A 55,600-nucleotide genomic window follows, 5' to 3' on the forward strand; every position below is an offset into this window, starting at 1 on the left:
ACGAGAGCCGCCAGCTCGACGATGACGTCCTCGCTGTCGCCCTGCGCGCCTTCGCCCCGATAGGCGAGGAACCAGTTGGCGATCCGGTGCGGCACGCCCTTGCTGATCGGGAAGACCGACAGGTCGTCGACCATGCCGGGCAGGAAGCGCGCGGTGAGGAAGGTGTGGGCGAGCCTGGCTCTGGAGTCCTCGTCGAGCGGTTGCGAGCCGACGATCACCCTGCCCGTCGCCGACATCACCCAGCAGGGCACGTCGAGCTCGCCCGCGACCGTGTCCACGAGCTTGGTGAGGCTGCCGCCGTCCACCAGAGTGCTTGCCAGGCGCCTGCGCCCGCCGTACGGCCGACGCGGGGTGGCGCCCAGCTCGGCGATCAGCGCGCGCAGCACGTGCTCGGTCACCTGGCTGAACGGCACGTCCACCGGCAGCGTCAGCAGCGGCAGCCCGGCGTGCGCGCAGACGTCGATGAGGTCGGTCGGCGGCACCTTCAGCGCGGTGCCGCAGACGAGCGCCGCCACGTCGCCGAGGCGGTCCACGAACCGCCTGGCGGAGCCGGCGCCGGTGTGCCAGGTCAGCTCGGTGAGCACCAGCTCTCCCGGCTTGACGAAGCGCGAGGGGTCGGGCAGGTCGGTGGTGGAGACGCCCCTCACCCTGCGGTCGAGCAGGTCGTGCCCGGTGAGCACCTTCAGCGCGAGGTGATCATCGTGGACGAGGTCCCTCAGCCGCATGGCCAGCTCTCCTGGCGCCAGGCGGCGTCCCAGAACATCCACTCGTACCTGGCGGTCGTGACCGCGCGCTCCAGCAGCCGCTCGCGGTCCTCGGCGCTCAGGGAGAGGTCGTCGAGCAGGTCGAGGACGCCCGCGACGGTGTCCTGGTAGTCTTCGCCGCCGTAGGTCTCGATCCACCAGGCGTAGAGCGGGTCCGGCGACGACTCGGCCAGCAGCTTCTCCCCCACGCGCGCGTAGATCCAGTAGCACGGCACGATCGCGCCGAGAGCCTCGGGGAAGGTGCCGAGCGAGCAGGTCCGCACCAGGTAGGAGGCGTAGCCCACCGTGGTCGGGGCGGCGGGCGACTTCAGCGCCTCGGCCTCGTCGAGGCCGAACGCCGCCAGCAGCTCGACGACAAGGCTGTGCTCGACCTCGACGGTCCTGGCCGCGTCGGCGGCGAACCGGTGGACCGCCTGCGGGTGCGGCGACCTGGCGGCGCAGGCGGCCAGCGCGCGAGCGTAGTCGGGCAGGAAGTGCGCCTCCTGCATGACGTAGTGGCGGAAGGCCTCGCGCGGCAGCGAGCCGTCGGTCAGGCCCTCCAGGAAGGGATGGCGCAGGATCTGGCGATAGACCCCGTCCATCGCCCGCCACAGCTCGTCGCGAAACCTCACACTACGGGACGGTACATCACGATCCGTGGTGCTATTTCGAGGCCCAGCTCGCGTTCGTGCTGGACGATGGCCCGCAGCTCGGGACCGGGCTCCGCCATCGGCGCGAAGCCGTGCCTGACGTACCAGGGCGCGTTCCACGGCACGTCGCGGAAGGTCGTCAGCGTCACGCCGCCCGCGCCCACGGCCAGCGCGTGGTCGTACACCGCGGCCATCAGCCTGCCGCCGATGCCCTGGCGCATGCTGTCGGGGTGGACGGCCAGCTGGTCGAGGTGCACGTTGCCGTCGACCATGCTGATCATGGCGAACCCCTGACCCTCGACGAGCACCCTGCCGGGGTCGTCGCACTCCTCGATCATCGTCGTGCCCGGCGGGAAGACGATGCCGACCTGCGCGAACAGGCCGTCGGCGGCCCGCTCCACCTCGGCGAGCGCCGGCAGTTCGTCCTCACGGGCCCAACGGACCACCGACACGCCCCCGCCTTTCCGCTGCTCATCAGGTCTGGTACTAGTGTGATGATCGTGCGCCCGGCTGTGCGGAGCCGGAACCCTCTCCACAGAATGTGCCCATGCTCCGGCATGGGCACATTTCTTTCACAGGTCGAGCAGGCGCTCCAGGCCGACCGTGAGCCCAGGCAGTTCGGCCACCCTCCGCACGCCGAGCAGCACGCCCGGGGTGAAGGAGGCCCTGTTCATGGTGTCGTGCCTGATCGTGAGGATCTCGCCGTCGCCGCCGAGCAGCACCTCCTGGTGCGCGATCAGCCCTGCCAGCCGTACGGCGTGCACGTGCACCCCGTTGACGTCCGCGCCGCGAGCTCCCTCGAGCTCGGAGCTGGTCGCATCGGGCATCGCCGCCATCCCCGCCTTCGCGCGAGCCTCGGCCACCAGCTCCGCCGTACGGCGGGCGGTGCCGGAAGGGGCGTCGGCCTTGTTCGGGTGGTGCAGCTCGACGATCTCGACGGAGTCGAAGTACTTGGCGGCCTGCTGGGCGAAGTGCATCATCAGCACCGCCGCGATGCCGAAGTTCGGCGCGATCAGGCAGTTGGTGCCGGGGAAGCGCTCGAGCCAGCCACGCACCGTGGCCAGGCGCGCCTGGTCGAAGCCCGTGGTGCCGACCACCGGATGGATGCCGTGCGCGATGGCCCATTCGAGGTTGCGCATGACGACGTCGGGATGGGTGAAGTCGACGACCACCTGCGCGCCCTCGAGCGACTCGATGGGATCGTCCTTGTCGATCGCCGCCACCAGCTGGAGGTCGGCGGCCGCCTCGACGGCCTTGCACACCTCGACGCCGACCCGCCCGCGCGCCCCAAGCACACCTACTCTGATCACCCCTCCACCATAGCGGTGGTTCCTGCCCCTTCATGCTGTACGGCAGGCCGGCTCAACCCCACCACCTTTTCGGTGGATCCTGCCCCTTCATCCTGCTCAAGCCCACCACCTTTGCGGTGGTTCCTGTCCCTTCACCCTGTACGGCCGGCCGGCTCAAGCCCACCCGGGGCGCGGGCTGGCCTCCCTCCGGGGAGACGCTCCTCGAGCTCACCGGCTGACCACCGTGACGCGGCCCGTAAACCCCCGGCCACGCAGACCAGCACCAGGATGGACCAGCCGGAAGCGCCTGAATGGTTGGCGAAGCCGCCACGCCGACGAGCCTGACGTGACGGCGGGAACCGGAGTCCCGCTGGAGCGGCGTGAAAGACGGACGGCCACCGAGTGACCCCGGTGGCCGTTACGCCGCTGTGCCGTACAGGCTGGAAAGAGTTGTGCCGTACAGGATGGTCAGCTGATGGCGTGGGAGAAGTCCTTGTCCGCGTAGGGACCGATGACCGCCAGGGTCATCGGCCTGCTCAGGATGTCGCCCGCCACCGACGCGATCTCCTCGGGGGTGACCGTCTCGATGCGGGAGAGCACCTCGTCCACGGACATCAGCTCGTCATAGACCAGCTCGTTCTTGCCGATCCGCGACATGCGCGACCCGGTGTCCTCGAGCCCGAGCACGAGACCGCCGCGCATCTGACCCTTGCCGCGGGCGATCTCCTCCTCGGTGATGCCCTCGGAGACCACCCTCGCCACCTCGTCCCTGCAGATCTTCAGCACATCGTCGATCTTCGAAGGCATGCAGCCGACGTAGATGCCGAACTGCCCGGTGTCGGCGTAGGCGGAGGTGTAGCTGTAGGCCGAGTAGGCCAGCCCGCGCTTCTCCCTGATCTCCTGGAACAGCCGGGAGGACATCCCGCCGCCCAGCGCCGCGTTCAGCACGCCGAGCGCGAACCTGCGGTCGTCCGTGCGGGCCATGCCGGTCGTGCCCAGCACGAGGTTGGCCTGCTCGGTGGGCCGGTCGACGACCCGGACCCCCGACCTGGTCTGCGCGCCGGGGCCGCTGGTGCGCGGCGGCGCGTTCTCCCTCGGCCCGGTGAGCGCGCCCGCCCGCTCGTACGCCCGCGCCACCAGCTCCACCACCTGCTCGTGCCGGATGTTGCCCGCGACGGAGACGACCGTGCGCGGCGGCTGGTAGTAGGCGCGGTAGTACTCGACGATCCGGTCGCGCTGCAGGGCGTTGATCGACTCGACCGTGCCCAGGATGGGCCTGCCGATCGGCGAGTCGCCGTACAGCTCGGCGGAGAACTGCTCGTGCACCACGTCCGACGGGTCGTCGTCGTGCATGGCGATCTCTTCGAGGATCACCCCGCGCTCGGACTCGACGTCCTCCTCGGTGATCAGCGACGAGGTGACCACGTCGGCCAGCACGTCGACGGCCAGCGGGAGGTCCTCGTCGAGCACCCGCGCGTAGTAGCAGGTGTACTCCTTGGCGGTGAAGGCGTTGATCTCACCGCCGATGCCCTCGATGGACGCCGAGATCTGCATGGCGTCACGCGTGGGCGTGCCCTTGAACAGCAGGTGCTCGAGGAAGTGGGTGGCCCCCGTGTGCTCGGGGGCCTCGTCACGCGAGCCGATGCCGACCCACATGCCGACCGCGACGGAACGCACGGTCGGCATGGTCTCGGTCACCACGCGCAGCCCACCGGGGAGGACGGTGCGCCTGACGACCCCGGCACCGTCCTTGCCGGGGTGCAGCGTGGTAGTTGTCACGGGACCTCCTCCGTCGGCCCCGTGACGAACGTGCTGTGTTTGATGGCTCCCTCGCTCCGCTCGGTCACGAGTTGCGGTCTTCTCCGTCTCCGGCGGGCTTGCGGACCCGGGTGCGAGTACGGCGAGGCCGCTCGTCACGCGCCTTGTCCTCGTCGGCCGCGGCCTCGGCCACCGGAGCCTCGGCGGAACCCGCGGGCTCCTCCGTGCCCTTGGTTGCCTTCTCCGCGGCCTCCTTCTCGATGACCTCGACGGGCACCAGCGAGAGCTTGCCGCGCGAGTCGATCTCGGCGATCTCCACCTGGATCTTCTCGCCGACGTTCATGACGTCCTCGACGTTCTCGATGCGCTTGCCGCCGTGCAGCTTGCGGATCTGGGAGACGTGCAGCAGGCCGTCCTTGCCCGGCATGAGCGAGACGAACGCGCCGAAGGCGGCGATCTTCACGACCGTGCCGAGGTAGCGCTCGCCGACCTCGGGCATGTGCGGGTTGGCGATGGCGTTGATGGCGCTGCGCGCCGCCTCGGCCGAGGGGCCGTCGGTGGCACCGATGTAGATGGTGCCGTCGTCCTCGATGGTGATCTCCGCACCCGAGTCGTCCTGGATCTGGTTGATCATCTTGCCCTTCGGGCCGATGACCTCGCCGATCTTGTCGACCGGGACCTTGATCGTGATGATGCGCGGCGCGGTCGGGTTCATCTCCGCCGGAGAGTCGATCGCCTCCTGCATCACGTCGAGGATCGCCAGGCGGGCGCCCTTGGCCTGCTTCAGCGCGGCGGCCAGCACGGAGGCGGGGATGCCGTCGAGCTTGGTGTCGAGCTGGAGCGCGGTGATGACGTCCTTGGTGCCGGCGACCTTGAAGTCCATGTCGCCCATGGCGTCCTCGGCGCCGAGGATGTCGGTCAGCGTGACGTAGGTGTCACCCTCACCGATCAGGCCCATCGCGATGCCCGCGACCATCTCCTTGAGCGGGACACCCGCGTCGAGCAGGGCCATGGTGCTGGCGCAGACCGAGCCCATCGAGGTCGAGCCGTTGGAGCCGAGGGCCTCGGAGACCTGGCGGATCGCGTAGGGGAACTCCTCACGCGTCGGCAGGACCGGGATCAGCGCGCGCTCGGCCAGCGCGCCGTGACCGATCTCGCGGCGCTTGGGCGAGCCCACGCGGCCGGTCTCACCGGTGCTGTAGGGCGGGAAGTTGTAGTTGTGCATGTAGCGCTTGGTCCGCTCGGGGTTGAGCGTGTCGACGACCTGCTCCATGCGCAGCATGTTCAGCGTGGTGATGCCCAGGATCTGGGTCTCGCCGCGCTCGAACAGCGCCGAGCCGTGCACCCGCGGGACCACGTGGACCTCGGCGTTGAGCGCGCGGATGTCCTTGGGGCCGCGGCCGTCGATGCGGACGCCGTCCTTGATGACCCGCTCGCGCATGAGCTTCTTGGTCAGCGACCTGAAGGCGGCGCCGACCTCCTTCTCGCGCCCCTCGAAGTCGGCCAGCAGCTTCTCGCCCGCCATGGCCTTGATCCGGTCGAGCTCGTTCTCGCGCTCCTGCTTGCCCGCGATCGTCAGCGCGGCGGCCAGCTCGGTCTTGACCGCGCTCTCGACGGCGGCCAGGACGTCGTCCTGGTAGTCGAGGAAGACGGGGAACTCGGCGGTCTCCTTGGCGGCGACCTTGGCCACCTTGGACTGCGCCTCGCACAGCACCTTGATGAACGGCTTGGCCGCCTCGAGGCCCTGCGCGACGGTCTCCTCGGTCGGGGCGACGGCGCCGCCCGCGACGAGCTTGAGCGTCTCCCTGGTGGACTCGGCCTCGACCATCATGATCGCGACGTCGCCGTCCTCGAGGACGCGGCCCGCCACGACCATGTCGAAGGTGGCGCGCTCGAGCTCGGGGTGGGTCGGGAAGGCGACCCACTGGCCGTCGATCAGCGCGACGCGGACGCCGCCGATCGGGCCGGAGAAGGGCAGCCCGGCCAGCTGGGTGGACAGCGACGCGGCGTTGATCGCGACGACGTCGTAGAGGTGGTCGGGGTTGAGCGCCATGATGGTCGCCACGACCTGGACCTCGTTGCGCAGGCCCTTGACGAACGACGGGCGCAGCGGCCGGTCGATCAGGCGGCAGGTGAGGATGGCGTCCTCGGAGGGACGGCCCTCACGCCGGAAGAACGAGCCGGGAATGCGGCCCGCGGCGTACATGCGCTCCTCGACGTCCACCGTGAGGGGGAAGAAGTCGAGGTTCTCTTTGGGGTTCTTGGAAGCGGTGGTCGCGGACAGGACCATCGTCTCGGCGTCGAGGTAGGCGACGGCCGAGCCGGCGGCCTGCCTGGCCAGCCGGCCGGTCTCGAACCGGATCGTGCGCGTGCCGAAAGAGCCGTTGTCTATGACGGCTTCAGCGGTGTGGACACCCTCCACGGGGGACCTCCTAGGTTGGTCGGTCTCCCGCGCCCTCTTTTCTCACCGGCACCCTCGTTAGGTGCAGCGCCGGTCTTCGATCGAAGCGCCCGGTCATCCCGACCGGAAGCCACTACCGAGGACCGGCCCGCAGGCGTCGCGGGTCGCATGGTGCTGTAGCGGACGCGGGGGCTTTCAGTGTGTCTCGAATATTCAGTTGTACGACAGCGCCCGGGCTTTCGCGACCTGCGACGCGCCGGGACTCATATGAGAAGGGAGCGGCGCCGAGCGCCGCTCCCTTACCACTCTATCGGCGCAGGCCGAGGCGCTCGATGAGCGCACGGTAACGCGCGATGTCGTTGTTCTGCAGGTACTTCAGCAGGCGACGCCGGCGACCGACGAGCAGCAGCAGACCACGACGGCTGTGGTGGTCGTGCTTGTGCGTCTTCAGGTGCTCGGTGAGCTCGCTGATGCGCTTGCTGAGCAGCGCGATCTGCACCTCGGGCGACCCGGTGTCGCCCTCGGCCGTCGCGTACTCACTGATGATTGCCTTCTTGGCAGCGGTGTCGAGGGACACGGCTCTCCTTCAATCTACGGACACGCGGGAATGAGACGAGAGTGCGAACGACCGTGCGTGCCTACAGTCGCCGCGAGAAGGCACTTCAGGGCAGCGCACAGCGCCACCGTTACAGAGCCGACATGCAAGGTTACCATCGCGGTCCGTCCCCTGACACATCGTTCATCTCCGGCCGCCGTTGGTCTCCGCGGTGGAGGCGCCAATCGGGGTTACATATTCAGCGATCCCAGTGAGCTGGACGGTTGAGGGACCTGGGGATGCGCGTCGCCGCATCGCCTCTGGCCGCGTCGAGCTGCGCCTGGGTCAGGAACAGCGCGCCGGTCAGGTTCGCGCCGCGCAGATCCGCGTTCCTGAAGTCCGCGCCGATGACGTCCGCCTCGCGCAGGTCCGCGCCCCTGAGGTCGGCGCCGATCAGCAGGACGCCGCGCAGGGCGGCCCTCCGCAGGTCGGAGCCCTTGAGACGGGCCCCGATGAGGTCCGTCTTCATCGTCCGCCCGCCGCGCCCGCGCACCAGCTCGCCGGCCCGCCGCAGCAGCGGGCTGACCCTGCCGCGCAGCGCACCCGTGTCCACGACGGTGAGCGCGCCGATGAGCTCCTCGATCTCGTCCGCCGTACGGCGCAGCTCGTCGTGAACGGGCGCGGCCGCGGACCACCCCAGCGCCTCGGTGACGTAGTAGAGCAGTTCGTGCAGGTCACGCATGGCGGGGAACACCTCGGCCGCCCGCCCGGCCGCCCCCGCCTGGGTGACGTGCTGGCCCGCGCCGAAGCAGTCGTAGACCGTGCAGCCGGGAAAGCCCTTCTCCCTGAGCTGGGTGTGGATTCCGCAGCGGAAGTCGTCGCCCAGGTTGGGGCAGGCCTTCCCCACCGGTTTGTCGATCGCGAAGTCCGCCGAGGCGGCGAAGGCGGGCACGACGCAGCACAGTCCGCGGCACTGCCCGCAATCGGCTCGCAGACTCGTCAGGACTCGACGGCCGCCGGGTCCATCCACACAACCTCCCACAGGTGCCCGTCGGGGTCCTGGAAACTTCTGCCGTACATGGACTCTTCGTCCATGGGGTCGTTGGCGGGCGAGCCTCCGGAGGCGAGGGCCTTGTCGGCCAGCTCGTCGACCTTCTCCCTGCTCTCGACGCCGAGTGCAACGATAGCCTCAGTCGTGGTATGCGCGTCCGCGATGTCCTTCTTCGTGAAGCTCTTGAAGAACTCCTCGGTGAGCAGCATGGCGTAGATGGTGTCGCTGATGACGAGGCAGGCGGCCTTCTCGTCGGTGAACTGGCGGTTGAAGGTGAAGCCCAGGCCGGTGAAGAAGTTCTTGCTCCGGTCGAGGTCCTTCACGGGCAGGTTGACGAAGATCATCATGGCTCGCGGCCTCTCTGTGGGTACGTGACCCAGCGAAGCAGGGGCGCGACCAACGCCCACAGAATGCGGACACAAAGGTTCCCCCAGTTCACCCGGCCCCCCAGCAGTGCTCGGCCTGCGGGCATGTGGACAAGCAGAACCGACCCGGCCAGCACACCTTCGCCCGTACGTCGTGCGGCTTCGCTGAGCACGCCGACGTCAACGCGGCCCGCAACATCGCCTCACGCGGGGTTGCAGGTTGGGCGGTGAGTCACGCTGCCAACGACGCGGCCTGAACCGTCGGAGCCATCGACGGCGAGGAGCTGCAAGCTCGGTCGTTTACGGCCGAGAAGCTGACGAGGTGAGTTCGCGGACCCGGTCGACGTCTGCGTGGATCTGGGCGATGAGGGCCTCGATCGAGTCGAACTTCGTGTTCCCGCGCAGCCGCGTCCCGAAGTCCACCGCCACGTGCATGCCGTACAGGTCGAGGTCGTCCCTGTCCAGCGCGTACGCCTCCACGGTCCGCGGCACGCCCTCGAACGTCGGGTTGGTGCCGACCGAGATGGCCGCGGGCCAGACGCAGCCGTCGTAGCCGGCGGGCAGGTTGCCGACGGCGACGCAGCGCAGCCAGCCCGCGTAGACGCCGTCGGCGGGGATCGCGGTGTTCGGCGGGGTCTCGACGTTGGCGGTGGGGAAGCCGAGCTGCCTGCCGCGCTGGTAGCCGCGGACGACGACGCCCTCGACGCGGTGCGGACGGCCGAGCAGGGAGGCGGCGGCCGAGACGTCACCCGCGGCGACGAGCTCGCGGACGAGAGTAGATGAAACGCCGGACACCAGGGGAATCTCCTCCACCGTGAAGTCGTACTTGTCGCCCAGCACGCGCAGAACGGACGGGTCGCCCGCGGCCTGATGGCCGAAGGTGAAGTTGGCGCCGACGACGACGGTGGCGGCCTGCAGCCGCTCGGCCAGCACGCTCTGCGCGAAGTCGGCGGGGCTCAGCCGGGCCAGCTCCATCGTGAACGGCAGCACCATGACGTCGTCCACGCCCAGCTCGGTCAGCAGCGCGGCACGGTGGCGCAGCGTGGTCAGCCGCGGGGGCTGGGTGCCGGGCCGTACGACCTCGGCGGGGTGCGGCTCGAACGTCACCGCGACGCATCGCAGATCCAGTGAGCGGGCGACGGCGACGGCGCGCTCGACCACCTGGCGGTGGCCGAGATGCACGCCGTCGAACACGCCGACCGTGACGACGGATCTTTCCGACTCCTGCACGCCCGGGCCCCATTCGTCTCTTGGCGGATCAACCACCCTCAAGCGTGCCATGCCCGGCGGTGTTCTTCGCACCCGAGGGTGGCGGCCGCCCGCCGTCCGCCCATCGACCTGCCTGTACGGCGGTGCGGGGCCACGCTCCCGCGAGCGCGACCCCAAGAGCGCGGCAGCTCCGGCGGGCAGCGGACCACCGACGGGCAGGCGGTACCATCCGCTGCATGTCCCGTTACGCGCTGCTCATCCTGCCCGCCTTCAACCGGGTCTACGGCGAGAGCTCCGTCCGCCTGACCAGGAGCGAGCTGGCGGTCTTCGCCGACGTCTCCGAGGTGGAGGAGACCCGGATCGGCGGCGTGCCGTACGTGACGTTCGAGGCGCCCTCGCTCGACCTCGCGCTGCTGTCGAACCTGTCGTCGGTCTACGCGATCTTCGGCATCGAGGGTGACCTGCTGCGCCCCCTGGAGATGCGCCCGCTCGACCGGCTCTCCAGCGACCTCATCACGATCCAGAAGTACGCGGGCAAGACCAACGAGCACTTCACCAAGCTGCTGCTGAACGTCACCGTGCTCGCCTCGGACTTCCCGCTGGACGGCCACCTGTCGGTCCTGGACCCGATGTGCGGGCGCGGCACCACGCTCAACCAGGCCCTCATGTACGGCTACGACGCCTACGGTGTCGACGTCGACGCCAAGGACTTCGAGGCCTACACCGGCTTCCTCAAGACCTGGCTGAAGAACAAGCGGCTCAAGCACACCGCCGAGACCGTGCCGGTCAGGAGGGAGCGGGCGCTGGTCGGACGGCGGTTCAACGTCAGCTTCGGGCTGTCGAAAGAGGCCTACAAGGCGGGCGAGACGCAGCAGGTGTCCGTGGTCAACGCCGACACCCTGCGCGGCCGCGAGTTCTTCAAGCCGCGCTCCTTCGACGTCATCGTGACCGACGCGCCGTACGGCGTGCAGCACGGCAGCAAGGCAGGGGGCGGCCTGTCGCGCAGCCCCCTCGACCTGATCGACAGGGCGGTGCCGGTCTGGGCGGAACTGCTGCGTCCCGGCGGCGCGATGGGCATCTCGTGGAACACCTACGGCGGCTCCCGCGACGACCTGGCGAAGATCCTCACCGCCCACGGTCTCGAGGTCGTGGCCCTTCCCGACTTCGAGCACTGGGTGGACCAGGCCATCGTCCGCGACATCATGGTCGCCAGGAAGAACTGAACCGCGAAACCGGCCCGTGAGAACCAAGCGGGTGGGCTCGAGCTAGCCGACGAAGACCGCCAGCGGCTTGGCCGACCTACCCTGCTCCTCCACCAGCGCCAGCAGCTCGCCCTCGGGCCCGAACACCCCGATCGGGCCCGCCCCGAGGCCGGCCGAGGGCAGGCGGCCGCCGTGCGAGATGATCCGCGCCTCGTCGGCGCCCACGTCGCGCCGGGGGAAGGCCGCGCTGACGGCCTCGGCGATCGGCAGCACCACGCAGTCGGCGGCCAGCTCGTCGATCGTCCTGGCCAGCGAGAGGTCGTAGGGGCCGACCCTGTTGCGCCGCAGGGCGGTGAGGTGACCGCCCACACCGAGGGCGGCGCCGAGATCGCGGGCGAGGGCCCTGATGTAGGTGCCGCTCGAGCAGCGGATGGTCGCCCTGATCTCGGGCCCGTCGATGGCGGCGACGTCGAAGTCGTGGACGGTGACGGGCCTGGCCGCGAGCTCGACCTCCTCGCCCGCGCGCGCCCGCTTGTAGGCGCGCTCGCCGTTCACCTTGATCGCCGACACCTGCGGGGGCACCTGCATGATGCGCCCGGTCAGCGCCTCGATCCCCTTGCGGACCGCCTCCGGTGTGACGGAATCGGTGGGGAAGGTCGCGGTGACCTCGCCCTCGGCGTCGTCGGTGTTGGTGGTGACACCCAGCCTGATCGTGGCCTCGTACACCTTCTCGGTCAGCGCCAGATGGCCGAGCAGCCTGGTCGCCTTCTCGACGCCGATCACCAGCACGCCCGTGGCCATCGGGTCGAGCGTGCCCGCGTGACCCACCCGCCTGGTGCCCGCGATGCGCCGCATCTTGCCGACGACGTCGTGGGAGGTCCAGTCGGCGGGCTTGTCCACGATGATCAAGCCGCTCTCAGTCACAACATCTCCTTGAACCGCGCGATGGTCTCCTCGACACTGTCGTGCGAGGTGAACCCGGCAGCGTAGCAGTGCCCGCCACCGCCCATCGCCGTGCTGATCGCGCCGACGTCCGCGCCGCCCTTGGATCGCACCGACACCTGCCACGCGCCGTCGTCGTCCTGCTTCATCACCACGGCGACGTCCGCCTCGTCGGTGCGGCGGATCACGTCGATGACCCCCTCGATCTCGTCGTACGGCAGGCCGTACGCGGCCCGGTCGGCGTGCGTGATGTACGTCCAGACCAGGCCGTCGTCGAGCTCCACGCGCTCCAGCGCGTGCGCGAGCACCTTGAGATAGGCGAACGGGGAACGGTCCCACAGCTCGCGGGCGATCTCGTCGGTCCGCAGCCCCGCCGCCACCAGCCTGGCCGCCATCTCGTGCGCGGCGGGTGTGGTCGAGGAGTGCCGGAACTGGCCCGTGTCGGTCGACAGCCCGACGTACAGCAGCGTGGCCATGTCGCGGTCGAGCGGCTGGCCGAGGCGGCGGATCAGCTCCTCGGCCAGGACGGCGGTCGCCGCCACGCCAGGATCGATGAGGCTCACCGTGCCGAACCCGTGGTTGGAGGCATGGTGGTCGACCACGATCACCTCGTGCGCCTTGCTCGCGTTGACGGCGAGCACGCCGAGGCGGTCGAGGGTGGAGGAGTCGAAGGTGATCATCAGGTCGGGCTCGGGGGGAAACGCCGAGGGGACCGTGAGCAGGTCGAGCGCGGGCAGGAAGCGCAGCAGCCTCGGCACCACGAACCTGCGGTCACCGAAGGAGGCCACCACGCGCTTGCCCATCGCTGTGAGAGCCTTGGCGGCGGCGAGCATGGAGCCGAGCGCGTCACCGTCGGGCGAGATGTGGCACGCCAGCGCCACCTCGTCGGCCTCGTGGATCAGTCGCAGCGCCCTGGCCCATTCGCCCTCGCCGATCGCCGTACGCGAGACACCGCCGTCCGCCGGGCCCTGGAAGGCTCCGGCGGCCGGGCGGTGGATCCCGTCACGCACGTCGGGCGTCACGTTGCGGAGTATCCCGCGCGGTCGGAGGGTTCGTCCTCGTCTTCGTCAAGCTCGGGCTTCTTGTACGGGTCCGCGTCGCCCGCGTAGGCGGCGCCCTGGGCCCGCTTGGCGACCTCGGCGTCGCGCTCCTTGGCAGCGGCCAGCAGCTCGTCGAGCTGGCGGGCGCTGTCCGGCAGCGGGTCGTGCTTGAAGGTCAGCGTCGGTGTGAAGCGCACACCTGTCTGCTTGCCCACTTCCGAGCGGATGACCCCCTTCGCGCTCTCCAACGCGGCCGCGCTGTCGGCGCGCTCGGCGTCGGAGCCGAACACCGTGTAGAAGACCGTCGCCTCCCGCAGGTCAGCGGTGATGCGTGTGTCGGTCACGGTCACGAAGCCCAGCCGTGGGTCCTTGATCCGCCGCTCCAGCATCTCGGCGACGATCTGCTGGATGCGGTCGGCGAGCTTGCGCGCTCGTGCGGCGTCCACCATCTTCGATCCCCCTAGTGTTCGGTCAGTCTTCGTCGTTGTAGAGCCGCTGCCGGGCGGACAGCAGTTCGATATCAGGGCGGTAAGCCACCAGGCGCTCGCAGGCGTCCATCACCTCGCCGCAGTTGCCCGCGGAGGCCGAGACGACGGCGATGCCGATCTCCGCTCTGCGGTGCAGGTCGAGATGGCCGGTCTCGGCGACGGCGACGCTGGGGAAGCGTCGCTGCACCTCCGCGACGATGGGACGCACCACGCCACGCTTCTGCTTCAGCGAGTGCACATCGCCGAGCAGGATGTCCAGGGTCAGGGCACCGACATACATCGTTGGCATCCACCGCTCGGTTCGTGGCCGGACGCGTGCGAGGCCGTCCGGACGGGCCGCGGTGGGAGCCCTGTCCGGTTCCTCGTACGCCCCGCACGCTCGGGGCCATCCCCCGGCGTACGGCGCGGCGCCACCCGTGACCTCACGGGCAACGCCCTTCTTCGTCAACGCCGCCGTGCGGCGACTTAGTCCTCGCCGCGCAGGTGACGCCAGTGCTGCGCATCGCACCCTGGCGTGCGAGGGGCGCCCGGCGGAAACTCCACCGGGCGCCCTACCACGCTTTAGCCGCGCGGCTTCTCCCGCATCTCGAACGTCTCGATGACGTCGTCGATCCTGATGTCGCTGTATCCGACACCGATACCGCACTCGAAGCCCTCGCGGACCTCCGTCGCGTCGTCCTTGAAGCGACGCAGCGACGAAACGGTGAGGTTGTCGGCGACGACGACACCGTCGCGGATGATCCGCGCCTTGCTGTTGCGCACGATCGTGCCCGAACGAACCAGCGAACCGGCGACGTTGCCGATCTTCGGCACCTTGAAGACCTCGCGGACTTCGGCGGTGCCCATCTGGACCTCTTCGAACTCGGGCTTGAGCATGCCCTTGAGCGCCGCTTCGATTTCCTCGATCGCCTGGTAGATGACCGAGTAGTAGCGGATGTCGACGCCCTCGCGCTCGGCCAGGTCGCGCGCCCGAGGCTCGGGGCGGACGTTGAAGCCGATGATGACCGCGTTGTCGTCGGCGACGGCCAGGTTGACGTCGTACTCGGTGATCGCACCGACGGCGCGGTGCAGGACACGGAGCCTGACCTCGTCGCCGACGTCGATCTTGAGCAGCGCGTCTTCCAGCGCCTCGACCGAACCGGACACGTCACCCTTGATGATGAGCTTGAGCTCGTCGACGCGACCCTTCTCGAGGTTGCTGAACAGCTCCTCGAGGGTCAGGCGGCGGCTCGACTTCGCCATGTCGGCGCTGCGCTTGCGCGCGGCGCGCTGCTGGGCGATCTGCCTGGCCATCCGGTCGTCGGAGACGACGATGAAGTTGTCTCCCGCGCTCGGCACCGCCGTCAGACCCATCACCAGGACGGGACGCGAAGGCGTGGCCTCCTCCACCGGGTCGCCGTTGTCGTCGAGCATCGCCCTGACGCGGCCGAAGGCCTCGCCACAGACGATGGAGTCGCCGACGCGGAGCGTGCCGCGCTGGACCAGGACGGTCGCGACGGGGCCGCGACCCTTGTCGAGGCGAGCCTCGATCGTGATGCCCTGAGCGTCCATCGTCGGGTTGGCCCGCAGGTCGAGCTCGGCGTCGGCGGTCAGGATGATCGCCTCGAGAAGGTTCTCGATGCCGATGCCGTTCTTGGCGGAGATGTCGACGAACAGCGTGGAGCCGCCGTACTCCTCGGCCACCAGACCGTACTCGGTGAGCTGGGCCCGCACCTTGTTCGGGTCCGCGCCCTCCTTGTCGATCTTGTTGACCGCGACCACGACGGGCACGTCGGCCGCCTGGGCGTGGTTGAGCGCCTCGATCGTCTGCGGCTTCACACCGTCGTCGGCCGCGACCACCAGGACGGCGATGTCGGTGGCCTTGGCACCACGGGCACGCATGGCGGTGAACGCCTCGTGACCGGGGGTGTCGATGAAGGTGACCTTCCGCTCTTCGCCCTCGTGCTCGGTCGCGACCTGGTAGGCACCGATGTGCTGGGTGATGCCGCCGGCCTCGCGCGCCGCCACGTTGGTGTTGCGGATGGCGTCGAGCAGCTTGGTCTTACCGTGGTCGACGTGACCCATGACGGTCACCACGGGCGGACGCGCGGCCAGGTCGGCCTCGTCGCCCTCATCCTCGCCGAACTCGATGTCGAAGGCCTCGAGAAGCTCGCGGTCCTCCTCCTCCGGGCTGACGACCTGGATGTTGTAGTCGAGCTCGGCACCCAGCAGCTGCAGGGTCTCCTCGTTGACCGACTGCGTGGCGGTCACCATCTCGCCGAGGTGCAGCATGATCTGCACCAGCGAGGCGGGGTTCGCGCCGATGCGGTCGGCGAAGTCGGACAGCGAAGCGCCGCGCGGGAGCCTGATCGTCGCGCCGTTGCCGCGAGGAACCTGCACGCCGCCGATCGCCGGCGCCGACATGTTGTCGAACTCCTGGCGCCTCTGGCGCTTGGACTTGCGACCACGCGCGGGACGGCCACCGGGACGGCCGAACGCGCCCGCGGTACCGCCGCCACGACCACGGCCGCCACCACCGGGACGACCGGCGAAACCGCCGCCGCCACCACCGGGACCGCCGGTGCCGGTGCGCGGACCCGCGCCACCGCCACCACCGGGACGACCGGCGAAACCGCCGCCACCGCCACCGGGACGACCGGCGAAACCGCCGCCGCCACCGGGACGGCCACCGCCGCCACCGGGACGACCGCCACCGCCACCGCCGCCGGGACGGCCCGCGCCGCCACCGCCACCGGGACCGGCAGGACGACCCTGCGGCATCATCATCGGGTTGGGACGCGGCCCGCCGGGACGCGGACCACCCGCGCCGGGACCGGGACGGGGACCACCCGCACCAGGCCCTGGACGGGGACCACCGGCGCCGGGAGCGCCCTGGCCACCACGGCCCGCGGGCGGACGCGGCATCGCGCCGTCGCGCGGAGCGCCGTCACGGGGACCGCCGGGACGCGGGCCACCCTCACGGGGACCGCCCTCACGCGGACCGCCGGGACGCGGCGGACGCTGACCCATGCCGGTCGCGTTGGACGAGAACGGGTTGTTACCGGGACGAGGCCCGGGACGCGGACCGGGCTTGGGCCCAGGACGCGCGCCACCCTCACGCTGGCCACCGGGACCACCGGCGGGACGCGGAGCGCCGCCGTCGCGAGGACCACCGGGGCCCGCCGGACGGCCGCCCTGCTGGGCGGGGCCTGGACGCGGACCTGGCGCAGCGGGACGGGAAGCCGGCCCAGGACGAGGCGCGGGAGAGGGCTTGGGGCCCTCGAAGCGCGGAGCCTGGGGGGCCTGGGGAGCCTCGCGAGGAGTCTCGGTCCTGGCCGCCTCGGGCTGAGGCTGCTGATGGGGCATCGGAACCGGCGGGCGCGGAGTGCCACCGGCTGGACCGGGGCGGGGCCCCGGCTTCGGAACAGGACCCGGACGCGGGCCTGCGGATACGGGCGCCTCCGCGACGCCGTTGCCGGCCTGGCTGCTGTCAGCCGGCCGGGGCGCAGCCCTCGGCGGCTGCGGCTTGGACGACGAACCGCCGCCCTTCGTGGGCTTGGAAACGCCCAAAGCTTCGGTGAGCCTGCGGACCACCGGCGCTTCGATGGTGGAGGACGCCGAACGGACGAACTCTCCCATCTCCTGGAGCTTGGCCATGACGACCTTGCTCTCTACGCCGAACTCCTTAGCGAGCTCGTATACCCGGACCTTCGCCACTGCACTCCCTTACTTGGCCCGGGAGGCTGGCAGTGCCGTCCGGACCGTCGTTAACTTGACGTCTTCATCGCCGCGTGCTCATCAGGCGCTCATAGCAATCTGACTCCGCCCATCAACTCGGCGTCCTACATGACATTTCGTGGTTCTCCTTCTCCAGGTGCGCTCGCACTCGCGAGATGTCAAGCGGCCCCGGCACGCGAAACGCGCGCGGAAACGCTCGGCGACGCTCGGCAAGCTCCAGGCAGCTCAGGTCGGGATGCAGCGAAGCACCCCGGCCAGGGAGCCGTCCTCGCAGGTCAGGGACCACATGATCCCCAACGAGCACCAGGTGGAGCAGCTCGGACTTAGCCGTGCGAACCCTGCAGCCCACGCATGTTCTCAGCGGGGCCGCCTGGCCACCATATTCCAGCTTACCGCTTGGACGCATCTACGGAACCGGCGGGATCATCCGCCTGGGTGTCTGGACGGATGTCGATCCGCCATCCGGTGAGCCTGGCCGCCAGCCGGGCGTTCTGCCCCTCCTTGCCGATGGCGAGGGAGAGCTGGTAGTCGGGCACGGTGACTCGCGCCACCCGGCCTGCGAGGTCGAGAACCTCCACATGCGAAACACGTGCGGGGGACAGCGCATTCCCGACGAACTCGGCGGGGTCCTCGGACCAGTCGATGATGTCGATCTTCTCGCCGTGCAGTTCGGTCATGACGCTGCGCACGCGTGCGCCCATCGGCCCGATGCACGCGCCCTTGGCGTTGACGCCCGCCTTGCGGGAGGCGACCGCGATCTTGGTGCGGTGACCCGCCTCGCGCGCGACCGCCGCGATCTCGACGGTGCCGTCGGCGATCTCGGGCACCTCCAGCGCGAAGAGCTTCTTCACCAGGCCGGGGTGCGTGCGCGACAGCGTCACGGACGGACCCTTGTGGCCCTTCTTCACCTGGACGACGTAGGCGCGGATGCGCTCGCCGTGGATGTAGTCCTCGCCGGGCACCTGCTCGTTGTGGGGCAGCACGGCCTCGATCTTGCCGAGGTCGACGAGCACCACGCGGGGGTCCTGGCCCTGCTGGATGACGCCGGAGACCAGCTCACCCTCGCGGCTGGCGAACTCACCGAAGTTGATCTCGTCCTCGGCGTCGCGCAGCTGCTGCAGGATGACCTGCTTGGCGGTGGTGGCCGCGATACGGCTGAAGTTGGAGGGGGTGTCGTCGTACTCCCTGACGATCTCACCCTCGTCGTTCAGCTCCGCCGCGTAGATCGTGACGTGCCCTGTGGCGCGGTCGAGCTCCGCCCTGGCCTTGGCCGCGGCGCCCTCCGTGCGGAAGTAGGCGATCAGCAGCGCGTCCTCGATCGCTTTCACGACCAGGTCGAAGGAGATGTCCTTCTCCCGTTCAAGGCTGCGCAGGACGCTCATGTCGATGTCCACGAGGCTTCCCCCTTAGCCCTCGTCGCCGGTGTCGTCGAGGTCGTCTTCCTCGTCCTCGAACCGGCGGAATTCCACCTGTACCCGTCCTCGGGTCAGGTCCTGATAGTCGATCCTGCGCAGGGCGCCGTCGACGTCGATCTCCACGCTGCTCTCGTCGGCGCCGCGGATGCGGCCCTCGACCAGGCCGCCGTCGCGCAGCTCGGCCTTGACCAGGCGTTTGGCGGCGCGGCGCCAGTGGCGCGGCTCGGTCAGCGGGCGGTCGACTCCCGGTGAGGAGACCTCCAGCGTGTAGGGCGACTGCCCCATCGAGTCGTCGGCGTCGAGCGCGTCGGAGACGCCCTGGCTCACCTCGGCGATGTCGTCGAGCGTGACCCCGCCGTCCTTGTCGACGACCACGCGCAGCAGGCTTCGCTTGCCCGCGCGGGTGACCGTGACGTCCTCCAGGTCGAGACCTGCTGTGGCGACGACGGGCTCCAGGAGCTTCATCAGGTGGTCGCGGGATGATTCGCTGCCCATGTCGACCTCCCTATTGTGTTGCGATTCATGGCCGCCAAACGGAAGACGGCCGCTCAGTCGACGACTGCTCTCACCCTATCCGTACCAGGGCACGGAAGAGCGCCACTCGACAGGGTCGGGCGGCTGAGTCTCGAGAGAGCGAGACCATATCGCACTGGGCACGATCAGGGGGAACGCGCCAACGGGGCGCGCCAGCCCTTACGATGCTGTGTGCCTTCCCGACCTGACCGGAGGTTGTCCTTGCGTCCCCTGTCCAGGCGTGCCGTGCTCGCGGGCGGCGCGGCGACGGCGGCGCTCTCCGGCTGCTCGGCGGGCGGATCCGAGCCCGCCGCCCCGAAGGCCCCCGATCCCGAGCACGTGCTGTTGCGCGAGCTGATCGTCGACAAGCAGCGCACGATCGGCCTCTACTCCGTGCTGGTGGCGGCGGGCGGCGAGAAGCTGGCCCCGTTCCTCGCCCGGCACGAGGAGCACCTGGCCGCGCTGCGCGAACGGCTGCCGCGCGACGACGCGCAGACCGGCTCCTCTCCCACGCCCTCTGCGGCGCCCTCCCCGACGCCCGCGCCGCGCAAGGTGTCGCTGACCAGGCTGCGCGACCTCGAGCGCAGGGCCGCCGCGCTGCGCCCGCGCCAGCTCGGCCAGGCCTCGCCCGCGCTGGCCCAGCTGATCGCCAGCATCGGGGCCTGCGAGGCCCTCCACGCCCTCGCCCTGCCGAGGTCCCTGTGAGCACCCCGAGCCCGAGGACTGTCATGAGCGACGTCGAGGCGCTGAGCAAGGCGCTGGCCGCCGAGCACGCCGCCGTCTACGCCTACGGCCTGATGGGCGCCCGCACGACGGGGTCGCTGCGTTCGAAGGTGGCGGCCGCCTTCGCCGCCCACCGGGCCAGGCGCGACCAGCTCCGCGCGCTCATCTCCTCGAGCGGCGGCCGGCCGGCCGAGCCCGAGGCCACCTACGCGCTGCCCGTGGTGCCGGCCAACGCGACCGAGGCCGTGCGGCTGGCCGTCCACGTGGAGGCGGGCATCACCGCCGCCTACCTGGAGCTGAGCGCGGCGGCCGGAGCCGCTACGCGCAAGCTGGCCGCGCTGGCCATGCAGGAGTCGGTGACCAGGTCGTACGGCTTCCGCCCCGCGATCACGGCCTTCCCCGGCATGCCCGTGAAGACCACGCCGCCGGTCACGCCCAGCGAATGACCGACGCCGCCCAGGTGTAGCCGGTTCCGGCGGCCAGCAGCAGCACCACGTCCCCCGCGGAAAGACGCCCCGCGCGGGCCGCCCTGTCGAGCGCGAGGAGCGGGTCGACGCCGCTCATGTGCCCCGTGTCGTCCAGGTAGAGCGCGCGTTCGGCGGGGACGCCCAGGGCGGCGAGCAGGCCGTCGTGCATGGAGCGTTTCAGGTGCAGCACGCACAGCTGGGAGACGTCGCCGAGCCCGAGGCCCGAACGCTTGAGCGCGCCCTCGGCCACGCGCAGGAAGTTCGGCAGCGAGACCCTGTCGAGACCCTCCTTCATCGAGGCGGGGTCGGCCACGTCGAGCAGGTGGCGGCCGTTGCTCACACTGTCGTGGCTGGCCGGCTCGGCGCTGCCGCCCGCGGGCACCCGTACCTGGTGGGCGAAGGAGCCGTCGGTGACCATGTCGCTCTCGAGCACCTCGGCCTGCCCGCCGTCCCTGCTGAGCAGCATGGCGGCGGCGCCGTCACCGAAGGTGAAGGCGAAGCGCGAGCGCAGGTTGCCGTAGTCGAGCAGGTGCGACTCCCTGCACGCGGCCACCGCCAGCACCCTGCGCAGATGCGGCTCGGCGAGCATCAGGTCGCGGCAGACGCGCAGGGCCACGGGGGTGCCGCAGGAGACGTAGTCGAGCTCCAGCGCGAAGGCGCGGCGGGCGCCGAGCAGGTGGGTGATGCGCGGGGCCGCGTGCCAGACGGCGTGGTCCTTCCACGTCGAGCCGAAGTAGACGACCGCGTCCACCTCGGCGGCGTCGGTGCCAGTCTCGGCCAGCACCCTCGCGCCGACCTCCGCCGCCATGTCGCTGACGTGCTCGCCCGAGCCCGCGATGTGCTTGCCGCGCAGCCCGAACCTCTCCACGATCACCTGCTCGGGCACGCCGCTGGCCGCCGAGATCTCCGCCGCCGTCATCCAGCGCTCGGGCAGGTAGCTCGCGGTCCCCGCGATGTGGATCGTCACGCCTTGCCCTTCTTTCTCGTCAGGGACGCAAGGCCGCCCGGCAGGAACAGCACGAGCACCACGAACAGCGTGCCGAGCACCAGCAGCGGCTCGCCGATCACCGTGGAGAGCTCGCCGAGCCGGTGGCTGAGGTAGGTGTAGACGAGGCCGCCGATGAGCGCGCCGTACGGCCTGCCCGACCCCCCGAGCACCACCATCACCAGCAGCCCGAGCGTGAAGGTGGAGTCGGTGACCTCGGCGTGCGCTCCGCCCGCCACCAGCGCGTAGACCATCCCCGCCAGCGTCGCCAGGAACGACGAGAGCGTGAACGCCATCAGCTTGAAGGCGTAGGGCCGCAATCCCAGGACGGCCACGCGGCCCTCGTTGTCCCTGATGGCCCGCCACACGCGTCCCGGCCTGGAGGCCAGCGCCCAGCGGACGGCCGCGGCGGTGAGCGCCAGCAGCCCGAGCGCCATCCAGTAGCGGTAGGGGGCGTTGACCACGCCCACCAGCCACTCGGGCAGCCGCTCGTAGGCCAGCGCGAGCCCGAGCTCGCCGCCGGTGACGCGGAACGGGTCGCGCACCACGAAGATGGCGCCCGCCTGGGCGAAGGCCAGCGTGGCCATGGCGAAGGCGATCCCGCTGACCCGCAGGCAGATGGCGCCCAGGGCCAGCGGCAGGACGAGGCCCACGGCCAGCGTCCACCCGATCGCCGCGGCGAAGCCCTGACCGGCCAGCGCGACGGCGGTGGTGTACATCCCCGCCGCGACGTAGAGGCCGTGCCCGAACGACAGCAGCCCGGTGAAGCCGAACAGCAGGTCGTAGGTGATCGCCACCGCCGCCATCACGCACATCAGCGACATCAGGTGCAGCACGCCGGGGCTGCTGAAGGCGCCGTCGAACAGGACCGGGATCTGGACGTTCAGGTACGGCAGCGCCGCGGCCAGCACCAGGAGCGCGGGGGTGGCCCAGGACGCCCTGGGCTCGGCCGCCGGCAGGACCCTGGCCTGCAAGGTGGAGAGGTTCACGCGCTCGCCCTTCCGAGCAGGCCCTGCGGGCGGATGAGGAGGACGGCGGCCAGCAGCAGCACGACGATGAGGTCTCCCGCGCCGACCAGTCCGTAGAAGTTGGCGTACTGCTGCAGCAGCCCGACCAGCACCGCGGCCACCGCCGACCCCTTGAACGAGCCGAGCCCGCCGATGATGACGACGATGAAGGCGAAGATCAGCAGGCTGGTGCCCTGGTCGGGGGCGACCACGTTGTTGATCGCGCCGGTGAGGGCGCCCGCCAGCGCGGCCAGCCCGCCGCCGATCGCGAAGACCAGCGTGAAGGCCCTGCGCACGTCGATGCCGAGCGCGGTGACCATGGGCCGGTTCTCCACCCCCGCCCTGATGATGAGCCCGTAGCGGGTCCTGGCCAGGAACGCCGACATGGCCAGGTAGACCACGACCGCGACGACGATCAGCAGGAAGCGGTTGTTGGGGATGGGGGCGCCGAGGATCTCGGTCACCTCGTTCATCCACGCGGGCGTGGCCAGTTGGCGGGCGTCCGAACCGAAGACCTGCCTGACCAGTGCGGTCACCGCCAGCAGCAGGCCGACCGTGAGCAGCACCTGCGGCACGTGCGAGCCGTACAGCCTGCGCAGCAGCGCCGTCTCCATCAGCGCGGCCAGCGCCGCGCAGCCGATCACCGCGCACACCAGGCCGAGCGTGAAGCTGCCGGTGGCGTCGGTGACCAGCCACGCGGCGTAGCCGCCGAGGGTGAGGAAGGCGCCGTGGGCGAAGTTGAGCACGTCCATGAGGCCGTAGATGAGGGACAGTCCCGAGGCGACGAGGAAGTACAGCGCCGCCAGGCCCAGCCCGGTGATGGTGAGGAGTACGAACGTGGACATCAGCGGGCCACCCCCACGCCCAGGTAGTCGCGGGTCCTGCCCGGGTCGCCGAGCAGCTCGCCGGCGTCGCCCGCCCAGACGGCCCGGCCCTGGTCGAGGACCACGGCGTCGCGGGCCAGCCTGCGGACGAGCGACAGGTTCTGCTCGACCAGCACGATCGTGACCAGCTCGGCGACCCTGGCCAGGGCGTCGGCCACGTCGGCGACCAGGTGCGGGGCCAGGCCCTGGCTGGGCTCGTCGACCAGCAGCACCCTGTTGTCGTTGAGCAGCGCCCTGGCGAGGGCGAGCATCTGCTGCTCGCCGCCCGACATGGTGCCGGCCCGCTGCGCCCTTCTCTCCTTGAGCCTGGGGAAGAGCTCGTAGACCAGGTCGTAGTGGTGCCTCCCGCCCGGACGCTCGGCCAGGCGGAGGTTCTCCTGGACGGTGAGGCCCGCGAACACCTCGCGGTTCTCCGGGACGTAGCCGACGCCTCGCCGTACGACCTCGTGGGTGGGCAGCGCGGAGATCTCCGCGCCGTCCAGCACGATCGAGCCGCGCCTGGGCGCCAAGCCCAGCAGGCCGCGCAGGGTGGTGGTCTTGCCGACCCCGTTGCGGCCGAGCAGCGCGGTCACGCCGCCCTCCCTGATCTCGAACGAGACGCCCTGCAGGACGTGGGACTCGCCCAGATGGACGTGCAGCTCCCTGACGGCGAGCATCGTCACAGCGCCTCCCCGAGGTAGGCGGACTGGACCTCCGCGTCGGCCATCACGCGTTCGGGGGTGTCGCAGGCCAGCAGGGTGCCATGGTGCATGACGGCCATCCGGTCGGCGAGACCGACGGCGACGTCCATGCGGTGCTCGACCAGGACGATCGTGGTGCCCAGCGTGTCACGGACCTTGCGGATGACCTCGGTGACCTCGGGGACGTCCTCGGCGCTCATGCCCGCGGTCGGCTCGTCGAGCAGCAGCACCACGGGCCTGCCCACGATCGCCAGGGCCACTTCCAGCTTGCGCTTGCCGCCGTGGGAGAGGTCGGCGGCGAGGTCGTCCGCCCTGTCCGCGATGCCGACGAGGTCGAGCGCCCGGCCCGCCTCGTCGAGGGCGGGGTCGTGCCTTGTGACGCGCCGCCAGAGGGCGAGGCTGCCACCCCGGTGGGCCTGGGCGGCCAGCCTGACGTTCTCCATGACGGTGAGCGAGGGGAACAGGCTGGTGATCTGGAAGCTGCGGGCCAGGCCCTTGCGGGCGCGCTGCCAGACGGGGGCGCGGGTCACGTCCCGCCCTTCGAGCAGGATGGCGCCCTCCGTCGGTCTTCTGAGGCCGGTGAGGAGGTTGAACAGGGTCGTCTTCCCGGCGCCGTTGGGCCCGAGCACCGCGACGATCTCGCCCCGCCGTACCTGGAGTGAGACCTCCCGCAGAATCCGCATCCCCCCGATCGCCACCCCAAGCCCGCAGGTCTCCAACACCACCTCCAGTCCCGAACCACCCCGCTCCCCTCCAAAACCCTCAGCCGAAGTCCCACCCGCCAGACCCTGGGAGACCTCACCCGAAGTCCCACCCCCAGGCACCCCCACCACCGCCAACTCCCGAGGAACCCCAGCCGAAGTCCCCTCGGAAAGACCCCGGGAGACCTCAGCCGAAGTCCCATCTGCGGGCATGTCCTCTCGGAAGACCTCGGCCGAAGTCCCCTCAGGAAGGCCCCGGGAGAGGCCGGCCGGAGTCCCATCGTCGGTGCCGGTCATTTGGTCGGGGTGACCGGCGGGGTCACCTGGTCAGGGGTGAGGGTGCCGACGAGCTGCGGCACCCCGCCGGAGAGCTTCGCCTGGAACATCGGCTGCAGCAGCGCGTGGTCCTCGGCCCGAACAGTCGCCTCGCCCTTCGGCTGGGTGAACGCCCACCCCTCGAGCCCGGTGATCATCCTGCTGACGTCGTCCCCGCCCTGCTCCACCGCCCGCACCACCATCTGCGCCGCGGTGAACCCGTCGGAGTGGAAGATGTCGGGCGTGCTCCCGAGCTCCTTCGCCAGCGCCTTGGCCGCCTCGTTCGAGGTCGCCTCCGCGAAGTAGTGCGACAGGAAGTTGATCTTGTCGGCGGCCGGGCCGAAGGTGCCAAAGGTGGCGCGGTCCGCAAGGCCGGTCACCACCCTGGTCGCCTCGAACACCTTCTGCTGGGCCAGTGTCTGCCACATGTTGGCCGCGGTCTCCCCCGCCCACGCCACGAACAGCAGGTCGGGCTTGGCGTCCACGATCTGCCGGGCGAACGGCGTGAAGTCGGTGGTCTTCAGCGGCACCAGCACGGGCGTGACCGTCGCCCCGCCCGCCTTCCCGAGTACGGCCTGCACGGCGGCGACGTTCGCCTGGCCGAAGGCGTAGTCCTGGGCGAACACCATGACCTTCTTGCCCCGCACCCCGCCCACGAACGACTCGGCGGTTCGTACGTCCTGCCAGGTCTGGCGGCCCGAACGGAAGGTGTAGTCGTTGATGCCGGTGATCGCGTCGGTGGCCGCGGCGCCGTTGATGTAGAGGATCTTGTTCTGCGCGGCCAGCGGGGCGACCTGCATGGCCACGCCCGAGGAGACGGTCCCCGTGAGGACCTTGTAGCCCTTGCCGATCAGGTCGGTCGCCGCGGCCGTCGCCTTGGCGGGGTCGCTGGCGTCGTCGTGGTAGGTGACCTCCAGCGTCTTGCCGCCCGCCTTGTTCGTGCCCTTGGTGGCGTAGGCGAGTCCGGCCTTGAAGCCCTCGGTGAACTGCTTGCCGTACCCGGCGACCAGGCCGCTGGTGGAGGTGAGCACGCCGACCTTGACCGAGTCGCCGCCGCCTGCCGCCTGGTCCGTGGCCGCGCAGCCGGAGACCGTCAGCGCCAGCAGCGCGGCGAGCGCGAGTTTCTTCATGATGTCTCTCCTTGGTGGGGGGTGAACTGGCGGGCCATCACGAGTGCCTCGCCCTCGCACACCACGCGCTCGCCGACCGACGCGACCGTGTGCAGGTTGACCAGCGCCTTTCCGGGACGGACCGCGCTGATCGTCACCTCCGCGCCGATGGCCTCGCCCGGCCTGGCGGAGTCGGTGAAGGTCATCTCCTGCTTGAGGTACATGGTTCCGTTGCCTGGCAGATCGGTGCCGAGCAGCGTGGAGAACAGACCGGCGATGAGGGATTCGGGTACGGCGTGCGCGGGGTCGTCGCCGGTGAGCCTGGCGTAGGCGGTGAGGTCGTCCACGGTGAAGGTCCGCTGGAGGCCGGCGCGCCTGCCCACAGCCCCCGCCCACCAGCCCACCGCCCCCGACCCCTCACCCCCGCCCTTCCCCGAGACCACCGCCCCCTCAGAGACCCGCGCACCCTCAGAGACAGGCGCACCCTCAGAGACAGGCGCCGCTCCCGAGACCGATGGCCCTTCCGAGAAGGGTGAACCGCCCGAAGCCGAAGCCCGCGAGCCGGCAGAGGACGGCGACCCCTCCGAGATCTGCGGCTCTTCCGAGAGCGGCATTCCAGGAGTCCGCGTGGACGGGTTGGGGGAGAGCCGCCGAGTCCCGGTGGCGAGGGTGCCGGTGAAGGTGCAGACCGTCGTCCCGTCGGTTCTGGTGACCGTGGCCTCGATCGCGTCGCCGAGGACCGTGGCCGACACCGTGACCCGCTCCCCCGCCCTCGTCGGCGCGGGGAACATCAGCGACGTCACGGCGAACGCGGCGCCCTGGTGATGCCGCCGTACGGCGGAGCGGATCAGCGCGTAGATGAACATCCCGTGCGCGACCGTCCCGCCGAACACGGTGGTCGCCGCGTAGTCCGGGTCCACGTGGATCGGGTTGTCGTCACCGCTCAGGTCGGCGAAGGCGGTGAAGTCCTCCTGCCTGACCACGAACTCCTCGGTCCACGTCACGGGCCTGAGCCGGTTCTTCAGGATCTTGCCGCTGGCGTTGCGCGGCAGTTCGGCGACGAACTCGACGTGCTTCGGCACCTTGTAACCGGCCAGCCGCTCCCTGCAGAAGCTCCTGATCTCGGCGGCGTCGGCCGGCCCGCGCGGCACGACGACGGCCTTGCCGACCTCTCCCCACCGCTCGTCCGGCACCCCGACCACGGCCGCCTCGGCGATCGAGGGGTGGGTGTGGAGGACCTGCTCGACCTCGGCGGGGTAGACGTTCTCGCCACCCGAGATGTACATGTCCTTGACGCGGTCGACGATCGTGTAGTCGCCGTCGGCGTCCCTGCGGGCGACGTCGCCCGACCGCAGCCAGCCGTCCTCGGTGAACGGGTCGGCCACGGCGTTCCAGTAGCCGGGCGTGACGCCAGGACCCCTGATCAGCAGCTCTCCCTCGGTGCCGCCGCCGTCGAGCCGCACCTCGACGAACGCCTGCGGCCTGCCCACCGATCCGGCCTTGACCAGCGCGTTGGCCTCGTCGAGGAGGAAGACCGTGGGGCCCGTCTCGGTCATGCCCATGCCCTGCCGTACCGTGACGCCCCTGGCGGCCAGCTCCGTGAGCAGGGGCACCGGCATCGGCGACCCGCCGCACGCCCACGAGCGCACCCCCGACAGGTCGGCGGCGGCGAAGCCGGGGTGGTCCCGCAGCAACTGGTACATCGTCGGCACCCCGAAGAAGGCGGTCACCCTGCTCGACAGCAGCTCCAGGATCTGTCCGGGGTCGAACTCGTGCTGGATCACCGCCGTGCCCCCGACCATCAGGGTGGGCAGCGTGTAGAGGTTGATGCCGCCGGTATGGAAGGTGGGCAGCGCGTTGAGGGTGGTGTCGGCGCCGGTCAGGCCGATCGCGGTGCCGATGTTGAGATGGTTGACGACGGCCATGCCGAAGGTGTTGATCACGCCCTTGGGCCGTCCGGTGGTGCCCGAGGTGTAGAGGAGGTACCAGGGGTCGTGCTCGTCGCGGAAGCCCCAGCCGGCCACGCCGCCCTCGCCCAGCTCGCCGAGGACGGCGACCTTGCCGCCCAGCCGCTGCGCGGCGGCCAGGTGGGTCTCGTCGGCGAGCAGGACGGCGGGGGCGCAGTCCTCGGCGATCCCGGCCAGCTCGGACACCGACAGCCGCCAGTTCAGCGGCACCATCAGCGCGCCGATCCGCCCGCACGCGAACAGCGTCTCGATGACCTCCACGCGGTTGCCCGACAGCACCGCGACACGGTCGCCAGGCCGTACGCCGAGCTCTTCGCGCAACCGCCACGCCGTACGGCCGGCGCGGTCGTGCGCCTGCGCGTAGCTGAACTCGCGGCCGCTCAGCGTGTCGACCAGGGCCACGGTATCGGGGCTCAGCCCTGCGCGGGCGGCGAGCAGATCGGGCACTTTCACGGTGTGATCCTCGTGATTCGGTTGGAAATCAGGGAGTCGACGAAGACAGCGGTGCCGTTCCTGACGACGTGCTGGGTGGCGAACAGGCCGCCAGGTCTGGAGCCGAGATGCGGATCGACCCAGAAGCCTGCACCGCGGCGATCACCGGGACGTCCAGCCGCAGCAGCGCGAGGACGGTCTGGTTGAGCAGCCCGACGATCTCGTGCGCGTAGGCCGCCAGCCCTTCGTCCCCTTCGGCGGCCCGCTCGGCGAAGGCGCGGACGTCGCCGCCGGTCGAGAAGGACCGGCCCTCGGCGGCCAGCACCACCGCCCCGGCGTCCACGGCGGCGACCGCGTCGAGGAGTTCCCGCAGTAGGTCGGGGACCAGGCTGTTGTGGCGCTCGGGACGGTTCAGCACGAGGGTGGCCGCCTCGCCGTCGCCTTCCAGCCTGACCAGCACCCTGCCCGCCTCCTCAACGAGAGACCCTCAACATGAGACCTGATTCACCTGGAAGGTATGGGACCCGGCCAGACGGGTCAAGACCAACATGAGAGGTGATTCATCTGTTATCTTGACGGTCATGACCCGGTCGAGGAGGCTCACAAGGTGACAGCCGTCGAGACATTCACCAGCGCCCGTGGCACCCCCCTGTCCAAGCGGGGCGAGCGCACCAGGCGCAGGCTGCTCGACGCGGCCGAGAAGGTCTTCTCCGAGCTGGGCTACTACGAGGCGTCCATCGTCAAGATCACCGAAGCGGCGGCCGTCTCCCAGGGCACCTTCTACATCTACTTCGAGAGCAAGCAGCAGATCTTCGACGAGCTGGTCGCCGACCTCAACCGGCGGGTACGGCACGCCATGCACGAGGCCTCGGCCCAGGGCGCCTCACGCGCCGAGAGCGAACGGCTGGGCTTCGCGGCGTTCTTCAGGTTCACCGCCGAGCACCCCGCGCTCTACCGGATCATCAGGCAGGCCGAGTTCGTCTCCCCCGCCGCGCTCCACGACCACTACGCGAAGATCGCCGAAGGTTACATCGCGGGGCTGCGCCAGGCCATGGCGGCGGGCGACATCGTCACGGCCGACCCCGAGGTGCTGGCCTGGGCGCTGATGGGGGTCGGCGAGCTGATCGGCATGCGCTGGATCCTCTGGGACGGCGCCGAGCCGCGCCAGGTGCCCGAGGAGGTCTTCGAGGAGATGTACGCCTTCATCACCCGCGGCCTCGGCACGAGCGGCGGGATTCGCGACTCCTCCTCGGGGTAGCGGGGGCGCGTCGCCAATCCCCCGATGGAGGCATCAATGGGCTGGGGTTTTCGGAAGTCCATCAAGATAGGCCCGTTCCGGCTGAACCTGTCACGTGGAGGTGTCGGGCACAGCTGGGGCAACAGGGCGTTCCGTGTCACGAAGACCGCCGACGGACGGCGCACGCTGTCGGTCAATCTCCCCGGCGGCTTCCACTGGCGTAAGACCCTCGGCGGCAGCGCACGCCGCTGATCAGGGAACTCCTCCGTGGTGCCCTTCGTTTTCAGGGCACCACGGACTTTTCCCCGAGGAGGCTCGATGGGCTGGCACTACCGCAAGTCGATCAAGGTGGGTCCCTTCAGGATCAACCTGTCCCGTCACGGCGTCGGTCACAGCTTCGGAGGGCGCAGGTTCCACCTCACCACCACCCCCGACGGCCGCCGCCACGTCACCGTCAGGCTGCCGGGCGGCTTCCACCTCAGCAAGTCACTCGGCGGTCGCCGTCACCGCCACTACCGCTAGCGAGGGCCCGCGGGCGCGAGGCGACCGAGGAAGTCGCGGGTGAGGGCGACGATCTCGTCCAGGTTCGTCTCCAGCGCCCAGTGCCCGCCCTCCAGCAGGTGCAGCTCGGCGTCGGGCAGGTCGCGCAGGTAGGCGCGGGCCGCGCCCTCCGGCATGTAGCCGTCCTGAGGGCCCCAGACGATCAGCGTCGGCGGCCGGTGCTCCCTGAGATAGCGCTGGTAGCGGGGGAACCACTCGAGGTTCTCCCGCAGCCCCTCCATCAGGCCCACGGCGATCTCGCGGCGCGCGGGCGTGTCCATCAACGGCCACGACAGCCGCCACAGGTCGGGGCTGATCCGCTCGGCGAGGTGGTCGGCCACCTCGCCCACGAACTCGTCCCTGAATCCCTCCTCCGACACCGCCTGGCCCAGCCGCTCGCGCCCGGAGGGCGTGGGGTCGGCCCAGTAGTCCTTGAGCGGCTTGTACTTGGGGCCGAGCTCGTCCTCGTAGATGTCGCCGTTCTGGATGATCAGGGCCGTCACGCGATCGGGCGCCCGCATCGCCAGCCGCAGGCCGATCTGCGAGCCGTAGTCGTGCAGGTAGAGGGCGTAGTGCCGGAGGCCGAGCAACTCGGCGAACCGGTCGAGGAAGGCGGCGTAGCCGTCGAAGGTGTAGGCGAAGCCCTCGGGTGTCGCGCTGTAGCCGAAGCCGGGGTAGTCGGGCGCGACCAGCCGCCAGCGGTCGGCCATGGCGGGCATGAAGTGGCGGAACTGGAACGAGGAGCACGGGTAGCCGTGCGGCAGGAGCACGACGGGCGCGCCGGGCGGGCCCGCCTCCCTGTAGAAGGTCCGCACTCCGTCCACGTCGATGTGTCGATGCTTCACAGCGGCACAGCTGCCCGTGAGCGGGCGATGTAACGGCGGCTCGAAGACGGAGAGGCCCGCGCCCTTATGCGGGCGGGGCCTCTACCGGGACTCGGCGAACGGATCAGGCGCGGCAGGCGGCCACGACACGGTCGGCGGCCTCGGCGAGCGGGATCTCCTCCTTGACGCCCGTCGCGCGGTCGCGCAGCTCGATGACGCCCTGGCCCAGACCGCGGCCGATCACCACGATGGTGGGCATGCCCAGCAGCTCGGCGTCCTTGAACTTCACGCCGGGCGAGACCGAGGGCCGGTCGTCGACCAGCACGCGCAGCCCTCTCGACTCGAGCTCCTCGGCGAGCTGGACGGCCACCTCGACCTGGTTCTCCTTGCCGGTGCCGACGATGTGCACGTCGGCGGGGGCGACCTCGCGCGGCCACACCAGCCCGAGCTCGTCGTACTTCTGCTCGGCGATCACCGCGAGCGCCCTGGAGACGCCGATGCCGTAGGAGCCCATCGTGATCCTGATCGGCTTGCCGTCGGGGCCGAGGGCGTCGAGGCCCGCGGCGTCGGCGTACTTGCGGCCGAGCTGGAAGATGTGGCCGATCTCGATGCCCCTGTCGAGGGACAGCTCGTTGCCGCAGCGGGGGCAGGCGTCACCGGCGCGGACCTCCGCGGCCTCGATCGTGCCGTCGGGCACGAAGTCGCGGCCGGCCACGACGTTGACGGCGTGCTTGCCCTTCTCGTTGGCGCCGGTCACCCACGAGGTGCCGGTGACCACGCGCGGGTCGACGAGGTAGCGGATGCCGAGGTCCTTGAGCACCTGCGGGCCGATGTAGCCGCGCACCAGGCCGGGGTGCTTGTGGAAGTCCTCGAAGATGGCGGGCTCACCGGGGGCCAGGGCGGCCTCCAGGCGCTTGAAGTCGACCTCACGGTCACCGGGGACGCCGATGACCAGCGTCTCCGCCTTGTCGGAGCCCGGCGTGGTGACCTTGACCACGACGTTCTTGAGGGTGTCGGCGGCGGTGATGTTCAGGCCGTGCTCGGCGTTGACGAACGACACCAGCGTCTCGATCGTCGGGGTGTCGGGGGTGTCGAGCACGCGCTGCGCCGGGAGCCCCTCCAGCGCGCGGGCGGCCGGCGCGGGGGTGACGACGGCCTCGGCGTTGGCCGCGTAACCGCAGTGGTGGCAGTTGACGAAGGTGTCCTCGCCGGTGGGCGTGGGCGCGAGGAACTCCTCCGACGCCGAGCCGCCCATGGCGCCCGAGGTGGCGAAGACGATCTTGTAGCTGAGGCCGAGCCTGTCGAAGGTCCTGATGTAGGCCTCGCGGTGCTGCTCGTAGGAGCGCTTGAGACCGTCGTCGTCGAGGTCGAAGGAGTAGGAGTCCTTCATCAGGAACTCGCGCCCGCGCAGGATGCCGGCGCGGGGCCGCGCCTCGTCACGGTACTTGTTCTGGATCTGGTAGAGCGTGACGGGGTAGTCCTTGTACGAGGAGTACTCGCCCTTCACCATGTCGGCGAACAGCTCCTCGTGGGTGGGACCGAGCAGGTAGTCGGCGCCCTTGCGGTCCTTGAGACGGAAGAGCGTGTCGCCGTACTCGACCCAGCGTCCCGTGGCCTCGTAGTAGTCGCGGGGCAGCAGGGCCGGGAAGAGCACCTCCTGCCCGCCCATCCTGTTCATCTCCTCGCGCACGACGCGCGTGACGTTCTCGAGGGCGATCTTGCCGAGCGGCAGCCATGAGTAGATGCCGGGCGCCACGCGGCGGACGTAGCCGGCGCGGACCAGGAGCTTGTGGCTCGGGACTTCCGCGTCTGCCGGGTCGTCCCGCAGGGTGCGAAGCAACAACGACGACATGCGCAGCAACACGGCTACTCCTAGTTAGGGCCCGGACGTGAGGACATACAGGCTACCGACTTTCCCCGGTTACAGGGCGTGGAGTGCGAGCGTGAGCAGTCCCGCGACCACGACCGCGACGGCGGCGGCGCGCGCCCGGCCCGCCATGGTGCGCCTGAGGAGGAAGACCGCGACGACGGCGAGAGCGGCGACCGCGATGGCGGACGCCGGCCAGAACGCGCGGTCGAAGTCGACGCCGCCGGGAGTGGCCCTGTCGATGACGTCGGCGAGCAGCAGACCGGAGACGACGCCCGCGCCGAGATCGCCCCAGCTGTCGCGCCGCCTGCTGAGGTAGGCGAGCAGGCCCAGGGCGACCAGCTGGGCGACGACCAGGTTCAGCCCCGTGCTGGTCCCGCCGATGGCCTCGAAGTTCAGGTCGCCGCGCAGCGCGCTGCCGCCCATGGCGGCCACCACGGTCGAGGCGGAGGCGAGGAAGGTGGTGAGGAGTGCCCATCCGCTGCCCGAGGCCGTCGCGCCCACGACCACCGCCAGCGCGAGGTAGGCGTAGGGGTCGTAGTAGAACTCGATGCCGAGCGCGGAGACCAGCACGCCGATCAGGCCGACGACCAGTCCTCCGAGGAAAGCGGCCAGCACGTGACGTTGGATGCCGCGCTGTCGCCTGTCATATTCGGCGAAATCGGCATACTCAAGAGCAATCTTCTCCATAGTTCTCTAATCAGACTATCCGGACTTACAGGAGAAGTAAATTTCTGTCAACCGCTGGTCAGGCTAGCTAATCAAGCAATCGCTTGGTTAATATCGGGCCTTGTGAGCCTCCCTGAGCTGCGGGCCACCGTCAGATCCTTTCTCGCCGCCCATCCAGACGCGTCATGGGCGCGTTTCTCCGGCGAACTCGGAGTGGCGGGGCTGGCCGTCGACGAAAGATACGGCGGAGCCGGCTGCGGTCTGCCCGAGCTGGCCGTCGTGGCCGAGGAGATCGGCAGGGCGCTGTCCCCCCATCCCTTTCTCCAGACCGCGGTGATGGCCGCGGCCGCCACCGACGACCCCGAGCTGCTCGGGGCGATCGCCGAAGGCGCGCTCACCGCGACCGTCGTGCTGCCCGGCGAGCACTCCTGCCTCCTGGACGGCGACCGCCTGACCGGCTCGGCCCCCTACGTGCTCGACGCCGAGGCGGTCCTCGTCTACGTGGACGGGTCGCTGGTGGCGGCCGAGCCGTCGGCGCGCGTGCCGTACGAGACGATGGACGCCAGCCGGCCGCTCACCGCGCTGACCTTCGACGGGGCCGTCGCACGACCGGCGGGGGACGGCGCGGCGTGGGAGCGGGTCCGTGACCTGGCGGTGATCACGCTGGCCGCCGAGCAGGTGGGCGGCGCGGCCAGGTGCCTGGAGGCGGCCACCGCACACGCCAAGCTGCGCCACCAGTTCGGCCGGCCGATCGGCTCCTTCCAGGCGATCAAGCACCGGCTGGCCGATCTGCTGCTGACGGTGGAGTCGGCCAGGTCGGCGGTCTGGGGAGCGGTCGGCGACCCCTCGGCGCAGGCGGCGGCGATCGCGGGCTCCTACTGCGGCGAGGCCTATCTGCGGGCGGCGGGCGACAGCATCCAGGTCCACGGCGGTATCGGCATCACCTGGGAGCACGAGGCGCACCGCTACTTCAAGCGGGCCACCTCCGACGCGCGGCTGTTCGGCCCGCCGCGCGAGCACCGGGCCCGCCTGGAGATCGGCTAGCCGCCGAGCAGTTCCTCCCACGGCTGCCTGGCGTTGGTGCGGCGGGTGGTGTCGAGCGCCTCTGCCAGCCGCCAGAAGCCCGGCCGCGCGCCGACCCTCGCCCTGCCCATCGGGTCGATGGCGAGCAGCTCGAAGCGCACCCCCATCACGTCGAGCACCGCGGAGGAGGGGGTGCAGGGCCCCGCGACGGTGACGAGGCTCGTATCGAGGCCCGGCTCGCACACCTGCCGGGCCAGCAGCGTGACCACCTCGGCGGCGTAGGGCCCGTCGCGCCATGAGATGTGCCAGCTGTGGTCGGCCCCCCGCCACCAAGTGAGGTCGCGGCAGGACTCGATGAACTCGGCCTCGCTCGCCAGCGCGGCCATCACCCTGCCGAACGCCTCGAACCTGCGGGCGCTGGCCGGAGCGGGCTCGTCGTGAGCCTCCCTGGCGCGACGCAATCTCATGTCTGGGAGCGTGCCATCTTTCGGCCGCCTCAGCCCCTGCTTTCGCCGCTTCTCCGCGCTCACGGACACTCACTCTGATCTCCCCGCGCCCTTCCCGCAAGTCCGTGTCGCCTGATACGCTCGACCAAGCGAGCGCTTGGTTCATCAACGGGAGGCGTGGATGCGGATCAGCCTGGGATACGAGCTGGAGGTCCGCGGCAGGACCCGCGAGGTCGAACGGCAGGCGTTCCAGAACGTGATCGACCAGGTCGTCCTCGGCGACCGTCTCGGCTTCGACACCGCGTGGTTCGTCGAGCACCACTTCACCCGCGGCTTCTCCCACTCCTCGGCACCCGACCTCGTCCTTGCCGCGATCTCCCAGCGCACCAGCCGCATCCACCTCGGGCTCGGCGTGGTGCTGCTGCCCTTCCAGTCCCCGATCCGCACGGCCGAGCGGGTCGCCACCCTCGACGTGCTGAGCGGCGGCAGGGTGGAGTTCGGCACGGGACGCGGGGCCTCGCCCCTGGAGTACCAGGCCTTCCAGCGGCCGTTCGAGAAGTCGCGTCAGATCTGGGAGGACAGCCTGGAGGCGACGCTGGCGATCTGGCGGGCCGACGGCGAGCCCGTCAGCAGGTCGAACGAGTTCTTCGAGATCCCCGACGTGGCCGTCTACCCCCGTCCCGCGCAGGTGCCCCACCCGCCCGTCTGGGTGGCCTCCACCTCCCTCGAGGGCTATCTGGCCGCCGCGAAGCACGGCTACAACCTGCTCGGCATGACCATGCTCAAGGGCGTCGACGACGTGGCCGAGGACATCGCGAAGTACAAGGAGTGCCTGGCCGAGAACGGCTTCGACCCCGGCACCCGGCGCATCGCGCTGATGATCCCCTGGTACGTCGGCCAGGCCAGGGAGGAGGCCGCCGACGCGGTCCTGTGGTACATCCGCCGCCAGGTCAACCTCGTCACACCGCCCGACTACTACGACGCCCGCCACGCCACCCACCGCGTGCTCGGCCAGCTCGCCGCGGGGATGCCGCCCGAGGAGGCCATGGCCACGCTGCGCGAGCACCTGATGGTCGTCGTGGACGACGTGGAGGGGTCCCGCAAGGCGGTGGCGCGCATCGCCGAGGCGGGCGCGACGGACCTGATCCTGCAGTGCCAGGTGGGCGGGCTCGCCCACGACCTGGTCTGCGACTCCATGAACCTCTTCATGACCGAGGTGATGAAGTGAGCAGGTGGCTGACCCGTGACGACCTGACCACCGGGAGCGCCACCGGGCTGCTCAACCTCGCGGGCGGGTTCCCCCTGCGTCCCGAGCTGACCGCCGAGGCGCTGCGCCGGGCGGGCGTCGGCGAGGGCGACAGGGTGGTGGTGGCGCTGGCCGAGCCGGTGGGCGGGCTGTGGGCGGCGGCCGCCGCGTCCGTGGCCGAGGCCGCCGCCTCGGTGGGTCCGCGCGGCAGGATGCGGCTCCACCACGCGCTCCAGACGATGCGGGCCACGACGCTGGTCGCCACGCCGACGGGCGCGATGGACTTCCTGGCGCGGCTGCACCTGGAGTTCCTGCTCGACCCGCTCGATCTCGGCCTCCGGCACATCGTGCTGACCGGCGAGATCGCCTCCAGGCGGACACTCGGCCACCTCGCCTCGGAGTTCGAGGCCCAGGTCACCGAGGTCTACTCCAGCCCGTTCTCCGGGGGCGCCCTGGCCTGGCGGGCCGCCGAGAGCGAGCCGCTCACGCCGCTGGCCGAGGGGGTGCTCGGGCTGGCCGCCATCGGCAAGGACACCCTGATCGACGAAGGGCGCGGCGAGCTGGTCATCCCGTACGGCGACGCAGTCCTGCGCACGGGGCAGGTCACGGTCGAGGGCAGGCCGGCGCACACCGTCGGCGAGCACGTGCTGGTGCGCGGGCTGTGGCTGTCGCTGCCGCGGATCGAGAAGGCGCTGGCGAAGATCGACGGAGTGTCGGGATGGGAACTGGCGATCAGCAGGCAGGGCACGCTCGACGCCGCCGCGCTGACCGTCACGTTCGGCAGGCAGAGCCTGGTCGAGAACCCGATGTGGAGATCGCGCATCCTGCAGTCCCTCGCCGCGATCACGCCGATCTCGATCGCCGTGGAGATCTCCCCCGACGCCGCCGAGAGCGCCACGCCCTGCGTCGTCACCGACCATCGCGGCCACCACCTCGGCAGGGACCGCGCCCTCCTCTAGGAGCCCGTCATGCGGTGGGAAACGATCCCCAGGATGCTGCGCGACCGGGCCGGGAGCCGCCCGGACGCCGCCGTCACGCCCGACTTCGACCTGGCCGCCCTCCGCGAACGCGCCCAGGTCGTGGCGCGGGCGCTCATCGCGCAGGGCGTCGGTCCCGGCGACAGGGTGGCGATCTGGGGTCCCAACGACCTGTCCTGGGCGGTCCACGCCTTCGGGGTCTGGGACGCGGGCGCGGTGCTCGTGCCGATCTCCGCCCGCGCCAAGCAGCTCGAGGCCGCCGACCTGGCCGGTCGGACGGGCGTCTCGGTGCTCATCAGCGACCGGCGCCTGCCCGCTGTCCGCTCCTTCGAGGGCGTACGGCACGCGCTGGCGAGCGTCGAGGAGGCCGAGGAGCGGGCGCTGGCCGTACGGGGCGATGACCTGTGCGAGATCATGTCCACCTCCGGCACGACCGGCACGCCCAAGGGCGTCATGCTCGACCACGCGCAGATCCTGCGCGGCTACGGGGACTGGGCGGAGATCGTCACGCTGCGCGAGGGCGACAGGTACCCGGTGATCGCGCCCTTCGCCCACGGCTTCGGGCTCAACGCGGGGCTGCTGGCATGCGTGTTACGCGGGGCGACGATGATCCCGGTCGCCGCCTTCTCCCCCGACGGCCTCATGGACCTCATCGAGAACGGGCGGATCACCATCCTGGCGGGACCGCCCACCCTCTTCGCCCGCCTCCTCGACGAGCTGGACCGGCGGCCGCGGGACGTCTCCTCCCTCAGGGTCGCCATCTGCGGCGCGGCGGCGGTGCCCGCGTCGCTCGTGACGCGACTGGTCGAGCGGGTCGGGCTGGAGCGCATGATCAACGCCTACGGGCTCATGGAGGGCACCGTCGTCTCCATGACCAGGGCCGGCGATCCGGTCGAGGTGATCGCGGGCACGGCGGGCCGCCCCGTCCCCGGCATCGAGGTGAAGATCGTCGACGTGTCGGGCAAGGAGGTGCCCCAGGGCGAGCGCGGCGAGATCCTCCAGCGCGGCTACGGCGTGATGCGCGGCTACTGGGGCGAGCCCGCCAGGACCGCCGAGGCGATCGACGAGGACGGCTGGCTGCACACCGGCGACATCGGCGTGCTGGACCCCGAGGGCAACCTGACCATCGTCGACAGGAAGAAGGAGCTGTTCATCGTCAACGGCTTCAACGTCTCCCCCGCCGAGGTCGAGTCGCTGCTGCTCAGAGAGGGATCGCTGGCGCAGGCGGCGGTGGTGGGGATGCCCGACGCGCGCTCGGGCGAGGCCGGCTGGGCCTTCGTGGTGCCGAGGCCCGGCGCCGAGGTCGGCGAGGAGGGCCTGCGCGCGTGGGCGAAGGAGAACATGTCCGACTACAAGGTGCCCAGGCGCGTGGTCGTCCTCGACGAGCTCCCGCTGAACGCCAACGGAAAGCTCGACAAGAACGCCCTGCGTGAGGCCGCACAGCGCGGGTAGACACACAGTGCGCCTTTCGTCAGGAGCCAGCCATGTTGCGCCTGCTGGCCGGAGAGGCCGCACGCAGGTTCGGGGCGCGCGCTGCGGTCGAGTCCGGCACCTCCCGCCTCTCGTTCGCCGATCTCGACCGCCTGTCCGACCAGGTGGCCGCAGGACTCTCCCATCGCGGCGTGCGCGTCGGCGACGTGCTCGCCCTCGTGCTGCCCGACGGGCCCGAGTTCGTCGTCTGCTACCTCGCCGCCGCCAAGATCGGCGCGGTGACGGCGGGCCTCGACGCCCGCCATCCGGCCAGGCTCGCCCTGCTGTCCAGGCTCGACCCCGACCTCGTCGTCACCGCGCCCCGTCTGCTCCCCTCGCTACCGGGCCGCGACGTCGTCACCCTGCCCACGACCCTGCCCACGACCCTGCCTGCGTCCCCGCCCACGGGGCCGACCGAGCTCGGCGACCTCCCTCCCGCCTCGTGGCTGGGCGCGCTGGCCAGGAACGAGCCGCCGCCACCCCCGATGCCGCCCGACCCAGGACGGCCCGTCGTGATCACCCACACCTCCGGCAGGACGGGCCCGCCCAAGGCCGCGCTCTTCGGCGACAGGCAGCTGGAGGCCATCAGGGCGCACGGAGCGGGCGTCAGGTGGGGCAGGGGCGACGCGCGGCTGCTGTCGCACCCGATGGGCCACCTGGCGTTCGCGACCAGGCTGCCGCTGATCCTGCAGACCGGCAGGACCACGTACCTGCTGCCGTCATGGGATCCCGAGTCGGCGCTGCGGCTGGCGTGCGAGAAGCGGCTGCGGGTGCTCCAGGGCACGCCCGCACAGCTCGCCGCCATGCTGGATCTTCCCGGCAAGCCGCCCTCGTTCGAGCTGGTGCTCTCCACCGGAGGCCCCGCGCCGCCCGGTCTGATCAGGCGGCTCAGGGAGCACTTCGGCGCCCCCGTCTGCAACCGCTACCTGTGCACGGAGGCGGGCCTCGGCCTCGGCACCCGCCCCGACGACCCCCCGCAGGACGCCGAGCTCACGGTCGGCAGGCCGCGCGCGGGCGTGGACCTGTCCGTGCGCGACAGCACGGGACGCCCGCTGCCCGCGGGCGAGGAGGGAGAGGTGCTGCTGCGGTCTCAGGCGGTCATGAGCGGGTACGTCGGAGACGGCGACCCAAGGGTGTTCGCGAGGGACGGTTTCGTCAGGACGGGCGACACGGGTTTCCTCGATGACCTTGGCCGTCTGCACCTGGTGGGTACACAATCACGGTCATAGCGTCGCCCCCGAGGAGGCAGCGTGTCGTTGCGCGTGGCAGTCGTCGGATCGGGCCCCGCCGGCATCTACACGGCCGAGGCACTGGTGAAGCAGTCGGCGAGCCCCGTCGAGGTGGACGTGCTCGAACGGCTGCCCACGCCGTACGGGCTGGTGAGATACGGGGTGGCGCCCGACCACACGTCGATCAAGTCGATCGCCACCTACCTCCAGCGGGTGCTCGAGCTGCCGCAGGTGCGCTTTCTCGGCGGGGTGACGCTCGGCTCGGAGGTGTCCGTCGACGACCTGCTGGCCTGCTACGACGCCGTCGTCTACTGCACGGGCGCGATGGTCGACAGGAAGCTCGGCATCCCCGGCGAGGACCTGGTGGGCAGCGTCGCCGCGACCGACTTCGTGAACTGGTACTGCGGCCATCCCGACGTCTCGCCCGACATGTTCACCCTCGACAGCCCCGAGGTCGCGGTGATCGGCGTCGGCAACGTGGCGGTGGACGTCGTGCGGGTGCTGGCCAAGACCGCCGAGGAGCTGAGCTCCACGGACGTGCCCGACGACGTGCTGAGCAGGCTGGCCGACAGCCAGGTCAAGGCCATCCACATGATCGGCAGGCGCGGTCCCGAGCACGCCAAGTTCACGCTGAAGGAGCTGCGCGAGCTCGGCGCGCTGGCCAACGCCGACGTGTGCGTGCGTCCCGAGGAGGCCGTGGTGCTCGGCGGCGACTTCCCCCGCCAGGTCAAGGGCAACATCGAGGTGCTGAGGTCGTGGTCGGAGCGGGCCCCCGTCGGCCGTCCGCGCCGGCTGGACGTGCGGTTCTGGCTGCGGCCCGTGGAGATCCTCGGCAGCACCCGCGTGGAGGGACTGCGCCTGGAGCGGACCAGGCTGTCGGAGGAGGGCAGGGTCGTGGGCACGGGCGAGTTCGAGACGCTGCCCGTCGGGATGGTGCTGCGCTCGGTCGGCTACCAGAGCGTGCCGCTGCCTGGCGTGCCGTTCTCGACCGAGACGAACACCGTGCCGAACGTCCAGGGAAGGGTCCGCGACCGCGAGTACGTGGCGGGCTGGCTCAAGCGCGGGCCGACCGGCGTGATCGGCACCAACAAGTCGGACGCCGCCGAGACCGTCCGCACGCTGCTGGCCGACGATCCGCGCGGCCGGGTGACCTCGATCGACGAGCTGCTCTCCGCCCGTGGCGTCAGGCCGGTCACCTACGACGACTGGCTGGCGATCGAGCGGGCGGAGGCCGCGCTCGCGCGCACGCTCGGCAGGGGCGAGCGGGTGAAGCTGGCCGGCCTCGAGGCGATGCTGGCCGCCTGCGGCCGAGTCGTGACATGAGTGTTGTTCACTTTTGATGGATCTTCGGGTTAGGTTCCATCATGCGCCGCTTACTCGCCCTCGCCGCGTCCGCCGTCCTCCTCGCCGCGTCCGTGCCGGCCGAGGCCGCCGTCCCCTCGATCGGGAAGATCACCGCCGACGGCCGCACCTACTTCACCGACATGCAGGGCCGGGTGCTCAAGCTGCGCGGGTTCAACGCGGGCAAGTGGCCGGGCGACAGGGTCACCGAGGCCGACGTCGCGGCGATGGCGGGCAACGGGCTCAACTTCCTGCGACTGATCGTCCAGTGGCAGTACATCGAGCCGCAGAAGGACGTCTACGACGAGGAGTACCTCGGCTACGTCGACCGCGTCCTGGGCTGGGCCGACCGCCACGGCCTGGAGGTCATGATCGACATGCACCAGGACGTCTACGGCCCGAAGTTCGGCGGGCACAACGGCATCCCCGAGTGGGCCACCCGTGACGACGGCCTGCCGTTCGAGCGCAACCCCGACGACTGGTTCCAGGACTACTTCCAGCCCGCCGTGATGGCCGCCTTCGAGCACCTCTACGAGGACGCCGACCTGCGGGCCGAGCAGGTCGAGATGTGGCAGACGCTGGCGGCCAGGGTCGCCGGTCACCGCTCGCTGCTCGGCTACGACCTGTTCAACGAGCCGTTCGGGCGCTTCCTCGAGGGCGAGGACCTGGTCACCGCCTCGGGCCGGATCGAGCGCACACAGCTGGCCGACATGTACCGCCGCCTGATCGCGGGGATCAGGGCCGTCGACAGGAAGTCGTGGATCTTCGTGGAGCCGACCGTGCTGGTCGGCGAGGGCGTACCGACCCAGCTGCCCCGCTTCGACGACCCCAGGGTCGGCTACGCGCCGCACATGTACTCCACCAGCGTCGAGGCGGGCGGCGACTGGGATCCCTCCAGCGGCTTCATCGAGCGCTACGAGGCCGCCATCGGCCAGTACCCCAGGGCCAATGAGATGCCCGTGGTCGTCGGCGAGTGGGGACCGCCCAACAGCCGTCTGCCGGGCAACCGTCAGCTGATCGCCGGCTCGGTCGCCGCCATGGACCGCTTCGCGAGCGGATGGGCGATGTTCTATTGGTGCAGGAGCGCCGGCGGCGGTTACTGCCAGCTCGACGCCGACGGCGCCGCCGCACCGGGCGCCGAGCCAGCCCTCGGCGCCTACGCCCGCAGGGTGGCCGGCCTGCCGGTCAGCGAGTCGTACGACCCGGTCTCCAGGACGCTCAAGCTCACCTACACCACCAGGCGCGGCGTGCACGCGCCGACCGAGATCTCCGTGCCGAGGGAGTTCTTCCCCCGCGGCGCGCGGGTCAAGGTCACCGGCGCCCGCGCCGCCGTGACGGCGCAGCGCGACGGGCTGCTCAGCGTGGCCGTCGGCGCCCGTCCGGGCACCGCCGTGACCATGACCGTCACTCCTCGGTAGCGTGTGACGATGCGCATCACCGTCGACGGTTTCGAGGACGTCCACCGGATCCAGCAGGACCGTTTTCCCGCGCGGGAGCCGGGCTGGCAACCCGTCCACACGGTCTACGTGCCCGCCGACAGGTTCTCCTCCTCGACGCCTTCGACGTGGGGCGGCCAGGCCCTCGACCTGATGAAGACGCACCTGCCCGACACCGCCGCCCTGGCGGAGGTGTTCGAACTCCCTGAGGAGCTCGCGGCCGGGGTGCACGCGCGTGTCGCCGCCAAGCTGGCCGCCGAGCCCGTCGAGGACCTGCGCGTCGACTTCGAGGACGGCTACGGCGTGCGCCCGGACGCCGAGGACGGCGACGCGGTGGCCGCGGGCGCGGCGCTGGCCGTCCTGCACGGCGAGGGACGGCTGCCCCGCAGGTGGGGGCTGCGGGTCAAGTCGTTCGCCGACGGCGACCCGGCCCGTTCCGTCCGCACGCTGGAGCTCTTCCTCACCGAGCTGGTCGCCAGGACCGGCACGCTGCCGCCCGGATTCACGGTCACCTTCCCGAAGGTGCTCATGGAGGAGTACCTGGGACAGTTCGCCGGGGTGCTGGCCGAGCTGGAGAGCGTCCTCGGCCTCCGGGCGCCGCTGCGGTTCGAGATCCAGGTGGAGGCGCCGCAGACCGTGCGGTTCCTGCGCACGGACCTGGCCGAGTCACTGGGCGGGCGGCTCGCGGCCGCCCACTTCGGCGTCTTCGACTACACCGCCGCGATCGGCCTGCCCCCGCACGAGCAGCGCCTTGACCATCCGGCCTGCGACCACGCCAGGCACGCCATGCAGACCGCCTTCGCGGGGACGGGTGTGGAGCTGTCCGACGGCTCGCTGGCCGCCTCGCCCGCCTCGGGGTCGGCGCGGGACGTCCACGCGCTGTGGCGCAGGCACGCCGGCCTGGTGCGGCACTCGCTCGCGCACGGCTTCTACCAGGGCTGGGACATGCATCCCTCGCACCTGGTCTCCCGCTTCGCCGCCGTCTACGCCTTCCACCTGGAGCGCTACGACTCCTACGCGGCCAGGGTCAGGGCATGGGAGGAGAGCCGCGAGGCCGGCGGCGGCGTGATGGACGAGCCCGCGACGATCAAGACCCTCGTCGCCGCGCTGCGCCGCGCCGACTCCGCCCTCGGCTGACCGGGCGGCGTTCTCAGACGTCGCGGTCGATCAGGGCGCGCCACTGGGAGACCTGGCGGGTGTCGACCGGGGTGGTCCACGATTCGCGGACCGCGCTGCCGACGTGGAAGGCGCGCACGCCGTAGTCGAGCAGGGTCGGGATGTGGCGCAGCCGCAGGCCGCCGCCGGCGAGGATCAGCCCCGCGTCGCCCGCCTCGGCGCGGGCCTTGAGCACGGGCAGGCCGTCGGCGACGCCGGTGGGCGAGCCGGCGGTCAGCACGGTGGCCAGGTTGGGCAGCAGCCGCACCGCCCGCCACGACGCCTGGATGTCGGCGGCGTGGTCGACGGCCCGGTGAAAGGTCCACGGCAGCGGCGAGACCGCGTGGATCAGCGTCTCGGTGGCGGCGAGGTCCACGGCGCCGTCGGCGTCGAGGAAACCGAACACGAAGCCCGCCGCCCCCGCCTCGGCCAGCTCCTTCACCTGGGAGCTCAGCTTGTCGACGGAGTCGGCGCCGAAGTTCGCCTCGGTGCGCAGCATCACCATCTGGGGAAGCCGGCACTCCCTGGCGATCGCGGCGACCGTCTCCGTCGCGGGGCTGAGCCCGTCGGCCGCCATGTCGGCGACGACCTCCAGGCGGTCGGCGCCGCCCTGTTCTGCGGCCACGGCGTCGCGCACGTCGAGCGCGATCACCTCGAGCAAGGATCCGGTCATGAATCCGAGGTTATCGCCTATTCCACCCTCCTCCCGGCAGAGAGGAGGGCAGTGGGTCATATCTGACAAACCATGTCAGGCGTTGACAAGATCCGCTGTTCGGAACAGGTCGTCTGCGGTGCCGGTGCGCAGCAGCGCGGGCCGCTGGAACAGCGCGCCCGAGGCCCGGTGCGGCAGGTCCACCGTGCGGAGGTGGCGGAAACCGCGGCGCCGGTAGTACTGCTGCAGGCGCGCGTTGTCCTTGGCGCAGTCGAGCCTGAGCCAGTCGAGCCCGGCGGCCGCGACGCTCGCGCCGGCCCAGTCGAGCAGCGCGTCACCGAGCCCGGTCCCCGAGGCGGCGCGGGAGACGGCGAGCTTGTGCACGTAGAGGGCCGCGCCGGGCTCGTCGGCGGGAGTCCAGAACTCCGGGTCGGCGTGCCCGTCGAGCGCGATCGTCGCGACGGTCGCACCGAAGTCGCCTTCCAGCACGTAGAGGACCTGCTCCTCGATCAGGGGCTCGATCCGCTCGGGGCCGAAGCCGCCGCGCGGCCACTGTCGTACGCCCTGCCGGTGCAGCCACTCGGAGGTGTCGGCGAGGAGGGAGAGAACTTCTGGGAGGTCGGCGGGTACGGCACGCCTGAGGGTCAGAGGGTGAAGGAGGGTGTTGGAGTGCATGCTTCTGCCCTTCGTTCCAGTGGGTGACGGAGTGAACACGGAGAGTGCACACGTGGTGGCGCACGGCTTTCGTGCCGATATTGCGGGGTAAATGCAATTTGGGGGAGTATGCACGAGTCCCTAGTGCCCAGCACGGGCCGATGACCCGCGCCCCATGGCAGGGATCACCCCCAAGCGAGCCGGTTCTAGCGGAGACCGAGCTCGTAACGGATCAAGTGCTTGTCGGCGGGGAGCACCGACACCGCCACGCGCACGGGCGTGTCGCCGCTGTCGTAGCCGACCCTGATGTAGACCACGACCGGGGTCCCGAGCTCCAGCTGGAGGCGCTCGGCCTCGGCCTGGTTCGGCATCCGCGCCATGATGTCGTCGACCACCCGCACCTGCCCGTGGCCGAGCTCTTCGAGCACCCTGTTCGCCCCTCGGGCGATGTCGCCGGGCTGCTCGATCTCCGAGCCGCGGACGATGTCCCTGGGGAAGTAGGAGTCGTTGGTGTTGTAGGGCTGGCCGTCGACGAACCTCAGCCGCCGCCGCACGACGGCCAGGTCGGCGTCGCTGAGCTCCAGGCGGCTGGCGATCTCCTCGACCGGGCTGACGATCTGCACCTCGATCAGCTGGCTCGGCTCGCGCCCCTCCTGGGAGACGGCGTAGGCGAAGGCCTCGCGCACTTCGCCGGTCGGCTGCGGGGCGAGCTCCCGCTGCGGGTACATCAGCAACGGCCTGCGGTCCCGCACGACCGTGCCGCGCCGGGGGGCACGCGTGACGAGGCCCTCGTTCACCAGTTCACCAAGGGCCAGTCTGACGGTATTGCGACTTACTCCGTATTTGTCCTGAAGAGTCGCTTCTGTGGGCAATTGCGCCCCGGGGCCGAGGTCGCCGGAGTAGATGGCCCTTCGCAGATCCGAAGCCACCTGCTGATACAGCGACGACCGTGCCACTTTCACCCCTTTTGTTCCAACAATTTAGACGATCTGGTTCTGACTAGCTACAACCCCTTGACCGCACGGCCTTGACAGCCCCATCATCCATTCGTTGGTACAAATCCATCGAAAGGTCGGGCGAGGGGGTGACGGCCGGTGTTGCCGGTCCGCGCGGGTACGCCGTATGCGAAGCAAGCGAGCTTGCGAAGCTATGCGAAGCAAGCGAGCTTGCGAAGCTACCTGCCCTGGCACGACCCCCGCGAGGCAACACGTCTACTGCGTTACGCGTTGCACCGCCAGGGGTTCACCCACACCTACCAGAGCAATGGGAATGGCATGTCCGTGCTTTCCGTACTGACCGAGTTGACCGTGTGGTGCAAGGACGGTTCGTTCGTCTGGAACGAGGAGGGATCGACCGTCACCCACCCGATCGACGATCCGGTAGGCGCGGCACACCGCATCGCCGAGCGCTATCGGCATCCAACTGCAGACGGTCACGCCCTCACTGACTCCGTGCGCGAGCACTCGGCTTAGGACCCCATCCCTCGCCGGGGTCCTGGGTCGACGCGCACGGGACGGAGGCGCGTCCTGGCGGGTCCCCCACGCCCGCCAGGGCGCGCTCTCCCCTCGCCTCAGGCGTCGGAGCCGCTCGCGTCCGCCGGCCGCCACTCGATCGACGGCTGATCGGTGAAGAGCGGGACCACCCGCTCACCCTGGCGCGGCTCCCGCTCCCCGCGCCACGTCCCGTACATCACGCATCCCGGCGCCTCGGCCGGCCGCACCCGCACCACGGTGAACGGCTCCGGCGCGCGCCAGTGGCTCACGATCCAGCTCTCCACCACCCCGAGCGGCGCCAGCCGCGCCCACGACCACCCCTCGGTACGGCAGGCGGCGCAGAACGCCCGCGCAGGGAAGCGCGCCAGCCCGCAAGAGTCGCACCGCTGCACGGCCAGCACCCCCTTGGCCACCAGCTCCCACCACTCGGCCGAGTCCCTGTCCACGGCTCATCCCCTCCGCAGGATCAGCGCCGACGTGGCCGGCAGGATGTGTCCGGGCTGGGCGGTGGACAGCGCCACCTCCGCGCCCGCGACCTGCCGCTCGCCCGCGTCGCCGCGCAGCTGGGAGACCGCCTCGGCGACGTGGTTGAGCCCGTGCACGTATCCCTCCGACAGGAACCCGCCATGCGTGTTGACCGGCGGACCCTCTCCCGAGGCCGCGAACGGGCCGCCCTCCCCCTTGGCGCAGAACCCGTAGTCCTCCAGCTGGACGATCACCGAGTAGGTGAAGCAGTCGTAGAGCTCGGCGACGTCGATGTCGGCGGGGCCCACGCCCGCCATGCCGTACAGGCGAGGGGCGAGGGCGGCGGCCGCGGTGACGGTCGGCTCGCCCGGGGACAGGAAGGAGTCGCCGCCGCCCCACGCCGCTCCGGAGATCAGCACGGGCGGGCGGCGCAGGTCTCTCGCGCGTTCGGCGGTGGTCACCACCACCGCGACCGCGCCGTCGGTCTCCAGGCAGCAGTCGAGCAGGCGCAGCGGCTCGGCGATCGGGCGGCTGGCGAGATAGTCGGACATGGTGATCGGCCGGCGCATGAGCGCGCGCGGGTTCCGTGCCGCGTAGGCGCGTTGCGCGACCGCCACCTGCCCAAAATGTTCCGCTTTTGTGCCATATTTCAGCATGTGTGTGCGGGCGTACATCGCGAACTGCTGCACCGGCGCGCCGTAGCCGTAGGGGGCGAGGTACTGCGTCTCCGGGCTCGGGTTGGGCGCGGAGCCCATGCGGAACTCGGAGCGCGCGTTGATCGCGCGGTAGCACACGACCACGTCGGCGATCCCCGCCGCCACCGCCAGCGCCGCCTGCCCTACGATCGCGTGCGAGACGCTGCCGCCGCCGAACTGGTCGAGATGCCAGGCGGGCGCGTGGATCCCGAGCGCGGGGCCGACCAGCGAGGGCGCAGCCGAGTCGCCGACCCGGTGTGTGGCGATGCCGTCCACGTCGTCGGGGCCGAGCCCCGCGTCGTCGAGCGCGCTCATGATCGCCCGGCAGGCGAGAGTGAGCGTGCTGACGCCCGAGTCCTTGGAGAAGGACGTGTAGCCGATGCCCGCGAGGGCGGTGGCGTCCCGAAAATCAAGCAAGCGCTTGGCCACGCCCCGACGCTATGCGGCGCCGGGAAGGCTGTCAACGCGGTTGACACCTTCCCGGAATGACGCCTACCGTCCAAGCAAGCGCTTGGTAAGCTACAGTGGTGGACAGGAGGCGCCCATGAGCACACACGCCGCCCGGCTGATAGTGGCGGACAGCTGTGACGGCAGGCCGCCTGTCGTCCCGCACCACACCGTCAACGGAGCCGCGATGCACGGTAACGGCCATCTGGAGGGACGGCGCTTCAGGTCGGTGCTGAGCAGGTTCGCCACCGGCGTCGTGGCCATCACCGCCCTCGACCCCGACACGGGCGAACCCGCGGGGCTGGCCGCCAACTCCTTCACCTCGGTCTCCCTCGACCCGCCACTGGTCGCCTTCTGCGTCGCCCATACCAGCACCAGCTGGCCCAGGCTCAGGGCGGCCAAAACGGTGACGGTCAACGTGCTCGCCGAGCACCAGCAGCCGGTGTGCGCGCAGCTGGCGGCCAAGGGCGGCGACAAGTTCGCCGGGCTGTCGTGGACCCGCTCCCCCGGCGGCAACCCGCTGCTGGAAGGGGCGCTGGCCTGGCTCGAGTGCTCGATCGAGGCCGAGCACCCCGCGGGCGACCACGTGATCGTCGTCGCCAGGGTCCACCAGCTCGACGCGCACGCCGACGGCGGTCCGCTGGTGTTCTACCGCGGCGGATACGGACGCTTCACCTCATGACGCTCAGGCACGAGGCGAGGGCTTGGCTGGAGTCCGCGCTGACCGGCGAGTTCGCGCACGCCCGCGGGCTCGGCGGCCCCGGCCGCGAGCACGAGGGCCACGACATACGGCACGCGTGGGAGCGCCACCTGGGCAGGGCGGGCTGGACCTGTCTCGGCTGGCCGAAGGAGTACGGCGGCCGCGCCGCCTCCCTCGAGGACCAGATCGCCTTCCACGAGGAGTACGCCAGGGCCGACGCCCCGGCCCGTGTCGGCCACATCGGCGAGGGGCTGATCGGCCCGACCATCCTCGACTTCGGCACCCAGGAGCAGAAGGACCGCTTCCTGCCGCCGATCCAGCGCGGCGACGAGCTGTGGTGCCAGGGCTACTCCGAGCCGGAGGCGGGCTCCGACCTGGCCGGTGTGCAGACCAGGGCGGTGCTCGACGACGGCGAGTGGGTGGTCACCGGCCAGAAGGTGTGGACGTCGCTGGCCCACGTGGCCGACTGGTGCTTCGTGTTGTGCCGTACCGAGGCGGGCTCGAAGCGGCACCATGGGCTGTCGTACCTGCTGGTCCCGATGCGCCAGGCGGGCGTCGAGGTGCGGCCGATCAAGCAGCTCACCGGCACCGCGGAGTTCAACGAGGTCTTCTTCGACGGCGCCAGGACGGCCGCGCAGAACATCCTGGGCGCGCGCGGCGAGGGCTGGCGGGTGGCGATGGCCACGCTCGGCTACGAGCGCGGCGTCTCCACCCTGGGCCAGCAGGTCGGCTTCCAGCGCGAGCTGTCCAAGGTGATCGCGACCGCGAAGCGGACGGGCGCCTTCGGCGACCCGCTGGTCAGGGACCGCCTGGCCCGCTCGTGGCTGGAGCTGCGGATCATGCGGCTCAACGCGCTGCGCCCCGACACCGAGCCGACGATCGCCAAGCTCTACTGGTCGCGCTGGCACCAGCGCCTCGGCGAGCTGGCCCAGGACGTGCTCGGCAAGGAGGGCCTGGTGGGCGAGCTGGACGACCTGCAACGCCTCTACCTGTTCAGCCGCGCGGACACCATCTACGCGGGCTCGAGCGAGATCCAGCTCAACATCATCGCCGAGCGGGCGCTCGGACTGCCCCGAGAGCCGAGGACGGAGCCGCGATGAGCCCGCAGCCCCCCTACCCCCGCTCACACGGCCTGCTCGACGGCCGCGTCACGCTCGTGACGGCCGCGGCGGGCACCGGCATCGGCTACGCGACCGCCAGGCGCTGCGCGGAGGAGGGCGCGACGATCGTCATCTCCGACCGGCACGAACGCCGCCTGGCCGAGGCGGCCGAGGCGCTCGCGGAGCTGACGGGGGTCAAGCCGCTGGCCGTACCGTGCGACGTGACCTCGGAGGCGCAGGTGCGCGCGCTGTTCGAGGCGGCGCTCGAGGCGCACGGGCGCCTCGACGTGCTCGTCAACAACGCCGGCCTCGGCGGTACGGCGGAGCTGAGCGAGATGACCGACGAGCAGTGGCACGCGGTGCTCGACGTGACGCTGACGGGAACGATGCGCTGCACTCGTGCCGCCCTGCGGCACATGGTCCCGCAGGGCTCCGGCGTGATCGTCAACAACGCCTCGGTGATCGGCTGGCGAGCCCAGCGCGGGCAGTCGCACTACGCGGCGGCCAAGGCCGGGGTCATGGCGCTGACCAGGTGCGCCGCGCTGGAGGCGGCCGAGCACGGGATCAGGATCAACGCGGTCGCGCCCTCGCTCGCCATGCACCCGTTCCTCGCCAAGGTCACCACCTCGGAGGTGCTGGACGAGCTGGCGGGCAGGGAGGCGTTCGGCAGGGCCGCCGAGCCGTGGGAGGTGGCCAACGTGATCGTCTTCCTGGCCAGCGACTACTCCGGCTACATGACCGGAGAGGTCATCTCGGTTTCGAGCCAGCGCGCCTGATATCCTGTCTCGCAGGGTATAGTGAACTCATGAATATGACGGAGCCCATGTTCCTGGCTCTGACCGCCCTGGTGGACGAGCCGCGCCACGGCTACGGGATCGTCCAGGAGGTCGAGCGGCTGTCCGACGGGAAGGTCCAGCTCAAGATCGGCACGCTCTACGGCGTGCTCGACCGGCTGGCCGCCGAGGGCCTCGTCGCCCTCGACCGCGAGGAGGTGCAGTCGGGCCGGCTGCGCCGCTACTACCGCCTCACCGACTCGGGCGAACGCGCCCTGCAGACGGAGGTGGCCAGGCTGTCGGGAACCCTGCAGACCGCCACCGAACGACTGAGCGCCCGCCGGGGCGCCGTCTCCACCCGCCCCTCGGTCGCCGGAGGCGCCGCATGAGCCTGCTCGAACAGCGCTACCGCTTCGTCCTGCGGATGCTGCCCGCCTCCTACCGGGCCGAGCGCGAGGAGGAGATGGTCGACGCCTTCCTCGACGCCGCGGAGGGCGTCCGCGACGAGGACAACGTCAGACCCAGCCTGTCGGAGATCGCCTCCGTCGCCGGGCTGGCGGTCAAGACCAGGATCGGCGGCCTCGGCGCCCCGCCCCGCGCCAGGGTGACGGGCGACGCAGTCCGGCTGTTCGCACTGCTCGGGCTCGGCTACCACGCCGCGCTGGCCTGGGACAGCCTGGCCGCGCAGGTCGCCGCCTTGGGCCTGGCGGAGCCGACGCCCGAGTACGTCACCACCGCCGACGCGCAGTGGGTATGGACCACCGTGTGGATCGCGCAGGGCCTGGTGTGGGCGGCGGCGTTCGCCATGCTCGCGCTGGCCAGGCTGCGGCCCGCCAAGGTGCTCGCGGTAACAGGCCTTGCCGCCTTCGTGCTCACGGCCGCCGTCAGCGCGCTGCTGTGGCCCGAGACCCTCGACTGGAGCACCCTCGCATTCCTGTTCGCCACCGCCCTGCCGGTCGTGGCGCTGCTGACCGCCTACCACGAGGACGCGCCGCCGGTGCGGGCCTCCACGCCGCTGACCGCGGCGCCCCTGGGGGTGGCCGTGCTCTACCAGGCGCTCGCCCTGACCGTCGGGCCGCGCGTCGCGGACTCACCCGCCGAGAATCTGGGATGGCTGGTCCCGTGGCTGGACCCGCAGGGCGTGGCCACCGCCGCGCTCCTGGTGGCCGGGGTGGTGTGCCTGACAAGGCGTGCCAACCCCGCCCTCCTGCTGGCCCTGGCCATCGCCGCAGCGCCGCTGATCGCGATGAGAGTGCCCTTCGGCTACATCGGCGCCGAAGGAGACGGGGTCCAGGCACTGACCATCACCATGTTCGCCCAGGCCGCCGCGCTCGCCGTCCTCGCCGTGGCGCTCAGCGCCGCGGCCATGCGCGCGCTCCCGCGCCTCGGCGCCCTCTCGGGGGCCGACCAGGGACATCCCGCCTAGTCGAGCGGGGACGCGCGGCCTACTGTGCGAGGTATGGCGTCACAGAGCCGCGCGTCCCACCTGCTCGATGTCCTGCTGGCCGAGTTCGGCCCCTCGATCGAGCGTGACTCGCTCTCCTTATTGCAGCGCAAGTTCAGCGCTATTTAGCGAGGAACCCGGGCGTTCACACACGGGAGGAGTCGCTTTCCGGTCGTGGGGTTTGTGAATGTCTGGTCGTCGGCCCGGGCATTTCTTGTTCTCGATGTACTCCTTGATGATGCTCACCGGTGCGCCGCCGCAGGAGGCGGTGAAGGAGGACGGGGACCAGAAGTGGCCGCCGCCACCATACTCGCGGACATGGGAGCGAACTCCTTGCGCAGGAGTCGGGCCGAGACGCTCTTGAGGCTGTTGACCAGGATCGACGGGGCGACTTTACATACCTCGATCATGATTTCTTCGCAGCGGCGCGGTAGTTCGTCAGTTCGTCGGTGAAGACCCCGCGCCAGCACTTTTGGGCGGTATCCGTGACCGGGTACGGCTTCGCAGGCCCCAGCGGGTCACACTGCACTCCTGGAGCTTCCACCAATTGGGAAGCTTCATCGCCTACAAGGCCGCCCGCGCCGGGGTCGCCGTGGTGTATGTCGATCCGGCATACACCTCGCAAGCCTGCTCGACCTGCGGACATGTGGACAAGAAGAACCGGCCCGACCAGGAAACCTTCCTCTGCACGTCGTGCGGCTTCGCTGAGCACGCCGACGTCAACGCGGCCCGCAACATCGCCTCACGCGGGGTGGCGGGCTGGGCAGTGAGTCACGCTGCCGACGACGCGGCCTGAACCGTCGAACCCATCGACGGCGAGGAGCTGCAAGCTCGGTCCCTTCAGGGCCGAGAAGCTGACAAACGGCCGCATCCCAGTCCTGTAGCGACCCGCCGAGAAGCCCGTTTCCTCCCGGAGCTCCCGCGACCCGCCCAGAAGACGGTCCCATCTCCAGGCGCCGGAGCCTGTGCAGAGAGGGGCGGGTTCTGGCTATGGCGACCGACCGGTCGGTATGGCATGCTCCAGAATATGAGTCTGTTCTCCGTGGAAGGCAAGACGGTCGTCGTCACCGGCGGCTCCAGGGGCATCGGGCGGATGATCGCGGCCGGGTTCGTCGCGGCGGGCGCCACTGTCTACATCTCCGCCCGCAAGACGGCCGAGGTCGAGAAGGCCGCCGCCGAGCTGGGGTGCGTCGCCGTGCCCGCCGACCTGTCGACGCCCGAAGGCGTCGGCGCGCTGGCCGAGGCGGTCGAGGGGCCGCTGCACGTGCTGGTCAACAACGCGGGGGCGACCTGGGGCGCGCCGCTGGAGGAGTATCCGGAGCACGCCTTCGACAAGCTGTGGGGCATCAACGTCAAGGGCGTCTTCTATCTGACCCAGCGCCTGCTCCCCCGGCTGCGCGCCGCGGCCACCCCCGACGACCCGGCCAGGGTGATCAACATCGGCTCTGTGGACGGCATCAGGGTGCCCTCGATGGAGAACTACGCCTACTCGGCGGCCAAGGCGGGCGTGCACATGCTGACCAGGCACCTGGCCAGGCAGCTCGCACCCGAGCACATCACGGTGAACGCGATCGCGCCCGGGCCGTTCGAGTCGAAGATGATGGCCTTCGCGCTGGACGACCCCGCCACCCGCGAGCTGGTCGCGGGCGGCGTGCCGCTGGGCAGGATCGGCCGCCCCGACGACATGGCCGGAGCGGCGATCTTCCTGTCCTCGCGCGCGGGGGCCTACCTGACCGGCACGGTGATCCCCGTAGACGGCGGAATCACCGCCTGACGACACGGACGAACCGGCCAATCGAGGCTGCTCACCCCCACAGGCGGGTCGAGATCCATGACGTCGCGGGCGGGCGTGTCACAGGCGGGCGAACCAGTCGAGGGGGAAAGGGGGCTGGGCGAGGGGCGCGACGGCCAGGCGCATCAGGGTGAGCGGGTTGTCGTCACCGGCGATGCGGTTGGCGTCCAGTTCGCCGCAGAAGGTGCAGCGATGGATGATCTGCCATTCGCCGCCCTGCCGTACGTGGATGGCGATCGGCGCCATCCCCGCGGAGCAGTCGGCGGCGCGGTCGCCGGGCGTGCGGTCGACGTGGCGCGACCACAGGCAGGTCGGGCAGTGGTTGCGGTGGCGGGTGCCGGGAGCGTCCATGGGGACGTCGAGGCGGCAGTGGACACAGCGGAACGAGCTCTGACGAGGCAAGGGAGTAACACCTTCGAGGCGATGACGGACGGGACCACCTGGGCCGCCACCACGCCAGGCGGAGTCAGCCCCGCCGGATGCTCCGGCGGGGGCGTGATTCCGCACGAGGGCGCACGACGGCGACCTCGGGGCCCGCGGGCATCAACATTCCCCCTTCGAGTGCTCGTGCCCGCAGTCAACCAATCCGTCCCGTTCGCCGCAACGGGTTTTCTCCGGTCGAGCGCTTACGCCTCGTGGAGTGCACTGATGGCGCCGCCGTGCCTGGGTCCTGGCCTCAGAGGAGCTGGCCCAGCGCCCTGGCCAGGCGATCCGCCGCGCCTTCGCTGTAGCGCAGGAACAGGTAGGGCTCGGTCAACTCGAGCTCGATCAGCGCGGGGCTGCCGTCGGCCAGCCTGACCAGGTCGACCCTGGCGTACAGCAGGTCGCCCCCGATCTCCGCGAGCACCTTCTCGGCCAGCTCGAACTGGTCGGGGGCGGGCGTGCGCAGCTCGGCGCGGGCGTTGTCGGCGAGCGTCTGACCAGGGGCCAACATCGCGTTGCGCCGTACGGCGTGGCTGAAGGTCCTGTTGAAGTAGAGCAGCGAGGTCTCGCCCTCGGTCTCCACCATGTCGAGGTACGGCTGGACCATCGGCGTGCGGCCCTCGGACTCGAGCCTCGCGGCGTGCGCCTCGGCGGCGGCCCGGTCGATGGTCCTGATCGTGTCCCTGGCGCCTGCGGAGATCGCGGGCTTGACGACGTACTCGTCCCACCGCGGCAGGTCACTGGAGGACCAGTGGGTCGGCACGATCGGCACGCCCAGCTCACGCAGGTAGGTCTTGTCGGTGTTGGACTCGATGACGGCCGCCGGGTTGAGCAGCTTCGTCACGCTCGCCGCCCGATGGGCCCAGCCCACGAACTCGGTTCGCCTGCCGACGTAGTCCCACACCGAACGGATC

The 55,600-nt window shown here is 70.7% G+C and carries 59 protein-coding genes and 2 pseudogenes (2 of these 61 running past the window's edge); 23 read left to right on the forward strand and 38 right to left on the reverse strand.

All coding sequences use genetic code 11. The features are described 5' to 3' along the window. From H4W81_RS26165 to H4W81_RS26205, 9 genes are all read right to left on the reverse strand, one after another. Positions 1-725, reverse strand: the 5' portion of a protein-coding gene (locus H4W81_RS26165) for a PucR family transcriptional regulator (protein WP_192777242.1). 790 nt of this gene lie to the left of the window's left edge; the window shows 725 of its 1,515 coding nt (coding positions 1-725); the start codon lies at positions 723-725; its stop codon lies beyond the left edge, outside the window. Then, the gene (locus H4W81_RS26170; RefSeq protein WP_318781961.1) at positions 716-1,375 is read right to left on the reverse strand and encodes a TenA family protein; all 660 of its coding nucleotides are present in this window, start codon (positions 1,373-1,375) and stop codon (positions 716-718) included. Before H4W81_RS26170 ends, H4W81_RS26165 begins: the two co-directional genes overlap by 10 nt. Then, positions 1,372-1,845, reverse strand: a complete 474-nt coding sequence (locus H4W81_RS26175) for a GNAT family N-acetyltransferase (RefSeq protein ID WP_318781962.1) — start codon at positions 1,843-1,845, stop codon at positions 1,372-1,374. Before H4W81_RS26175 ends, H4W81_RS26170 begins: the two co-directional genes overlap by 4 nt. 120 nt (positions 1,846-1,965) lie before the next feature. Beyond that, a complete protein-coding gene (gene dapB / locus H4W81_RS26180; RefSeq protein WP_192777243.1) occupies positions 1,966-2,703 on the reverse strand; it encodes a 4-hydroxy-tetrahydrodipicolinate reductase in 738 nt (245 codons plus the stop codon). 447 nt (positions 2,704-3,150) lie between these two features. After that, a complete protein-coding gene (locus H4W81_RS26185; RefSeq protein ID WP_192777244.1) occupies positions 3,151-4,461 on the reverse strand; it encodes a M16 family metallopeptidase in 1,311 nt (436 codons plus the stop codon). A gap of 64 nt (positions 4,462-4,525) precedes the next feature. Then, positions 4,526-6,862 carry a polyribonucleotide nucleotidyltransferase gene (locus tag H4W81_RS26190; RefSeq protein WP_192777245.1) on the reverse strand — a complete coding sequence of 779 codons (2,337 nt, stop codon included), beginning with the start codon at positions 6,860-6,862 and terminating at the stop codon, positions 4,526-4,528. Positions 6,863-7,148: 286 nt separating this feature from the next. Then, positions 7,149-7,418, reverse strand: coding sequence for a 30S ribosomal protein S15 (gene rpsO / locus H4W81_RS26195; protein WP_183657365.1), 270 nt, complete (start codon positions 7,416-7,418; stop codon positions 7,149-7,151). 217 nt (positions 7,419-7,635) lie between these two features. After that, complete coding sequence (locus tag H4W81_RS26200) at positions 7,636-8,328, reverse strand: pentapeptide repeat-containing protein (protein ID WP_318781963.1); 693 nt, start codon at positions 8,326-8,328, stop codon at positions 7,636-7,638. A gap of 47 nt (positions 8,329-8,375) precedes the next feature. After that, positions 8,376-8,774 carry a VOC family protein gene (locus H4W81_RS26205; RefSeq protein ID WP_192777247.1) on the reverse strand — a complete coding sequence of 133 codons (399 nt, stop codon included), beginning with the start codon at positions 8,772-8,774 and terminating at the stop codon, positions 8,376-8,378. A gap of 14 nt (positions 8,775-8,788) precedes the next feature. Between H4W81_RS26205 and H4W81_RS47635 the strand changes: the two genes are divergently transcribed. Further along, positions 8,789-9,049 carry a zinc ribbon domain-containing protein gene (locus tag H4W81_RS47635; RefSeq protein ID WP_225960173.1) on the forward strand — a complete coding sequence of 87 codons (261 nt, stop codon included), beginning with the start codon at positions 8,789-8,791 and terminating at the stop codon, positions 9,047-9,049. 43 nt (positions 9,050-9,092) lie between these two features. Here H4W81_RS47635 and H4W81_RS26215 read toward each other — a convergent pair whose 3' ends face one another. Next, a complete protein-coding gene (locus H4W81_RS26215) occupies positions 9,093-10,073 on the reverse strand; it encodes a bifunctional riboflavin kinase/FAD synthetase (RefSeq protein ID WP_192777248.1) in 981 nt (326 codons plus the stop codon). A 164-nt stretch (positions 10,074-10,237) separates the two neighbouring features. Here H4W81_RS26215 and H4W81_RS26220 point away from each other — a divergent pair, with 164 nt between their 5' ends. After that, positions 10,238-11,224 (forward strand): TRM11 family SAM-dependent methyltransferase, encoded by a 987-nt coding sequence (locus H4W81_RS26220; RefSeq protein ID WP_192777249.1) that lies wholly within the window; start codon positions 10,238-10,240, stop codon positions 11,222-11,224. Between the two features lie 42 nt (positions 11,225-11,266). Here H4W81_RS26220 and truB read toward each other — a convergent pair whose 3' ends face one another. From truB to rimP, 8 genes are all read right to left on the reverse strand, one after another. Next, the gene (truB, locus tag H4W81_RS26225; protein ID WP_192777250.1) at positions 11,267-12,127 is read right to left on the reverse strand and encodes a tRNA pseudouridine(55) synthase TruB; all 861 of its coding nucleotides are present in this window, start codon (positions 12,125-12,127) and stop codon (positions 11,267-11,269) included. After that, positions 12,124-13,167 carry a DHH family phosphoesterase gene (locus H4W81_RS26230; protein ID WP_318781965.1) on the reverse strand — a complete coding sequence of 348 codons (1,044 nt, stop codon included), beginning with the start codon at positions 13,165-13,167 and terminating at the stop codon, positions 12,124-12,126. The genes truB and H4W81_RS26230 overlap by 4 nt, the downstream gene beginning before the upstream one ends. Further along, the gene (gene rbfA, locus H4W81_RS26235) at positions 13,164-13,634 is read right to left on the reverse strand and encodes a 30S ribosome-binding factor RbfA (protein WP_192777251.1); all 471 of its coding nucleotides are present in this window, start codon (positions 13,632-13,634) and stop codon (positions 13,164-13,166) included. The genes H4W81_RS26230 and rbfA overlap by 4 nt, the downstream gene beginning before the upstream one ends. A 22-nt stretch (positions 13,635-13,656) precedes the next feature. Further along, positions 13,657-13,953: a DUF503 domain-containing protein gene (locus H4W81_RS26240; RefSeq protein ID WP_192777252.1), complete on the reverse strand. Its 297-nt coding sequence runs from the start codon at positions 13,951-13,953 to the stop codon at positions 13,657-13,659. A 281-nt stretch (positions 13,954-14,234) separates the two neighbouring features. Further along, positions 14,235-17,369 carry a translation initiation factor IF-2 gene (gene infB, locus H4W81_RS26245; RefSeq protein WP_192777253.1) on the reverse strand — a complete coding sequence of 1,045 codons (3,135 nt, stop codon included), beginning with the start codon at positions 17,367-17,369 and terminating at the stop codon, positions 14,235-14,237. Between the two features lie 112 nt (positions 17,370-17,481). Then, positions 17,482-17,796, reverse strand: coding sequence for a YlxR family protein (locus H4W81_RS26250; RefSeq protein ID WP_192777254.1), 315 nt, complete (start codon positions 17,794-17,796; stop codon positions 17,482-17,484). Next, positions 17,780-18,784 (reverse strand): transcription termination factor NusA, encoded by a 1,005-nt coding sequence (nusA, locus tag H4W81_RS26255; protein ID WP_192777255.1) that lies wholly within the window; start codon positions 18,782-18,784, stop codon positions 17,780-17,782. Before nusA ends, H4W81_RS26250 begins: the two co-directional genes overlap by 17 nt. 12 nt (positions 18,785-18,796) lie before the next feature. Then, positions 18,797-19,300 carry a ribosome maturation factor RimP gene (gene rimP / locus H4W81_RS26260; protein WP_192777256.1) on the reverse strand — a complete coding sequence of 168 codons (504 nt, stop codon included), beginning with the start codon at positions 19,298-19,300 and terminating at the stop codon, positions 18,797-18,799. 240 nt (positions 19,301-19,540) lie between these two features. Between rimP and H4W81_RS26265 the strand changes: the two genes are divergently transcribed. Then, entirely contained in the window at positions 19,541-20,023 is a 483-nt protein-coding gene (locus H4W81_RS26265) for a hypothetical protein (protein WP_192777257.1), read from the forward strand. A 23-nt stretch (positions 20,024-20,046) separates the two neighbouring features. Next, positions 20,047-20,487 carry a ferritin-like domain-containing protein gene (locus tag H4W81_RS26270; protein WP_192777258.1) on the forward strand — a complete coding sequence of 147 codons (441 nt, stop codon included), beginning with the start codon at positions 20,047-20,049 and terminating at the stop codon, positions 20,485-20,487. On the opposite strand, the gene H4W81_RS26275 is transcribed toward H4W81_RS26270, so the two are convergent. The 8 genes from H4W81_RS26275 to H4W81_RS26310 all read right to left on the reverse strand — a co-directional run bounded on the left by H4W81_RS26275 (position 20,471) and on the right by H4W81_RS26310 (position 29,048). Further along, positions 20,471-21,475, reverse strand: a complete 1,005-nt coding sequence (locus tag H4W81_RS26275) for a 3-oxoacyl-ACP synthase (protein ID WP_192777259.1) — start codon at positions 21,473-21,475, stop codon at positions 20,471-20,473. The two genes, H4W81_RS26270 and H4W81_RS26275, sit on opposite strands and share 17 nt — an antisense overlap. Continuing rightward, a complete protein-coding gene (locus H4W81_RS26280; protein ID WP_192777260.1) occupies positions 21,472-22,482 on the reverse strand; it encodes a branched-chain amino acid ABC transporter permease in 1,011 nt (336 codons plus the stop codon). The genes H4W81_RS26275 and H4W81_RS26280 overlap by 4 nt, the downstream gene beginning before the upstream one ends. Beyond that, positions 22,479-23,345, reverse strand: a complete 867-nt coding sequence (locus H4W81_RS26285; protein WP_192777261.1) for a branched-chain amino acid ABC transporter permease — start codon at positions 23,343-23,345, stop codon at positions 22,479-22,481. Before H4W81_RS26285 ends, H4W81_RS26280 begins: the two co-directional genes overlap by 4 nt. Further along, entirely contained in the window at positions 23,345-24,040 is a 696-nt protein-coding gene (locus H4W81_RS26290) for an ABC transporter ATP-binding protein (RefSeq protein WP_192781050.1), read from the reverse strand. Before H4W81_RS26290 ends, H4W81_RS26285 begins: the two co-directional genes overlap by 1 nt. A gap of 2 nt (positions 24,041-24,042) precedes the next feature. Continuing rightward, complete coding sequence (locus H4W81_RS26295) at positions 24,043-24,747, reverse strand: ABC transporter ATP-binding protein (RefSeq protein ID WP_192777262.1); 705 nt, start codon at positions 24,745-24,747, stop codon at positions 24,043-24,045. A gap of 311 nt (positions 24,748-25,058) precedes the next feature. Continuing rightward, complete coding sequence (locus tag H4W81_RS26300) at positions 25,059-26,210, reverse strand: substrate-binding domain-containing protein (protein WP_192777263.1); 1,152 nt, start codon at positions 26,208-26,210, stop codon at positions 25,059-25,061. Beyond that, a complete protein-coding gene (locus H4W81_RS26305; RefSeq protein ID WP_318781966.1) occupies positions 26,207-28,609 on the reverse strand; it encodes an AMP-binding protein in 2,403 nt (800 codons plus the stop codon). Before H4W81_RS26305 ends, H4W81_RS26300 begins: the two co-directional genes overlap by 4 nt. A gap of 28 nt (positions 28,610-28,637) precedes the next feature. Beyond that, positions 28,638-29,048 carry an enoyl-CoA hydratase-related protein gene (locus tag H4W81_RS26310; RefSeq protein WP_192777264.1) on the reverse strand — a complete coding sequence of 137 codons (411 nt, stop codon included), beginning with the start codon at positions 29,046-29,048 and terminating at the stop codon, positions 28,638-28,640. A gap of 147 nt (positions 29,049-29,195) precedes the next feature. On the opposite strand from H4W81_RS26310, the gene H4W81_RS26315 reads away from it, so the two are divergent. The 3 genes from H4W81_RS26315 (at position 29,196) to H4W81_RS26325 (ending at position 30,347) form a co-directional block, all read left to right on the forward strand. Next, on the forward strand, positions 29,196-29,846 hold the full coding sequence (locus tag H4W81_RS26315) for a TetR/AcrR family transcriptional regulator (protein WP_192777265.1): 651 nt from the start codon (positions 29,196-29,198) through the stop codon (positions 29,844-29,846). Positions 29,847-29,882: 36 nt separating this feature from the next. Next, on the forward strand, positions 29,883-30,077 hold the full coding sequence (locus H4W81_RS26320; RefSeq protein ID WP_192777266.1) for a DUF4236 domain-containing protein: 195 nt from the start codon (positions 29,883-29,885) through the stop codon (positions 30,075-30,077). Positions 30,078-30,143: 66 nt separating this feature from the next. Continuing rightward, positions 30,144-30,347 carry a DUF4236 domain-containing protein gene (locus H4W81_RS26325; protein ID WP_192777267.1) on the forward strand — a complete coding sequence of 68 codons (204 nt, stop codon included), beginning with the start codon at positions 30,144-30,146 and terminating at the stop codon, positions 30,345-30,347. Here H4W81_RS26325 and H4W81_RS26330 read toward each other — a convergent pair. The 3 genes from H4W81_RS26330 to H4W81_RS26340 all read right to left on the reverse strand — a co-directional run bounded on the left by H4W81_RS26330 (position 30,344) and on the right by H4W81_RS26340 (position 33,674). Beyond that, a complete protein-coding gene (locus H4W81_RS26330) occupies positions 30,344-31,210 on the reverse strand; it encodes an alpha/beta fold hydrolase (protein ID WP_192777268.1) in 867 nt (288 codons plus the stop codon). The two genes, H4W81_RS26325 and H4W81_RS26330, sit on opposite strands and share 4 nt — an antisense overlap. 103 nt (positions 31,211-31,313) lie before the next feature. Next, on the reverse strand, positions 31,314-33,053 hold the full coding sequence (locus H4W81_RS26335; RefSeq protein WP_192777269.1) for a proline--tRNA ligase: 1,740 nt from the start codon (positions 33,051-33,053) through the stop codon (positions 31,314-31,316). Between the two features lie 57 nt (positions 33,054-33,110). Further along, positions 33,111-33,674, reverse strand: coding sequence for a hypothetical protein (locus tag H4W81_RS26340; protein WP_192777270.1), 564 nt, complete (start codon positions 33,672-33,674; stop codon positions 33,111-33,113). A 174-nt stretch (positions 33,675-33,848) separates the two neighbouring features. Here H4W81_RS26340 and H4W81_RS26345 point away from each other — a divergent pair, with 174 nt between their 5' ends. Further along, positions 33,849-34,769 (forward strand): acyl-CoA dehydrogenase family protein, encoded by a 921-nt coding sequence (locus H4W81_RS26345; RefSeq protein ID WP_192777271.1) that lies wholly within the window; start codon positions 33,849-33,851, stop codon positions 34,767-34,769. Here H4W81_RS26345 and H4W81_RS26350 read toward each other — a convergent pair. Then, entirely contained in the window at positions 34,766-35,215 is a 450-nt protein-coding gene (locus H4W81_RS26350; RefSeq protein WP_225958802.1) for a hypothetical protein, read from the reverse strand. The two genes, H4W81_RS26345 and H4W81_RS26350, sit on opposite strands and share 4 nt — an antisense overlap. A gap of 160 nt (positions 35,216-35,375) precedes the next feature. Here H4W81_RS26350 and H4W81_RS26355 point away from each other — a divergent pair, with 160 nt between their 5' ends. The 7 genes from H4W81_RS26355 to H4W81_RS26385 are packed head-to-tail and all read left to right on the forward strand — an operon-like array spanning position 35,376 to position 44,030. Further along, the gene (locus H4W81_RS26355; protein ID WP_192777272.1) at positions 35,376-36,422 is read left to right on the forward strand and encodes an LLM class flavin-dependent oxidoreductase; all 1,047 of its coding nucleotides are present in this window, start codon (positions 35,376-35,378) and stop codon (positions 36,420-36,422) included. After that, positions 36,419-37,399 carry a phenylacetate--CoA ligase family protein gene (locus tag H4W81_RS26360; protein ID WP_192777273.1) on the forward strand — a complete coding sequence of 327 codons (981 nt, stop codon included), beginning with the start codon at positions 36,419-36,421 and terminating at the stop codon, positions 37,397-37,399. The genes H4W81_RS26355 and H4W81_RS26360 overlap by 4 nt, the downstream gene beginning before the upstream one ends. A gap of 9 nt (positions 37,400-37,408) precedes the next feature. Continuing rightward, positions 37,409-38,869: an AMP-binding protein gene (locus H4W81_RS26365; RefSeq protein ID WP_192777274.1), complete on the forward strand. Its 1,461-nt coding sequence runs from the start codon at positions 37,409-37,411 to the stop codon at positions 38,867-38,869. A gap of 32 nt (positions 38,870-38,901) precedes the next feature. Then, positions 38,902-40,116, forward strand: coding sequence for a class I adenylate-forming enzyme family protein (locus H4W81_RS26370; protein ID WP_192777275.1), 1,215 nt, complete (start codon positions 38,902-38,904; stop codon positions 40,114-40,116). Positions 40,117-40,137: 21 nt separating this feature from the next. Next, positions 40,138-41,439 (forward strand): FAD-dependent oxidoreductase, encoded by a 1,302-nt coding sequence (locus H4W81_RS26375; RefSeq protein ID WP_192777276.1) that lies wholly within the window; start codon positions 40,138-40,140, stop codon positions 41,437-41,439. Positions 41,440-41,480: 41 nt separating this feature from the next. Continuing rightward, the gene (locus H4W81_RS26380) at positions 41,481-42,875 is read left to right on the forward strand and encodes a cellulase family glycosylhydrolase (protein WP_192777277.1); all 1,395 of its coding nucleotides are present in this window, start codon (positions 41,481-41,483) and stop codon (positions 42,873-42,875) included. Positions 42,876-42,884: 9 nt separating this feature from the next. Beyond that, a complete protein-coding gene (locus H4W81_RS26385; RefSeq protein ID WP_192777278.1) occupies positions 42,885-44,030 on the forward strand; it encodes a DUF6986 family protein in 1,146 nt (381 codons plus the stop codon). A gap of 13 nt (positions 44,031-44,043) precedes the next feature. Here H4W81_RS26385 and H4W81_RS26390 read toward each other — a convergent pair whose 3' ends face one another. The 3 genes from H4W81_RS26390 to H4W81_RS26400 all read right to left on the reverse strand — a co-directional run bounded on the left by H4W81_RS26390 (position 44,044) and on the right by H4W81_RS26400 (position 46,316). Then, positions 44,044-44,721: a copper homeostasis protein CutC gene (locus tag H4W81_RS26390; RefSeq protein ID WP_192777279.1), complete on the reverse strand. Its 678-nt coding sequence runs from the start codon at positions 44,719-44,721 to the stop codon at positions 44,044-44,046. A gap of 75 nt (positions 44,722-44,796) precedes the next feature. Continuing rightward, the gene (locus tag H4W81_RS26395; RefSeq protein WP_192777280.1) at positions 44,797-45,375 is read right to left on the reverse strand and encodes a GNAT family N-acetyltransferase; all 579 of its coding nucleotides are present in this window, start codon (positions 45,373-45,375) and stop codon (positions 44,797-44,799) included. 185 nt (positions 45,376-45,560) lie between these two features. Then, a complete protein-coding gene (locus H4W81_RS26400) occupies positions 45,561-46,316 on the reverse strand; it encodes a GntR family transcriptional regulator (RefSeq protein ID WP_318781967.1) in 756 nt (251 codons plus the stop codon). A gap of 204 nt (positions 46,317-46,520) precedes the next feature. Between H4W81_RS26400 and H4W81_RS26405 the strand changes: the two genes are divergently transcribed. Beyond that, positions 46,521-46,826, forward strand: a complete 306-nt coding sequence (locus H4W81_RS26405) for a hypothetical protein (RefSeq protein ID WP_192777282.1) — start codon at positions 46,521-46,523, stop codon at positions 46,824-46,826. A gap of 98 nt (positions 46,827-46,924) precedes the next feature. On the opposite strand, the gene H4W81_RS26410 is transcribed toward H4W81_RS26405, so the two are convergent. Further along, positions 46,925-47,293, reverse strand: coding sequence for a Zn-ribbon domain-containing OB-fold protein (locus tag H4W81_RS26410; RefSeq protein ID WP_192777283.1), 369 nt, complete (start codon positions 47,291-47,293; stop codon positions 46,925-46,927). 3 nt (positions 47,294-47,296) lie between these two features. After that, positions 47,297-48,436 carry a thiolase C-terminal domain-containing protein gene (locus H4W81_RS26415; RefSeq protein WP_318781968.1) on the reverse strand — a complete coding sequence of 380 codons (1,140 nt, stop codon included), beginning with the start codon at positions 48,434-48,436 and terminating at the stop codon, positions 47,297-47,299. A 115-nt stretch (positions 48,437-48,551) separates the two neighbouring features. Here H4W81_RS26415 and H4W81_RS26420 point away from each other — a divergent pair, with 115 nt between their 5' ends. From H4W81_RS26420 to H4W81_RS26440, 5 genes are read left to right on the forward strand one after another with little or no spacing between them, the layout of a single operon-like run. Next, positions 48,552-49,136 carry a flavin reductase family protein gene (locus tag H4W81_RS26420; RefSeq protein ID WP_397126294.1) on the forward strand — a complete coding sequence of 195 codons (585 nt, stop codon included), beginning with the start codon at positions 48,552-48,554 and terminating at the stop codon, positions 49,134-49,136. Then, entirely contained in the window at positions 49,133-50,254 is a 1,122-nt protein-coding gene (locus tag H4W81_RS26425; protein ID WP_192777284.1) for an acyl-CoA dehydrogenase family protein, read from the forward strand. The genes H4W81_RS26420 and H4W81_RS26425 overlap by 4 nt, the downstream gene beginning before the upstream one ends. Further along, positions 50,251-51,030: an SDR family oxidoreductase gene (locus H4W81_RS26430; protein WP_192777285.1), complete on the forward strand. Its 780-nt coding sequence runs from the start codon at positions 50,251-50,253 to the stop codon at positions 51,028-51,030. The genes H4W81_RS26425 and H4W81_RS26430 overlap by 4 nt, the downstream gene beginning before the upstream one ends. Before the next feature lie 29 nt (positions 51,031-51,059). Continuing rightward, a complete protein-coding gene (locus tag H4W81_RS26435; protein ID WP_225958803.1) occupies positions 51,060-51,416 on the forward strand; it encodes a PadR family transcriptional regulator in 357 nt (118 codons plus the stop codon). Beyond that, positions 51,413-52,453: a hypothetical protein gene (locus tag H4W81_RS26440; protein WP_192777286.1), complete on the forward strand. Its 1,041-nt coding sequence runs from the start codon at positions 51,413-51,415 to the stop codon at positions 52,451-52,453. Before H4W81_RS26435 ends, H4W81_RS26440 begins: the two co-directional genes overlap by 4 nt. A gap of 117 nt (positions 52,454-52,570) precedes the next feature. On the opposite strand, the pseudogene H4W81_RS50140 reads toward H4W81_RS26440, so the two are convergent. Further along, a pseudogene (locus H4W81_RS50140) lies at positions 52,571-52,774 on the reverse strand (transposase); the annotation flags it as partial. Between the two features lie 169 nt (positions 52,775-52,943). Here H4W81_RS50140 and H4W81_RS26450 point away from each other — a divergent pair. Next, positions 52,944-53,267, forward strand: a pseudogene (locus H4W81_RS26450) (RNA-guided endonuclease InsQ/TnpB family protein); the annotation flags it as partial. A 231-nt stretch (positions 53,268-53,498) separates the two neighbouring features. Beyond that, entirely contained in the window at positions 53,499-54,245 is a 747-nt protein-coding gene (locus H4W81_RS26455; protein WP_318781969.1) for an SDR family oxidoreductase, read from the forward strand. 78 nt (positions 54,246-54,323) lie between these two features. Here the strand turns inward: H4W81_RS26455 and H4W81_RS26460 are convergent, their stop codons facing one another. After that, entirely contained in the window at positions 54,324-54,665 is a 342-nt protein-coding gene (locus H4W81_RS26460; protein WP_225958804.1) for an RNHCP domain-containing protein, read from the reverse strand. A 274-nt stretch (positions 54,666-54,939) separates the two neighbouring features. After that, a protein-coding gene (locus H4W81_RS26465) for an ATP-grasp domain-containing protein (protein WP_192777289.1) crosses the window boundary here: on the reverse strand, positions 54,940-55,600 show its 3' portion. Its footprint extends 155 nt past the window's final position; the window shows 661 of its 816 coding nt (coding positions 156-816); its start codon lies off the right edge, out of view; the stop codon is at positions 54,940-54,942.

The organism is Nonomuraea africana (assembly GCF_014873535.1).
In the GTDB taxonomy this organism is placed as follows: Bacteria; Actinomycetota; Actinomycetes; order Streptosporangiales; family Streptosporangiaceae; genus Nonomuraea; species Nonomuraea africana.

Bases quoted from the DNA above. Each gene is read 5' to 3' on its own strand.
- H4W81_RS26205 (WP_192777247.1), bottom strand. From the start codon at position 8,774: ATGATGATCTTCGTCAACCTGCCCGTGAAGGACCTCGACCGGAGCAAG.
- H4W81_RS26215 (WP_192777248.1), bottom strand. From the start codon at position 10,073: ATGGCACGCTTGAGGGTGGTTGATCCGCCAAGAGACGAATGGGGCCCG.
- H4W81_RS26220 (WP_192777249.1), top strand. From the start codon at position 10,238: ATGTCCCGTTACGCGCTGCTCATCCTGCCCGCCTTCAACCGGGTCTAC.
- rbfA (WP_192777251.1), bottom strand. From the start codon at position 13,634: ATGGTGGACGCCGCACGAGCGCGCAAGCTCGCCGACCGCATCCAGCAG.
- H4W81_RS26240 (WP_192777252.1), bottom strand. From the start codon at position 13,953: ATGTATGTCGGTGCCCTGACCCTGGACATCCTGCTCGGCGATGTGCAC.
- H4W81_RS26250 (WP_192777254.1), bottom strand. From the start codon at position 17,796: ATGCGTCCAAGCGGTAAGCTGGAATATGGTGGCCAGGCGGCCCCGCTG.
- rimP (WP_192777256.1), bottom strand. From the start codon at position 19,300: ATGGGCAGCGAATCATCCCGCGACCACCTGATGAAGCTCCTGGAGCCC.
- H4W81_RS26270 (WP_192777258.1), top strand. From the start codon at position 20,047: ATGAGCGACGTCGAGGCGCTGAGCAAGGCGCTGGCCGCCGAGCACGCC.
- H4W81_RS26285 (WP_192777261.1), bottom strand. From the start codon at position 23,345: ATGTCCACGTTCGTACTCCTCACCATCACCGGGCTGGGCCTGGCGGCG.
- H4W81_RS26290 (WP_192781050.1), bottom strand. From the start codon at position 24,040: ATGCTCGCCGTCAGGGAGCTGCACGTCCATCTGGGCGAGTCCCACGTC.
- H4W81_RS26295 (WP_192777262.1), bottom strand. From the start codon at position 24,747: ATGCGGATTCTGCGGGAGGTCTCACTCCAGGTACGGCGGGGCGAGATC.
- H4W81_RS26300 (WP_192777263.1), bottom strand. From the start codon at position 26,210: ATGAAGAAACTCGCGCTCGCCGCGCTGCTGGCGCTGACGGTCTCCGGC.
- H4W81_RS26320 (WP_192777266.1), top strand. From the start codon at position 29,883: ATGGGCTGGGGTTTTCGGAAGTCCATCAAGATAGGCCCGTTCCGGCTG.
- H4W81_RS26325 (WP_192777267.1), top strand. From the start codon at position 30,144: ATGGGCTGGCACTACCGCAAGTCGATCAAGGTGGGTCCCTTCAGGATC.
- H4W81_RS26350 (WP_225958802.1), bottom strand. From the start codon at position 35,215: ATGAGATTGCGTCGCGCCAGGGAGGCTCACGACGAGCCCGCTCCGGCC.
- H4W81_RS26355 (WP_192777272.1), top strand. From the start codon at position 35,376: ATGCGGATCAGCCTGGGATACGAGCTGGAGGTCCGCGGCAGGACCCGC.
- H4W81_RS26365 (WP_192777274.1), top strand. From the start codon at position 37,409: ATGCGGTGGGAAACGATCCCCAGGATGCTGCGCGACCGGGCCGGGAGC.
- H4W81_RS26370 (WP_192777275.1), top strand. From the start codon at position 38,902: ATGTTGCGCCTGCTGGCCGGAGAGGCCGCACGCAGGTTCGGGGCGCGC.
- H4W81_RS26380 (WP_192777277.1), top strand. From the start codon at position 41,481: ATGCGCCGCTTACTCGCCCTCGCCGCGTCCGCCGTCCTCCTCGCCGCG.
- H4W81_RS26385 (WP_192777278.1), top strand. From the start codon at position 42,885: ATGCGCATCACCGTCGACGGTTTCGAGGACGTCCACCGGATCCAGCAG.
- H4W81_RS26390 (WP_192777279.1), bottom strand. From the start codon at position 44,721: ATGACCGGATCCTTGCTCGAGGTGATCGCGCTCGACGTGCGCGACGCC.
- H4W81_RS26395 (WP_192777280.1), bottom strand. From the start codon at position 45,375: ATGCACTCCAACACCCTCCTTCACCCTCTGACCCTCAGGCGTGCCGTA.
- H4W81_RS26420 (WP_397126294.1), top strand. From the start codon at position 48,552: ATGAGCACACACGCCGCCCGGCTGATAGTGGCGGACAGCTGTGACGGC.
- H4W81_RS26425 (WP_192777284.1), top strand. From the start codon at position 49,133: ATGACGCTCAGGCACGAGGCGAGGGCTTGGCTGGAGTCCGCGCTGACC.
- H4W81_RS26430 (WP_192777285.1), top strand. From the start codon at position 50,251: ATGAGCCCGCAGCCCCCCTACCCCCGCTCACACGGCCTGCTCGACGGC.
- H4W81_RS26435 (WP_225958803.1), top strand. From the start codon at position 51,060: ATGAATATGACGGAGCCCATGTTCCTGGCTCTGACCGCCCTGGTGGAC.
- H4W81_RS26440 (WP_192777286.1), top strand. From the start codon at position 51,413: ATGAGCCTGCTCGAACAGCGCTACCGCTTCGTCCTGCGGATGCTGCCC.
- H4W81_RS26455 (WP_318781969.1), top strand. From the start codon at position 53,499: ATGAGTCTGTTCTCCGTGGAAGGCAAGACGGTCGTCGTCACCGGCGGC.